Source organism: Photobacterium pectinilyticum, assembly GCF_024357955.1.
Lineage (GTDB): Bacteria > Pseudomonadota > Gammaproteobacteria > Enterobacterales > Vibrionaceae > Photobacterium > Photobacterium pectinilyticum.
In genome coordinates this window covers 57,672-115,342 of record NZ_JANEYT010000009.1, presented here as the reverse complement: position 1 = coordinate 115,342, position 57,671 = coordinate 57,672, and the positions used below count along the sequence as shown (strand labels likewise).

The 57,671-nt window shown below is 47.0% G+C and carries 53 protein-coding genes, 3 pseudogenes and 1 riboswitch (2 of these 57 cut by a window edge); of the genes and pseudogenes, 26 read left to right on the top strand and 30 right to left on the bottom strand.

Going from position 1 to position 57,671, the window contains the following annotated elements:
• Positions 1–1,232, top strand: the 3' portion of a protein-coding gene (locus NHN17_RS06315) for a heparinase II/III domain-containing protein (protein WP_255041295.1). 1,039 nt of this gene lie to the left of the window's left edge; only the last 1,232 of its 2,271 coding nucleotides appear in the window; its start codon lies off the left edge, out of view; its stop codon occupies positions 1,230–1,232.
• Positions 1,233–1,373: 141 nt separating this feature from the next.
• Here the strand turns inward: NHN17_RS06315 and NHN17_RS06310 are convergent, their stop codons facing one another.
• Complete coding sequence (locus NHN17_RS06310) at positions 1,374–1,769, bottom strand: thiol-disulfide oxidoreductase DCC family protein (RefSeq protein ID WP_255041294.1); 396 nt, start codon at positions 1,767–1,769, stop codon at positions 1,374–1,376.
• Positions 1,770–2,089: 320 nt separating this feature from the next.
• On the opposite strand from NHN17_RS06310, the gene NHN17_RS06305 reads away from it, so the two are divergent.
• Positions 2,090–3,169, top strand: coding sequence for an alcohol dehydrogenase family protein (locus NHN17_RS06305; protein ID WP_255041292.1), 1,080 nt, complete (start codon positions 2,090–2,092; stop codon positions 3,167–3,169).
• A 656-nt stretch (positions 3,170–3,825) separates the two neighbouring features.
• Here the strand turns inward: NHN17_RS06305 and NHN17_RS06300 are convergent.
• From NHN17_RS06300 to NHN17_RS06260, 9 genes and pseudogenes are all read right to left on the bottom strand, one after another.
• Positions 3,826–4,377: a DUF1097 domain-containing protein gene (locus NHN17_RS06300; RefSeq protein ID WP_255041291.1), complete on the bottom strand. Its 552-nt coding sequence runs from the start codon at positions 4,375–4,377 to the stop codon at positions 3,826–3,828.
• A 12-nt stretch (positions 4,378–4,389) separates the two neighbouring features.
• Entirely contained in the window at positions 4,390–5,274 is an 885-nt protein-coding gene (lsrF, locus tag NHN17_RS06295; protein ID WP_255041289.1) for a 3-hydroxy-5-phosphonooxypentane-2,4-dione thiolase, read from the bottom strand.
• Entirely contained in the window at positions 5,267–5,923 is a 657-nt protein-coding gene (locus NHN17_RS06290; RefSeq protein WP_255041288.1) for a dihydroxyacetone kinase subunit L, read from the bottom strand. The genes lsrF and NHN17_RS06290 overlap by 8 nt, the downstream gene beginning before the upstream one ends.
• Positions 5,924–6,032: 109 nt before the next feature.
• On the bottom strand, positions 6,033–7,028 hold the full coding sequence (locus NHN17_RS06285) for a dihydroxyacetone kinase subunit DhaK (RefSeq protein WP_255041287.1): 996 nt from the start codon (positions 7,026–7,028) through the stop codon (positions 6,033–6,035).
• 26 nt (positions 7,029–7,054) lie between these two features.
• Positions 7,055–7,369, bottom strand: coding sequence for a VOC family protein (locus NHN17_RS06280; RefSeq protein WP_255041286.1), 315 nt, complete (start codon positions 7,367–7,369; stop codon positions 7,055–7,057).
• Between the two features lie 336 nt (positions 7,370–7,705).
• Positions 7,706–8,056 carry a helix-turn-helix domain-containing protein gene (locus tag NHN17_RS06275; RefSeq protein ID WP_255041285.1) on the bottom strand — a complete coding sequence of 117 codons (351 nt, stop codon included), beginning with the start codon at positions 8,054–8,056 and terminating at the stop codon, positions 7,706–7,708.
• A gap of 96 nt (positions 8,057–8,152) precedes the next feature.
• A pseudogene (locus tag NHN17_RS06270) lies at positions 8,153–9,326 on the bottom strand (MerR family transcriptional regulator).
• Between the two features lie 237 nt (positions 9,327–9,563).
• Positions 9,564–11,861: a formate C-acetyltransferase gene (pflB, locus tag NHN17_RS06265; RefSeq protein WP_255041284.1), complete on the bottom strand. Its 2,298-nt coding sequence runs from the start codon at positions 11,859–11,861 to the stop codon at positions 9,564–9,566.
• Positions 11,862–12,298: 437 nt separating this feature from the next.
• The gene (locus tag NHN17_RS06260) at positions 12,299–12,709 is read right to left on the bottom strand and encodes a DUF2799 domain-containing protein (RefSeq protein WP_255041283.1); all 411 of its coding nucleotides are present in this window, start codon (positions 12,707–12,709) and stop codon (positions 12,299–12,301) included.
• A gap of 220 nt (positions 12,710–12,929) precedes the next feature.
• Here NHN17_RS06260 and murQ point away from each other — a divergent pair, with 220 nt between their 5' ends.
• Positions 12,930–13,838 carry an N-acetylmuramic acid 6-phosphate etherase gene (murQ, locus tag NHN17_RS06255; protein ID WP_255041282.1) on the top strand — a complete coding sequence of 303 codons (909 nt, stop codon included), beginning with the start codon at positions 12,930–12,932 and terminating at the stop codon, positions 13,836–13,838.
• Between the two features lie 31 nt (positions 13,839–13,869).
• Here murQ and NHN17_RS06250 read toward each other — a convergent pair whose 3' ends face one another.
• A complete protein-coding gene (locus NHN17_RS06250) occupies positions 13,870–14,049 on the bottom strand; it encodes a hypothetical protein (RefSeq protein WP_255041280.1) in 180 nt (59 codons plus the stop codon).
• Between the two features lie 127 nt (positions 14,050–14,176).
• Between NHN17_RS06250 and NHN17_RS26030 the strand changes: the two are divergent.
• A pseudogene (locus NHN17_RS26030) lies at positions 14,177–14,293 on the top strand (DoxX family protein); the annotation flags it as partial.
• A 101-nt stretch (positions 14,294–14,394) separates the two neighbouring features.
• Here the strand turns inward: NHN17_RS26030 and NHN17_RS06240 are convergent.
• Positions 14,395–14,595 carry an MbcA/ParS/Xre antitoxin family protein gene (locus tag NHN17_RS06240; protein ID WP_255041278.1) on the bottom strand — a complete coding sequence of 67 codons (201 nt, stop codon included), beginning with the start codon at positions 14,593–14,595 and terminating at the stop codon, positions 14,395–14,397.
• A gap of 208 nt (positions 14,596–14,803) precedes the next feature.
• On the opposite strand from NHN17_RS06240, the gene NHN17_RS06235 reads away from it, so the two are divergent.
• Entirely contained in the window at positions 14,804–16,150 is a 1,347-nt protein-coding gene (locus NHN17_RS06235) for a magnesium transporter (protein ID WP_255041277.1), read from the top strand.
• 330 nt (positions 16,151–16,480) lie between these two features.
• Here the strand turns inward: NHN17_RS06235 and NHN17_RS06230 are convergent, their stop codons facing one another.
• Positions 16,481–17,368, bottom strand: a complete 888-nt coding sequence (locus NHN17_RS06230) for a patatin-like phospholipase family protein (RefSeq protein WP_255041275.1) — start codon at positions 17,366–17,368, stop codon at positions 16,481–16,483.
• Positions 17,369–17,855: 487 nt separating this feature from the next.
• Here NHN17_RS06230 and NHN17_RS06225 point away from each other — a divergent pair, with 487 nt between their 5' ends.
• From NHN17_RS06225 to NHN17_RS06215, 3 genes are all read left to right on the top strand, one after another.
• On the top strand, positions 17,856–18,050 hold the full coding sequence (locus NHN17_RS06225) for a helix-turn-helix transcriptional regulator (protein WP_255041273.1): 195 nt from the start codon (positions 17,856–17,858) through the stop codon (positions 18,048–18,050).
• Between the two features lie 122 nt (positions 18,051–18,172).
• Positions 18,173–18,847: a fibrobacter succinogenes major paralogous domain-containing protein gene (locus NHN17_RS06220; RefSeq protein WP_255041271.1), complete on the top strand. Its 675-nt coding sequence runs from the start codon at positions 18,173–18,175 to the stop codon at positions 18,845–18,847.
• Positions 18,848–19,094: 247 nt separating this feature from the next.
• Complete coding sequence (locus NHN17_RS06215) at positions 19,095–20,300, top strand: acetamidase/formamidase family protein (RefSeq protein ID WP_255041270.1); 1,206 nt, start codon at positions 19,095–19,097, stop codon at positions 20,298–20,300.
• 268 nt (positions 20,301–20,568) lie between these two features.
• Here the strand turns inward: NHN17_RS06215 and NHN17_RS06210 are convergent, their stop codons facing one another.
• From NHN17_RS06210 to cspE, 3 genes are all read right to left on the bottom strand, one after another.
• The gene (locus NHN17_RS06210) at positions 20,569–21,633 is read right to left on the bottom strand and encodes a saccharopine dehydrogenase (RefSeq protein ID WP_255041269.1); all 1,065 of its coding nucleotides are present in this window, start codon (positions 21,631–21,633) and stop codon (positions 20,569–20,571) included.
• A gap of 42 nt (positions 21,634–21,675) precedes the next feature.
• Entirely contained in the window at positions 21,676–23,172 is a 1,497-nt protein-coding gene (locus NHN17_RS06205; RefSeq protein ID WP_255041268.1) for a Na+/H+ antiporter NhaC family protein, read from the bottom strand.
• 155 nt (positions 23,173–23,327) lie between these two features.
• A riboswitch (Lysine riboswitch) is annotated at positions 23,328–23,504 on the bottom strand.
• 405 nt (positions 23,505–23,909) lie between these two features.
• The gene (gene cspE, locus NHN17_RS06200; protein WP_107349178.1) at positions 23,910–24,119 is read right to left on the bottom strand and encodes a transcription antiterminator/RNA stability regulator CspE; all 210 of its coding nucleotides are present in this window, start codon (positions 24,117–24,119) and stop codon (positions 23,910–23,912) included.
• Positions 24,120–24,654: 535 nt separating this feature from the next.
• Between cspE and NHN17_RS06195 the strand changes: the two genes are divergently transcribed.
• Both NHN17_RS06195 and NHN17_RS06190 read left to right on the top strand, forming a co-directional pair.
• Positions 24,655–24,975: a hypothetical protein gene (locus NHN17_RS06195; RefSeq protein ID WP_255041266.1), complete on the top strand. Its 321-nt coding sequence runs from the start codon at positions 24,655–24,657 to the stop codon at positions 24,973–24,975.
• A gap of 693 nt (positions 24,976–25,668) precedes the next feature.
• A complete protein-coding gene (locus NHN17_RS06190) occupies positions 25,669–26,373 on the top strand; it encodes a cupin domain-containing protein (protein WP_373689544.1) in 705 nt (234 codons plus the stop codon).
• Between the two features lie 37 nt (positions 26,374–26,410).
• Here NHN17_RS06190 and NHN17_RS06185 read toward each other — a convergent pair whose 3' ends face one another.
• Positions 26,411–27,589, bottom strand: coding sequence for an MBL fold metallo-hydrolase (locus tag NHN17_RS06185; protein ID WP_255041263.1), 1,179 nt, complete (start codon positions 27,587–27,589; stop codon positions 26,411–26,413).
• Positions 27,590–27,709: 120 nt separating this feature from the next.
• Between NHN17_RS06185 and NHN17_RS06180 the strand changes: the two genes are divergently transcribed.
• On the top strand, positions 27,710–28,324 hold the full coding sequence (locus NHN17_RS06180; protein ID WP_255041262.1) for a TetR/AcrR family transcriptional regulator: 615 nt from the start codon (positions 27,710–27,712) through the stop codon (positions 28,322–28,324).
• 85 nt (positions 28,325–28,409) lie between these two features.
• A complete protein-coding gene (locus tag NHN17_RS06175; RefSeq protein WP_255041261.1) occupies positions 28,410–28,658 on the top strand; it encodes a CG2 omega domain protein in 249 nt (82 codons plus the stop codon).
• An 85-nt stretch (positions 28,659–28,743) separates the two neighbouring features.
• On the opposite strand, the gene NHN17_RS06170 is transcribed toward NHN17_RS06175, so the two are convergent.
• Entirely contained in the window at positions 28,744–30,126 is a 1,383-nt protein-coding gene (locus NHN17_RS06170; RefSeq protein WP_255041259.1) for a DUF4397 domain-containing protein, read from the bottom strand.
• Between the two features lie 163 nt (positions 30,127–30,289).
• Between NHN17_RS06170 and NHN17_RS06165 the strand changes: the two genes are divergently transcribed.
• Genes NHN17_RS06165 through NHN17_RS06155 form a run of 3 tightly spaced genes read left to right on the top strand, consistent with a single transcriptional unit; the run spans position 30,290 to position 32,257 of the window.
• Positions 30,290–30,925 (top strand): hypothetical protein, encoded by a 636-nt coding sequence (locus NHN17_RS06165; RefSeq protein ID WP_255041258.1) that lies wholly within the window; start codon positions 30,290–30,292, stop codon positions 30,923–30,925.
• Between the two features lie 44 nt (positions 30,926–30,969).
• On the top strand, positions 30,970–31,587 hold the full coding sequence (locus NHN17_RS06160) for a sigma-70 family RNA polymerase sigma factor (RefSeq protein WP_255041256.1): 618 nt from the start codon (positions 30,970–30,972) through the stop codon (positions 31,585–31,587).
• Positions 31,580–32,257, top strand: a complete 678-nt coding sequence (locus NHN17_RS06155) for a ChrR family anti-sigma-E factor (RefSeq protein ID WP_255041255.1) — start codon at positions 31,580–31,582, stop codon at positions 32,255–32,257. The genes NHN17_RS06160 and NHN17_RS06155 overlap by 8 nt, the downstream gene beginning before the upstream one ends.
• A gap of 77 nt (positions 32,258–32,334) precedes the next feature.
• Here the strand turns inward: NHN17_RS06155 and NHN17_RS06150 are convergent, their stop codons facing one another.
• Genes NHN17_RS06150 through NHN17_RS06135 form a run of 4 tightly spaced genes read right to left on the bottom strand, consistent with a single transcriptional unit; the run spans position 32,335 to position 37,790 of the window.
• On the bottom strand, positions 32,335–35,394 hold the full coding sequence (locus NHN17_RS06150; protein WP_255041254.1) for an efflux RND transporter permease subunit: 3,060 nt from the start codon (positions 35,392–35,394) through the stop codon (positions 32,335–32,337).
• On the bottom strand, positions 35,391–35,627 hold the full coding sequence (locus NHN17_RS06145) for a hypothetical protein (RefSeq protein ID WP_255041253.1): 237 nt from the start codon (positions 35,625–35,627) through the stop codon (positions 35,391–35,393). Before NHN17_RS06145 ends, NHN17_RS06150 begins: the two co-directional genes overlap by 4 nt.
• A gap of 8 nt (positions 35,628–35,635) precedes the next feature.
• The gene (locus NHN17_RS06140) at positions 35,636–36,712 is read right to left on the bottom strand and encodes an efflux RND transporter periplasmic adaptor subunit (RefSeq protein WP_255041252.1); all 1,077 of its coding nucleotides are present in this window, start codon (positions 36,710–36,712) and stop codon (positions 35,636–35,638) included.
• 1 nt (position 36,713) lies between these two features.
• Positions 36,714–37,790 (bottom strand): efflux RND transporter periplasmic adaptor subunit, encoded by a 1,077-nt coding sequence (locus NHN17_RS06135; protein ID WP_255041251.1) that lies wholly within the window; start codon positions 37,788–37,790, stop codon positions 36,714–36,716.
• A 167-nt stretch (positions 37,791–37,957) separates the two neighbouring features.
• Here NHN17_RS06135 and NHN17_RS06130 point away from each other — a divergent pair, with 167 nt between their 5' ends.
• A complete protein-coding gene (locus tag NHN17_RS06130) occupies positions 37,958–38,683 on the top strand; it encodes a TetR/AcrR family transcriptional regulator (RefSeq protein ID WP_255041303.1) in 726 nt (241 codons plus the stop codon).
• Positions 38,684–38,762: 79 nt separating this feature from the next.
• Here NHN17_RS06130 and NHN17_RS06125 read toward each other — a convergent pair whose 3' ends face one another.
• The gene (locus NHN17_RS06125) at positions 38,763–39,848 is read right to left on the bottom strand and encodes an AI-2E family transporter (RefSeq protein WP_255041249.1); all 1,086 of its coding nucleotides are present in this window, start codon (positions 39,846–39,848) and stop codon (positions 38,763–38,765) included.
• Positions 39,849–40,285: 437 nt separating this feature from the next.
• Here NHN17_RS06125 and NHN17_RS06120 point away from each other — a divergent pair, with 437 nt between their 5' ends.
• The 3 genes from NHN17_RS06120 to NHN17_RS06110 all read left to right on the top strand — a co-directional run bounded on the left by NHN17_RS06120 (position 40,286) and on the right by NHN17_RS06110 (position 43,582).
• Positions 40,286–40,849 carry a hypothetical protein gene (locus NHN17_RS06120; protein WP_255041247.1) on the top strand — a complete coding sequence of 188 codons (564 nt, stop codon included), beginning with the start codon at positions 40,286–40,288 and terminating at the stop codon, positions 40,847–40,849.
• Between the two features lie 734 nt (positions 40,850–41,583).
• On the top strand, positions 41,584–42,747 hold the full coding sequence (locus NHN17_RS06115) for a glutathionylspermidine synthase family protein (protein WP_255041245.1): 1,164 nt from the start codon (positions 41,584–41,586) through the stop codon (positions 42,745–42,747).
• A gap of 307 nt (positions 42,748–43,054) precedes the next feature.
• Positions 43,055–43,582 (top strand): glycine zipper family protein, encoded by a 528-nt coding sequence (locus NHN17_RS06110; RefSeq protein ID WP_255041243.1) that lies wholly within the window; start codon positions 43,055–43,057, stop codon positions 43,580–43,582.
• 7 nt (positions 43,583–43,589) lie between these two features.
• On the opposite strand, the gene NHN17_RS06105 is transcribed toward NHN17_RS06110, so the two are convergent.
• The gene (locus NHN17_RS06105) at positions 43,590–44,513 is read right to left on the bottom strand and encodes a LysR family transcriptional regulator (RefSeq protein ID WP_255041241.1); all 924 of its coding nucleotides are present in this window, start codon (positions 44,511–44,513) and stop codon (positions 43,590–43,592) included.
• A gap of 186 nt (positions 44,514–44,699) precedes the next feature.
• Between NHN17_RS06105 and NHN17_RS06100 the strand changes: the two genes are divergently transcribed.
• The 3 genes from NHN17_RS06100 (at position 44,700) to def (ending at position 48,079) form a co-directional block, all read left to right on the top strand.
• Positions 44,700–45,800, top strand: coding sequence for an HlyD family secretion protein (locus NHN17_RS06100; RefSeq protein WP_255041240.1), 1,101 nt, complete (start codon positions 44,700–44,702; stop codon positions 45,798–45,800).
• Between the two features lie 3 nt (positions 45,801–45,803).
• The gene (locus NHN17_RS06095) at positions 45,804–47,369 is read left to right on the top strand and encodes a DHA2 family efflux MFS transporter permease subunit (protein WP_255041239.1); all 1,566 of its coding nucleotides are present in this window, start codon (positions 45,804–45,806) and stop codon (positions 47,367–47,369) included.
• A gap of 167 nt (positions 47,370–47,536) precedes the next feature.
• Positions 47,537–48,079 (top strand): peptide deformylase, encoded by a 543-nt coding sequence (gene def, locus NHN17_RS06090; RefSeq protein ID WP_255041238.1) that lies wholly within the window; start codon positions 47,537–47,539, stop codon positions 48,077–48,079.
• Positions 48,080–48,179: 100 nt separating this feature from the next.
• Here def and NHN17_RS06085 read toward each other — a convergent pair whose 3' ends face one another.
• Positions 48,180–49,754, bottom strand: a complete 1,575-nt coding sequence (locus NHN17_RS06085; protein ID WP_255041237.1) for a cytochrome-c peroxidase — start codon at positions 49,752–49,754, stop codon at positions 48,180–48,182.
• A 455-nt stretch (positions 49,755–50,209) separates the two neighbouring features.
• On the opposite strand from NHN17_RS06085, the gene NHN17_RS06080 reads away from it, so the two are divergent.
• Entirely contained in the window at positions 50,210–50,725 is a 516-nt protein-coding gene (locus NHN17_RS06080) for a hypothetical protein (RefSeq protein ID WP_255041231.1), read from the top strand.
• Between the two features lie 156 nt (positions 50,726–50,881).
• On the opposite strand, the gene NHN17_RS06075 is transcribed toward NHN17_RS06080, so the two are convergent.
• On the bottom strand, positions 50,882–51,079 hold the full coding sequence (locus tag NHN17_RS06075) for a hypothetical protein (RefSeq protein WP_255041230.1): 198 nt from the start codon (positions 51,077–51,079) through the stop codon (positions 50,882–50,884).
• Positions 51,080–51,225: 146 nt separating this feature from the next.
• On the opposite strand from NHN17_RS06075, the gene NHN17_RS06070 reads away from it, so the two are divergent.
• Complete coding sequence (locus NHN17_RS06070) at positions 51,226–51,993, top strand: hydratase (RefSeq protein WP_255041229.1); 768 nt, start codon at positions 51,226–51,228, stop codon at positions 51,991–51,993.
• Positions 51,994–52,216: 223 nt separating this feature from the next.
• Positions 52,217–52,816, top strand: coding sequence for a TetR/AcrR family transcriptional regulator (locus NHN17_RS06065; protein WP_255041227.1), 600 nt, complete (start codon positions 52,217–52,219; stop codon positions 52,814–52,816).
• 19 nt (positions 52,817–52,835) lie between these two features.
• On the opposite strand, the gene NHN17_RS06060 is transcribed toward NHN17_RS06065, so the two are convergent.
• Positions 52,836–53,717 carry a LysR family transcriptional regulator gene (locus NHN17_RS06060; RefSeq protein ID WP_255041225.1) on the bottom strand — a complete coding sequence of 294 codons (882 nt, stop codon included), beginning with the start codon at positions 53,715–53,717 and terminating at the stop codon, positions 52,836–52,838.
• Positions 53,718–53,922: 205 nt separating this feature from the next.
• Here NHN17_RS06060 and NHN17_RS06055 point away from each other — a divergent pair.
• Positions 53,923–55,104: pseudogene (locus NHN17_RS06055) on the top strand (MFS transporter); the annotation flags it as partial.
• Between the two features lie 353 nt (positions 55,105–55,457).
• On the opposite strand, the gene NHN17_RS06050 reads toward NHN17_RS06055, so the two are convergent.
• The 3 genes from NHN17_RS06050 to NHN17_RS06040 all read right to left on the bottom strand — a co-directional run.
• Positions 55,458–56,189 (bottom strand): prephenate dehydratase domain-containing protein, encoded by a 732-nt coding sequence (locus NHN17_RS06050; protein ID WP_255041224.1) that lies wholly within the window; start codon positions 56,187–56,189, stop codon positions 55,458–55,460.
• A 702-nt stretch (positions 56,190–56,891) separates the two neighbouring features.
• Positions 56,892–57,236 carry a hypothetical protein gene (locus NHN17_RS06045; RefSeq protein ID WP_255041223.1) on the bottom strand — a complete coding sequence of 115 codons (345 nt, stop codon included), beginning with the start codon at positions 57,234–57,236 and terminating at the stop codon, positions 56,892–56,894.
• 147 nt (positions 57,237–57,383) lie between these two features.
• Positions 57,384–57,671 carry the 3' end of an efflux RND transporter permease subunit gene (locus NHN17_RS06040; protein WP_255041222.1) on the bottom strand. It continues 2,808 nt past the right edge of the window, so the window shows 288 of its 3,096 coding nt (coding positions 2,809–3,096); the start codon falls outside the window, past its right edge; its stop codon occupies positions 57,384–57,386.

Below are 57,671 nucleotides of genomic sequence, written 5' to 3'. Positions count from 1 at the left end.
CTTTCTTCCTATCAGTCGAAAGGATAAGCGGATTCTCTTTTTATGAGCATCCTTTTTACAAAAACTACTGTCAATTTGCGATGGACTTTGTCGCGCCCGAACAAGATATCCATCCGTTCGGTGATGGCTTTTGGTGCAAACGTGATGGCCGCGAGTGGCCGGGCTTTTTTGCCCAGAACCCACTGCGGATATACGCCGAGCGCTTCGGTGATGAACATGCCCGTGAGACCTGCAAGCAGCTAGAGTCGAAGATCGATGTGTTCCATCTGCATTTGCTTGATGTTGTTCCGACACATACACAGCTGGCATTTGCCAAAGACGCCGCGCTTTGTGATAAAACGACTTCTGCCAAAGTAGATTGCCAAGAGAAGCCTGTTTATAGTCAATATTACCCTTTTGCCGGCCTTGGCAAAGCACAGACCCAAGAGCTAGCGCTTTACTATCGAGCCAGCCAATTTGGTAACAGCTCACACCGCCATGCCGATCAGGGTAACGTTGCGTTGTTTGATGATGGTGAGAGTATCCTGACCCCAAGTGGCAGCTACGGCTACCGGTTTGGCAGTGGTCACCACAGCCAATGGACCCGTACTACCCAAGCCCATAATTTACCCCTATTTGTTGATAACCAAGAGGGTGGTAAAGAAGTGGGAGGCAAAGGCCAAATCTTGGATAACGAAGCAGCGACGGCCAAGGTACTGCGGCAAGAACAAGGGACAGGCTGGTCACTGGTGCAGTTCGAACTTGGCCATGCCTATGAAGAGACCAACCACTTTACCCGTACTGTAGTCATGCTGACTGGCAAAGGGCTGCTGATTTGTGATCAAATTTCGCTATATAAACCTCAGGCAGTGCAATGGCGACTTCACTCTCCACTCGATGCAGTAACTGCTGGTAGCAGCATCAGCCTTGCAGGACAAAGTAAAGACTACCAAGTGAGCTTGCCAAGCCATGATCGCATCAGCCCTGCGCTGTCCTATGGCTACGACGAAGATAAATCACATGATGAACAAGTGATCTCGGATGCCAGCGAGCAAATGTATCATTTACAATGGTCGCTACCTGAGCAACAGGAACACTTGGTGATTTCGTGCTGTGAAAAGCAACCTATCGCCCACCAGCTTGGGGCCGATCAGACACTGACAATCTTTGCCGACCAGGAAACAATCGTAATTGACCTTAACAATGACCTTGTTGAAGTCCAACAAGCCACCCAAAAAGTTGCTGTTGGTTGATTTATAAGAGGGTCGATAACCAGCCCCACCAGGTGTCCATCCGGTGGGGTTGTTGTTATATCACTCATCCAATTTGAACTGGAAACCGAGACCGGTCTGCAAAAAACCATTGCCATTACCCACTACGGATAACTTGGCAACCTACTTGGAGCAAGCGTTGCTGTCACAGCGGGATTTGCGCGCCAATAGCGAAGAAATTAGCTGACGATGTTTGGCAAAAAACAAGTATGCCCTATCGGCAAACGGTTTAATCCACCACCAGCGCAAAAAAGCCACCCGCCATTTTTTGCCAACTAATCGCCACGCATGGTACGTCACATCCAACCCATACACAGCTTTACCTTCTAACTGACCATGCAAGATCTGCATTGCAGCATTTGGGTCAACGGCTGGAAATCGCTCGGAAAAATCTGGCTGCTGGATATCTTCTAGCAGAATTACATCGCGAGAGTCATACTGCTTCAAGGTCGCCATTTCCTTTGCGCAGAGTGGGCATGAGCCATCAAAAAATATCGTCAGCATATAAACCTCATCCATACGTACACCACCCTTGTACGTCAAAAGGTGCAGATTAGATTACCGATCACACTGAGCAAACGATCACCAATAAAAATAATGGACCAATCTGGATAAGTCGTTGATCAAGTATTTGCACTGGAAAAATCGTTGTTATCAAGGCAGATACTGCAGTAACTAGTTGCTCTAATTACAAAATATCTAACGCAGAGAACAGCGATTTTAACCTGCAAGACTGATCAAATATTTATGTAGGTTGGTATTAAATATACATGCACAAATAAACGAACTCGGATACTCTCTTGCTAGTCAATATTGAGAGATCGCTAGGAGCAAAACACATGGAACCAAAATGGATGAAAGCCATTGTTACCGTTGGACAAGGCGGCTATGAACAGTTGGTTTACAAAGATGTGGCATTGCCACCCCTTGAGCATGACGAAGTATTGGTGCAAGTCCATGCTGCGGGGATGAACAATACCGAAATCAACACCCGTTTAGGCTGGTATTCATCCTCTATCACCGACTCAACCAATAACACGTCAGATAGCGCATCACCTAGCCAACAACAAAAGAGTGATGGCGGCTGGAATAAGTCCACCCCTTTCCCACTCATTCAGGGTACAGACTGCTGTGGCACTGTCGTTTCTGCTGCTGATAACTCCCATCGTCACTTGGTTGGAAAGCGTGTTCTTTTGCGCCCTTGCCAGAGAGGAGAAGGTTTCGATAATGTCTGGCTGGGTTCGGATTTCAATGGTGCCTTTGCCCAATTTACCAAGGTCAAAGCCAAGCACGCATTTGCTATAGAGTGTGAATGGTCTGATGCAGAGCTTGCCACGATTCCGTGTGCTTATGGTACTGCAGAAAACATGCTTCACCGCGCCAACCTAGTTGAAGGTGAAACAGTCCTGATCGCGGGAGCATCCGGCGGTGTTGGATCGGCAGCCATTCAGCTAGCCAAAAGGCGAGGTGCTAAGATTATCGCCATTGCCAGCCGTGATAAGCATCCGCAACTGGAAAAATTGGCCGTTGATCTACTACTGGATCGTAACGATGATCTCATCAGCCTACTGGGCGAAAACAGTGTCGATTTAGTCGTCGATAATGTCGCGGGCAAACAATTCCCAACCATGCTAAAGGTACTCAAACGCGGTGGACGACTGGTTTCTTCCGGCGCCATTGCAGGCCCTGTGGTCGACTTAGACATGCGGGATATGTACCTCAAGGACATCACCCTTATCGGTACGACCGCTTGGGATGACCCCGTTTTCCCTAACTTAATAGGCTATATCGAAAGGGGCGAAATCCAGCCATTACTAGCCAAGACCTTCCCACTTGAAGAGATTACCGCCGCACAACAGGCGTTTCTCGAGAAGAAGCATGTGGGTAACTTTGTGTTAATCCCTTCTTCGCAGGGCTAATGACCCAAAGGAAGGCCAGTTGCATTTGCGCTGGCCTTTTTGGCTACGTCCTTATTTTCGATTCAATTCCCCTAGTAATACCAACCTACATAAGTATTTGATCAATATTGCTGGTTAAAATCGCAGTTAGCTGCGTTAGAGGTTTGGTAATTAGAGCCACTAGTTACTGCAACCTCCGCCTTGATAACAATAATTTTTCCTGCGCAATCTATAAAGCAACTACTTATCCAGATTGGTATAAATCATCGAATCATTGACGGGCAGCAGGATAACTTCATTATTTTGCCACCAGTCAAAATAATGCCCCACGAAAAGGCAAAAAGCCCCACCACGCTCAGTAGAAAATGTCGGTTCTGTGAACTGGAACGAACCATCGCTGATAGATCTATCAAAAAGTGATAACTAGGCCTTACCGAATCTGAGCCTGATATGACATGATGGTTTCAAGTTATATAGCGTAATGAGCTTGAAAGGAGAAACGTATGGGATTTATTATTTTTTCACTCGCCACTCTTATCTCTGGAGCAGCAGGCTTCATCCACTACAGCTTCAGCAACGAACATTAACGATAAAAAAACTTGCTGAAAAAACCAGTTAACTTATCCGACAATGACAAGTTAACTGGCATCCTAATCCCAACATTTACCATGTTAGTATTAGGTCGATGGGTGCTCCACCGAGGCTTTCTCTGTAGAGTCTTGCAGTGATGCTTCGTATTTACCCCTAAGAGTGACAGTCATCCAACCATAGCCAAGGCCGATGACGCAATATACCAACTCGGTGATTGCTGCAGTCGCAAAAGTTGCTCCCGGCACATAAGACATGAAGCCAAAGAAGATACCAGCCCCAACAAACAACGCTGGCACAAAATCAAACGGCGGAATGCGCTCCAGACAGATGCAAGGGATCACCACAACGAATACCGCAACAGGGAAAGCAAAGAACCCTAAGCCTCCCAATGCCCCGCCTAGCAGCATAATCGCAACTGACGCGACAATACCGGTCACATAGTTGCAAAAGACCTTTTTCCCACCTTCCAAGGTACAACCCGCCATGAAGTACATGGCCCAGGAGATAAAGGCTATCCAGCCAAACCCTACATTATCGGCCACGGGCATGAGCCCAGCCAATACCTGATCGAGCCCTTGAATAGTAAACGCTAAAGTCGCAACCATAATCGGGATAACAATAAACTTACTCCAGTTCATAGCGTATTCTCCTTATGCCAACTGGCTTTTCACTGATTGGTATAGGTCAAACCCCTGCGGTGGTGTCAACCCATCATGGACAATCGCACTGATAGCTCGGAGCATGCCAACCGGACAATCCGACTGGAACACATTACGCCCCATATCAACCCCAGCAGCACCGTCTTGGATTGCCTTATAAGTCAGGTGCAAGGCGTCCATTTCCGAGGTTTTCTTGCCACCAGCGACAACAATAGGAACAGGGCAGGCAGCCGTGACCTTTTCAAAGTCATCGCAATAATACGTTTTGACAATATGGGCACCTAATTCCGCCAGCACTCGGGTCGCCAGCATGAAATAACGAGGAGTACGCTCCATCTCCTTGCCCACCGCCGTAACCCCCATAGTCGGAATACCGTAACGAGCGCCACTATCGACGGTGCGAACAATATTTTCCAAGCTGCGGCACTCACCATTAGCACCGACAAATGCTTGTACAGCAAGACAAGAGGCATTGATCCGCACCGCATCATCAATATCGACACCGGACACTTCCCAGCTCATATCATCTTTGAGCACCGTGCTCCCCGCAGTGGCACGGAGGATCACCGGTTTATTGTGGTTGGGCTGTATACAGGTTCTGAGCGCTCCACGGGTCGCCATCAGGGCATCTGCATATGGGGCCAAAGGGTTGATAGACAAGTCTAAACGCTCCAGCCCGGCCGTTGCCCCCATAATGTAGCCATGATCAAAGGCTAGCATGACCGTTTTACCGGTATCGGGGCGGAAAATACGGCTAAGCCGATCTTTCATTCCCCAATCAACATGATCCATGCCCTTGATATGGAAAGCCTCTTTCACCGGAGGACAATCCAAGCCATATTCTTTCGCCAGTACCATTCCATCTTTGTCAGCCATAACACTCTTCCTTATTCATGACGTTTATCTGATTGGAAAAAGAATTGAACAGGATCGAAATACTGGTTGCCCCCGGATCAACAAACCCAATGGCTTTTTCCCCCATATTTTTAGCCCTGCCCCGCACTGGTTTCATCTGCTTGGTCTTCTCAGCCCCGCTTTTTGAGGCCTTTGCCGCACTCAAAAACATCGCAGCGATATCCTCAGAATCCAATGCCAATTGTTCCATCACTTCAACCGCTGGGATAAGCGCATCCAACATGGTTTTATCGCCAGCTTTCGCGCCGCTGAAATAAGCGAGCTTATCAAGCCCCTTCCTGAAGGCTGTCGCCGTTTGCTGCGGTGTGAGTTCCGGTTCATTAAGACCCGTAGCCAAGCCGCAGAACAGATTGCCAATTAACATGCCGGCAGAGCCTCCATCTTGACTCATGATGGACCAGCCCATGTCATCTATGGTTTTCTGCCAATCTGGATCGCTGCTATTTGCCAATGCTTTATCAATGCATTGAGATACCCTTAGCATGGTAGTGCCATGGTCTCCGTCACCCGTTTTGCCATCTAAATCATTCAACAGCGGCACAGATTCACGAATGTCCTTCGCAGCAGATAACAACATGCTAAATAATAACTTTTGATTAAACGTCTTCATTTATGTCACCTTTTTCAGGCCAAATGATCCCCTGCACCTTTCGATACACGTCTGGTTATTATTCAATGAAGTGCCAGGTATCTTACCTGGCACAAAGACATTGCTCTGGTTAGTATTGACACCAGTATGGGGTGTTACACGGCCGATCCCAATAAGAGAGGATTTCTGGATCGAATTTAGCGATACACATTTGGAAACCAGCCATCTCCTGCACGGTTAGCAATTCATCAATCTTGCTACGGCTGATTGTAATACCCGCTTCTTTCAGCTTGATATGGCAAGCACGGCTGACTATAAACATCTCCATCAAGGTCGTTGCCCCAGTGCCATTAATCATCAGCATCAAGTCGTCTCCCGGCTGAGCATCAATCGCCGCACACAGTTGATCTAACATGATATTAGCGGTGTCATCGGCCGAGCGAATTTTCATTCTGCCGCCGCCACCTTCGCCATGCTGGCCCATACCGATTTCCATTTCATCGTCAGGAAGATCACCTATCGCCATACCCGACTGCGGATGGGTCGCATTACTCATTGCAACAGCCAAGGTCGCCATATTCTCGTTAAATGAATTGGCAATCCGGTATACTTCATCAAGGGAGAGCCCGGCTTCGGCAGCAGCTCCAGCAATTTTATACACCGGGACACACCCCACCAAACCCCGCCGATCTTTGATATCGGTGTTCAATCCGGCACTGATATCTTCGTGGGTCAGCAGCATTTTGACATTGATATTCTCACGCTTTGCCATTTCCATCGCCATATTGGCGGCCATGACGTCCCCTTCATGGTTCAACACAACAAAGAGCACACCAGCAGGACGGTTGGCTAATTTGAGTGCCTCAAAGACCTTCGGTGCTCCGGGTGCGGCAAATACGTCCCCAACCACAGAAAAATCGAGCATCCCCTCACCCACAAAACCACTTAAAGCAGGTTCATGGCCAGCACCACCAAGGGTCACAATGGCCACTTTATCTTGGTCTTTAGGCACCGCACGTGTAACGATTTTATCCTCTACCACTCGCACTTGGTTGGGGTAACTCAATGCAAATCCTTGTAGCAACTCAGAAGTGATATTCTCAGGGTTATTAATAAACTTCTTCATAGTCGATATCCTTTTATGCGGTGATATTAGCAGTACTGCATCAGTTCAACGGGCGCTTCGTCTTCCATAATAAATGCGACGCGCAAAGACTCATTCGGGCTAAACGGCTCAAGTAGTATTTCCTTGCCTTCAATCGCTTTATCAAGGTCATCAACTTCATAAGCCACGTGTGCGGTATTCTTTAGTACCTCTGGCAACGGACTGTTATCCAAGAAGCGCAACCATTCAATACGGTTCTCACTCTTTTCAAAATCTGTTGTATAAAGGCTAATATCAGGATTAAAAGATTCACCGGAGTGCTCTACTGGCGACGGGATCCCGACATGATTAAACTTTTTCATCTTAACCTCCATTGATTCATAGCTGGTAAAGCTATCGGACAAATCAAATATAGAGAGGTTACAAATGAAATAACGTGATATCCCTCACCTAAACAATCAGTTTAAAAGCCCATTAAAATCAACACTTTAACTAAAAACCAACATTGCTAATAGGCAAGTGCAACAACGGTAAATACAAATAAGGTTTTAGCAAGTGCAACAACATTGACGGTAAGAAAGCTCAATACTGATTAGCCTTTTAGGGCAAGTGCAACACCAGCGGTTAATCACAACGCTCAGCCTCCCAAGGGGCAAGTGCAACATGAGATCGCTATCTCATTTCCAACCTTAATTTCATTACTGGCCATAAGAAACAATCAGGTTTTCCAGTTGCTCCATATCAAGTTCGGGGTGGTAATGGAGGATGAAACGCTGGCATTGTTCTTTATTCAGCCCCATCTGATTGAGCTTGATAACCAACTCTTCATATTGCTTCTCAGTCACCTGTTGATGAAACTGTTTCCGATACCTTGCCATTTTATTGGCAAGTTGTGGCTCATAACCATAAGGGCCAGAGTTACGAGCCAGCTCCCTACTAACAGTCGAGCGATGAATATTTAATATCCGCGAGATCTGTGATTGGTTCTTGCCTTCTTTCCGCAATGCCCAAATTTGCAAGCGGTTTTCTTCTGTAAGCTGCTTGTACATAAGGTCCCGTATTCACAATGAAAACAATACAATGAAATTTATATCACTGATTGGGAGCCATGCCATTAACAGTAAAGTGAAACTGTGAAGGGGTAATTATTCAAATCTACCTAAAATAAACACCTGGTAGCCGAATTGCTCAAAGCCCTGATGGTAAATATCCAACTCAGTTTGAATATCTTTGAGTGCCTGTGACTCAGCCATCGTCTCTTTCAGATCATTGATCCGCTGCTGAAGTGGCAAGAAATACGCCTGCCACGCCTTATCGCTCAGGGTAAAGTTATCGATCACGTGGTAACCGGCCTCTTGTGCCTGCTTGATCCGCACCTCAACCGTGGTCATGTCTGGGTATTCTTTCTGCCAGAACGCCAACCTTTCTGCGCTTGGTGTCTCGGTATGCCACACCAAATCACTGAGCACCAATACGCCTTTATCTTTTAGCAACGGACGCCACTGTTTGAAAGCTTTGTTCACTCCCATAATATAGGCAGAGCCCTCGGCCCAGATAACATCAAAGCTGGCATCGTCAAATGGCAAGTCAGTCATACTGGCACACTGGGTAATGACTTTATCTGCAACACCTGTCTCAGTGGCTCGCTCGCGCAACTTGCTTAGTGCATCTTCATGGTTGTCGATCGCAGTAATCACGGCATCAGATTGTTTAGCCAGTACGGTAGTTGTAATACCCTTACCGCAACCAATTTCCAGCACCGTTTGCGGTATCGATGGAAGCAACTTGAACGCCTTGATGGTTTCCGCCTCAGTTCCCGGCCCCCAGCGATCCAAACCGTCAAAGATAGTATTAAAGTCTGCCATGTATTGTTCGTGTGTATTCATGATCTTTTGATAACCACTTCAGTCTCAAGGCTTGTTTCTCATCAAAGCCTTGTTTCATTAACCAATCCAAATGGGCGTCAGGGGCAGTCAGCTCCAACGACTGATGCCATGCTGTCATATCCGATTCACCCAGCATCGCAGCCAGTAGATCCCGAGATTGCTGTTTGTGGGCGATCTCATCATCCAGCTGTTGCATTCGGTTAAGCAGTAACTGGCGATCGACTTTCGCTTCTAGGCATGCTTGACACTCCTTAAGAGTTAGCCCACCTGCTTGCAGTTGTTGCAACAGCCGCAAGCGTTGGAGATCCCGCTCGCTGTAACTGCGATAGCCATTGTCGAGTCGCTTTCCGGCAATCAGCCCCAGCTTCTCGTAGTACAGTAAGGTAGATCGCGAAAGACCGACTTGCTCTGCTAGTTCTGAAATTCGATACATGGCGCGGCCCTATGGAATAAAGTCGTGAGCTTAAACTATAAAGCCTTAGACAGGTCAATAACACTTATACAGAAAATCTCCCAGTAACATCCGCTGCACAGCCCCACCGCAAGGTGAAACAGGTTTCGCTCTTGGAAGATAAAGATAAAAAAGGCCTGCACGGAGGCAGGCCAAGTTTTGCTAACAAGTAGCTAGGTAGTCACAGCTTGTTATATTTCAGCAATGCTCCTTGAGCACTTACATTTTTTCGGTAAAGGTACGGGTTATCACATCCTGCTGCTGCTCTTTGGTCAGCGAGTTGAAACGGACCGCATACCCCGATACACGAATCGTTAGCTGTGGGTATTTTTCAGGGTGCTCGACAGCATCTAACAACATGTCACAGTTCATCACGTTAACGTTCAGGTGCTGCCCACCTTCAACGCCTACCCCATGCTCTCCCGTTTCATGGTGGAAATAGCCATCCATCAACGCTGCCAAGTTTTGCTTCTGGGTCTCGCTATTTTTACCCAGTGCATTTGGCACAATCGAGAAGGTATATGAGATACCGTCTTTGGCGAAGGCAAACGGCAGTTTCGACACCGAGGTCAGCGAAGCCACCGCCCCCTTCTGATCTCGGCCATGCATTGGGTTGGCACCGGGACCAAACGGCATACCTGCACGGCGGCCGTCTGGGGTATTACCGGTCTTCTTACCGTAAACCACATTGGATGTGATAGTCAGAATTGACTGCGTTGGCGTCGCTTCACGGTACATACTCATCTTCTGAATTTTCTTCATGAAGCGCTCAACGAGATCACAGGCAATGTCATCAACCCGAGAGTCGTTGTTCCCAAACGTCGGATAATCGCCGTCAATATCAAAATCAATCGCTAGACCATCGTTGTCACGGATCGGTGTCACCTTGGCAAACTTAATCGCAGCAAGGGAGTCTGCAACCACCGACAAGCCAGCAATACCACAAGCCATTGTGCGTTTAACATCTCTGTCCATCAGTGCCATCAGTGACGCTTCATAGCTGTAGCGGTCATGCGAGTAGTGGATAATATTCAACGCTGTCACATACTGCGTTGCGAGCCAATCGAGCATGGCATCGAAACGTGGCATAAGGGTGTCGAAATCCAATACATCATCGGCAATCGGAGATTGTTTCGGGCCCACCTGAGCTTTTGACTTTTCATCAATACCGCCATTGATAGTATAAAGCAGTGCTTTTGCCAAATTAGCGCGGGCACCAAAAAACTGCATGTCTTTACCAACGATCTGCGGGCTAACACAACATGCGATGGCATAGTCATCATTATTAAAGTCAGGGCGCATCAAATCATCATTTTCATACTGCAGAGATGATGTATCAATAGACACCTTAGCAGCATATTTTTTAAACCCTTCAGGTAGTTGCTCAGACCAAAGCACCGTCATGTTAGGTTCTGGCGCCGGTCCCATGTTGTACAGCGTATGCAGGTAACGGAAGGTGGTTTTGCTAACCAATGTACGTCCGTCGACACCCATTCCCGCCATCGCTTCTGTCGCCCAGATTGGGTCACCAGAGAATAGCGAATCGTAATCTGGCGTACGAAGGAAACGCACCATGCGCAGCTTCATAATGAAATGATCGACGAGCTCCTGAGCCTGTGACTCACTCAATACACCATTGGCCATATCTCTCTCGATGTAAACATCAAGGAAAGTGGAGGTACGGCCAAGGGACATTGCTGCGCCGTTTTGCGATTTTACAGCAGCCAGATAGCCGAAATACGTAAATTGGATAGCTTCCTGAGCAGAGCATGCAGGAACAGACATATCAATGCCGTATTTTAACCCCATGGTGCGGATGTCTTCCAAGGCTTGGATCTGATCAGCCAGTTCTTCTCGTAAGCGCAGTGTTTTTTCTAAATCTTGGCCTTGCTCTAAAAAGGCTTGGGTTGATTTCAGCTGCGCTTGTTTGTCCGCTTTCAGGAAATCAATACCATATAGGGCAAGACGGCGGTAATCACCAATGATACGTCCACGACCATAGGCATCTGGTAAACCAGTAATGATGCCGGATTTACGGCACGCTAAGATATCTTTGGTATACAGATCAAAACAGGCTTTGTTATGCGTCTTGCGGTATTCGGTGAAGGTTTTTTCAACCCCAGGATCTAACTCTCGACCATAGACTTCGCATGAGGTTTTCACCATACGGATACCACCGTTGGCAATAATGGCACGCTTGAGAGGCTTATCGGTTTGTAGACCAACAATCGTTTCCAACTCTTTATTGATGTAGCCAGCATCGTGCGAAATAATAGTCGATGGTAAGTCAGTATCAAAGTCAACCGGCGCATGTGTGCGGCTTTCCTCTTTGATCCCTTCTAAGACATTATTCCAAAGCGTTACCGTTGCTTCTGTTGCCTCTGCAAGAAAAGATTCATCACCTTCATAAGGTGTATAGTTAGCCTGAATGAAATCACGGGTGTTGACCTCAGTCTGCCAATCGCCAGCAGTAAAACCTTTCCACGCTTGAAGCATTTCAGTAGTAGGAATAGTCATATTAAATACCTAACAATAATAGTTTTCTGTGATGTATATTTTTCAAAAGAAAAAAAAGATGAAATTTCAAGGTTCAAAGCTTTTAATAAATAAACTTTTACGATCTATAAAATACAGGTTAAATGTATTTCATTAATATTTAGACTGGCACTTTTTCGATGTGCACTTGATGATTGAATCTTATGACAAACCAATACATGATTAAAATGAATTCTTTTCATTTTCTAGATGCACCAAATGCATAAGCAAAAATAAAATCAATATAATCATATAATTAAAAGAAAAAATCACAGTAAAAAAGGAATGAAAATGTGCTAAACAAGATCAAATGGAATAATCATTTTCTTTTAAACATAAAAAAACCTTCATATTATCTATTATAAATAACGTTAATGAAGGGCTTTTCTAATCTATTCGCAGCTAATCAATCAAGGTCTTTAATAGCCAAAACCAAATCCGTCTGATGAGCTCTCGCGCTCCATCTCTATAACGAAAGCATCGTGGCCATAATTATATTGCTGCCTAAATTCGCCACCATCAGGCATGCCATCGCAAATACCAAAATAGTTTTGACCTGATTTTCCTAGTTGCCATGCCTTATCAATATCACAGAACTCTACGCGACCAATCTCATAACCCGTACTGTATTTTTGTTGCGCCGCCAATAGATCACCGTCAACCAACGATGACAGTTCCCTAACCCGATGACCTTTAAGTGCATCTTGCTCACCCAGCGATTGCCAATCATTGGCAGCAACGTAGCTATCGACGTAATTGGTACTGCACCCACTCAATGCGAGCCCCATTGAAACGCCCAGTATGGCACGCATCCGTTTTTGATTATCCATTGTCGTTACCCAAAAAAATATAGCCAAAATCAGCAATGGCTAATTATGGCACAGAGGAATAGAGATTTGAGCTAGCTTTTTGATAGCACGTGAGAATTTGGCTATAGCGAAGATACAGTGCTGCTGGATAGCTCCAGCAGCAGGCAATCTCCACCTAATTCCTCGCTCTAGACTTTGCGATAACATAAAATAGTGATACCTCATTGAAACGGACCCCAGAATGAAAATTGATTTGACCAAGATGGTGACTGAAAGCCGTAACAGCGCCAGCGCAGAGATTGATACGCTATCAACCATTGATATGTTAAACGTCATCAATCAAGAAGATCAAAAGGTCGCGCTTGCCGTCGAAGCGGTACTGCCTGAAATCGCCCGCGCGGTTGATGCCATTGCTGATGCCTTCATGCAAGGTGGCAGACTGATTTATAGCGGCGCAGGTACCTCTGGTCGATTAGGCATTCTGGATGCCAGTGAATGCCCGCCAACCTTTGGCAGCAAGCCGGAGCAAGTGGTTGGGCTTATCGCAGGTGGCCATAAAGCTATTCTCAAGGCGGTCGAAAATGCCGAAGATAACCGTGAAATGGGGGCAGGCGATCTGCAGGCGATTAACTTTAGTCGCAAAGATGTGTTGGTTGGCATTGCAGCCAGCGGCCGGACTCCCTATGTACTCGGCGCCATGGACTATGCAAAATCTGTTGGCGCAACGGTTGCTTGCATCAGCTGTAATCCACAAAGCCCTATGGGTCAATCGGCAGATATAGCTATCACACCGGTTGTCGGACCGGAAGTCGTCACCGGCTCATCACGCTTGAAGGCTGGTACAGCACAAAAGCTGATCCTCAATATGCTTACCACCGGTGCGATGATCAGAACCGGTAAGGTATATGGCAATTTAATGGTGGATGTCGAAGCAACTAACGCCAAGTTGGTCGAACGCCAAAAGAACATCGTCATGGCTGCCACAGACTGTAGCCGAGAGCAGGCCGTTGAAGCACTCAATACTTGTGACGGCCACTGCAAGACGGCGATTGTGATGCTTTTAGCTGGTGTCGATGCAACAGAGGCATCATCGCTGCTGACCGAAAGTCACGGCTTTACCCGCAAAGCAATTCGCAACAATACCAATTAGGGTAAGCTAAGAAACAATTAAGACGCTCAGTTCAGGCAATAGAAAAACGATAGCGGCTGTGGAAAATACAAAAGGCTGAAATCATAATGGGCAGAAATAAAAATGCCCAGCCGAGGCTGAGCGAAATTTGCAAGTGTCCAAAGTAAGACACAATTAGCGAGTCAAATTCTAGCAAGTAGATACAGGTAAACATTGTATCTGTATCCATCATAGCCACATCTTCCTTAACCAATACTGGCACGGCTACATTAATAGTAGTTCATTTCCCATATTTGAGACTGGTCGGATGTTACTCCCCTCTCTCTACCCCATTCACCGACTGGAGAAAAAGCGAATGAATACTCGGTTGGTTCGGCGGCGATGGGCTAGAAGGCACTGGTCAGTGGATGGTCTTCGTCGGTCTGGAGCCCGGCTACCTGATGGCCGGTGGCTATGAATTCAGCTTGGCGCTACTCGCGATGTCAATCTCGTTCAAGCATCCAGCCACAGAATGGCGAGTATCAATAGGTAATGCTCGCCACTGACAGAGGCTAAGGACATTTAAGCCATAGTGGGTTCAAACAGTATCACCGGCCTTCAAACGGCGAAGCAGTTCTTTGACTTCCGCTCTTCCCGATTCAGATTTACATAGGCTCGCCGGTGAAACCAAACCCAGGGCGATATTTTCCGTGTGCAGCCAATCGTCGGCTTTTTCACGGTCGCCGAAATACGCCAAGGCATCATCGTATAACGCTTCAGGAACTTGCTGTTTATCCATCCGTCTTCTCCTCGCCAGTAACTAACCACTCACTCAATATTAAACTAACCTGATTTCATAATAGCGACAGTTAGCGATATCACAATTGACCGACAAAAATGAAAACCATACTCTATACCCAAGCTACGAGGGGCTCCCCCTCTATTACGATAAAAACAACAAGCCCAACCTTTAGCTGGCTGCTTGCGTTTGCAACAAGGAAACCTGCATGAGCAACACCATAGACTTAAGCCTGCTCATTGAGCGTATCTCTGCCGCAGATACCGACGAACAACGTCAAATTTTCAATGAACCCGAGCTCCAACAGCTAGAAGCCGGCGCATTCGCGACCTTGTTAGAGGCTCTGCCACTCGATCAACGTATGGAGCTCTGGCGTCAGTTACCCCTCAATGATCATGTCGATGTCCTTACTGCAATGCGCGGCGACACCCGGGAATGGGTAATCCAGTCATTGAGCGATGCCGAATTAGATTTGGTACTCGATAAACTCGACAACCTTTCGTTGATTGAGTGGGCTGACTCACTACCGGAAAATATCATTGATCGGGCGGTTGAAAAGCTCAGCAAAGAAGACATCGAGCTGTTTGATCGGGCCAACCAATACGATGACGATCAGATCGGTCGTTATGCCAACCCCAAGGTGCTTTCACTGCCGCAGGGGATCTCGGCCAAACGCGCAAAAATTTTGCTGGAGCGCTATGGCTACCAATATCCGGCTTCAATTTACGTCGTTACCCGTGACACTAAGTTTGTCGGTAAAGTCAATTATCAACAATTGGTCGAGGCAGAGCCGCTCACCATACTGAGCAGCCTGGCCGATACCGACACGCCAGTCTTAGAAGATGGCGCTTCTCTCACCGAAGCGGTAGAAGCCGTAGAGCATAGCCAACAATTTAGCTTACCGATCGTTGATGAAAACTTTGCCTTGATTGGCGAAATCGATACCCATCTCGCCCTCGAACTGATGCGTGAAAGCTATGAGAGTACCTTGATGGCCAATGCTGGTATGAGTGAAGAGGATGACTTATTCGCCCCAATCACCAAAAGTGCCAAGAAGCGTGCAGTATGGCTAGGTATCAACCTTATCACCGCGGTACTGGCTTCTATGACCATCAGCCTGTTCGAAGATGTGATCGCCCAGGTCGTGGCCCTTGCGATCCTTATGCCGATTGTCGCCTCAATGGGAGGGATTGCTGGCAGCCAGACCCTGACCCTGATGATCCGGGGTATGGCGCTGAATCAGGTTACCGCCGGTAACCGTCGCTCATTACTGCGCAATGAATTGGGAATAGGCTTTATCAACGGCGTGCTATGGGCAGTTTTGATCGGCCTGATGGCCGGTTTATGGTTCCAATCACCGATTATCGGCGCCATTATTTCGGTCGGCATTGTGGTTAATATCATTACAGCAGCGCTGTTCGGTGTTGTGATCCCGGTGGTACTCGACAAGCTTAAACTTGACCCGGCACTGGCAGGCTCAGTGATCCTCACCACGGTAACCGATGTGGTGGGTTTCTTTGCCTTCCTCGGAACCGCCAAGCTGTTGCTTATTTAAAAAAGTCTGTACACCGAGTTCCTCGGCGCCCCCCAGTTCTGGGGGGCTCGGCTTAACGGAATGTCTTCACGTTTACCTTACCCCTGATTATCCATATTGCTGTTAGTACCCTCATCACAATGCCACGAATAACAGCCAATAGTGGGTGTTGTTCGATGTGTTATTTACCACAATGGAGGTCAAAGCCATAATCAAAACCATCATGGTTAAGTCACTGATTACAAATTAATAAAAAATTAAAACATATCCAACCCTTTAGCCTTTTTGTCCTTCGGTCTAACTTTGTCCAGCGATGTGATACCGCTGAAGCGGTATAACCCAAAATGTAAGCTATTTCACGAGTAGTGCTTTTATCTGCGGCATCACTTCTTTTGTTGCAAGGTATCCAGCTTCGATCGCCTGTGCTTTTTCATCAAATGCTCCGCTGCTGTTCGGCTCAAATTTAGGAGCTATAACAACATCAGCACTATTCAACTCATCTTGAGACAAACGACAACTCTGCATTCGAAAAGCAGCGAGAGTAATCTTGCTAGCGGAGATTTCTGGAGCGGTTTGGTTGTGACAATAAATATCAATAGCGATAACCTTTTCAGCTCCCAAGTCTCTTGCGGTGTATACCGGTACTACGCTAAATACGCCTCCATCAACCAATATATTGCCCTGATTCTGCACAGGTATAAATGCACCCGGGATCGTTGATGAGGTTTGCACAGCATGCCCCGGATTCCCAGAACGAATCATGATTGTCTCTTGGGTGGTTAGATTCGTTGCTGTTACAGCGACAGGAATCGGCATGGCCGCAAGATCATCGTACTCGACTTGAGAGTTAATCCATTCTGATAGTCTCTTACCGTTGACTAAACCTTTTGTAGAAACAACAAAGTCAGCAATTTCCGACATTCCAACCTCATCGATGGTTGTTTTCATCTCCGCTAGGGTCATTCCTGATGCATATAGCGTTGCAGCGATTGAACCTGCGGATGTGCCGCTAACTACATCAGGTCTTATCCCCTCTTCTTCGAGTGCTTTAAGTACCCCGAGATGCATGAACCCACGTACACCACCACCGCCAAAAGCAACCCCTAGCTCATGTTCGCCGCGCTCCATTGCTGTAGACGCATTAAGGTCTTCATAAACATTTGGAGAAGAACAAGCCATTAAGCTGGCTGCTGTTACGGATAATATCAGGCTCTTTAACCTCAATTTTTTAACACCCATGAATTATAGAACACACTCTAGTGACGTTTTATCTAACGATAAGCCCCATAGCTGATAAGCCATTTCTTTATCTACCGCGCATCGTCTAGTTTATTTTCACCAACAGGGCCTAAGCTATTAGCACGCTTTGTCGGGCCATATAGCTTTATAGTTGGTAGGTTTTGATCTGTTGCACACATCATCTCTGGTCATGCCCCTCACTCTGCAGATTGAGCAATAATACGAGACATGATTGACCACATTACCTTGTTAAGCGTACTTGCATTATCCATCAACAAATTGGGGCGTGAAGCGCCAAGGTGACAAACATGCACCTCGACTTGTTTACCCGCAGATTCAATGCGTCGCTGCAACTCAAAGCCAGCTCCGCTGTTCGTGGGAGTATCTTTAAGTGGATTTAACTATATCTCTCACAAAGTTGTATAAATAGGCGAATTAGTCTCTAAAAAATGCCTATTTGTACCAATTTGATTATTGAAGCAAAAAATTGAAGGGCGATGCAGGTATCTCAGCAAGGAGAGCATTTGGTATCGGGAACGAAATCGCCAAATCGATTGAGTACCTATCACTTAACCATAGCAAGAACGTAACAATTGATGAGCTAGCTTCTTTGGTCGGTATGAGCCGTACAGTTTTCCATCGCAAGTTCAAACAAGCAACTCGAAATGCACTACTGATATAAATAGGCACTTTTTTAAGAGTATCTCGCCTAGTTTAGATACAGGGTGATAGATATAGTAATCTCACAACGTCAACGAAGGGTCACTTGTCGTGAAAAAGCTCATTTTATCTATAGGAGTCAGTATGGTTCTTGCTGCTACAACCTCAGCTAATGACACCAACAAAACGCTATACCAACTGGAAGATACTGATACTGTGCAGGACACGGAAGGTAATATCTATCGAACCGTGACGATAGGTGATCAGGTTTGGTTAGCAGAAGGATTAAGAAGCACCAAATTCCAAGATGGCTCTGATGTCAGATCAGGCGCAATACCAAAAGATGATGAAGATAACTTGTTGAAGTATGGACGACTCTACAACTGGTATGACGTTGCAGATGACAGAAACCTTTGCCCAGAAGGCTGGCGAGTCGCTACCGATGAAGATTGGAAGACGCTTGAGCGAACTATTGGTATGACCGAAGAAGAGCTTCACCAAGAAGGTTGGAGAGGTGGTGACCAAGATCTTGGCTTGCAACTTAAAGAAGCACAATCTGATGGCCCATTTAAGAAAGTGGATCAATCACTAGTCAACAAACACAACTTTTTCGCAAGACCAGCAGGTGTTATATGGAACGGCTGGTATATCACTGAGGGAGCTTACACCGAGTTTTGGACAGCAAGCAGTGCTTCCGAAAACAAGGGGATTATTCGCACTTTAGCCTATTCTTGGTGGAATGCACACAAGGGTGAAATTCGCCGCGCTACTAGCTCTAAGGACTATATGTTTTCAGTAAGGTGTGTTCGAGATAATTAACTCACATTTGTCCAGAGCTGTTTGGTGTCGTTCTACTTTTATGAGGTCGCTTGGCCAGTCTTGTCTATCATCATATTTGTGCAAAATATACATACAGGTGCACTTGTGTTTGTTTTGCACCAATATGGTGACTGGAATAGCCAAATAACCCTACAAAATGCCCGGATACTCCAAGGTAGCATCAAATAAACACTGGCACAGTAATTGCTTTATGGTATTTAAAGGTTAAAAATATCATGGAGATACAATGAAAAAACTCTCAAGCTTAGCACTTCTAGTTGCCTCGTTTTCTGCAAGTGCAGTGGTCATGGATGGTGTTGAGATTCTGCAGCCACTTTACGATGAACCTACATTTATTGAGTCTGGAAAATACGCGCAAAGCTTATATATTCCGTCCACTTTAGACACAATCATGTGGGGATATCTTCCCAATAAATTAACACAGCCTGTCGCTACAATAGATTCAGGGAGTACCGTTGTTTTTGATACTGTCTCGCACGAAGGTTTATTAGAAGACCAAGGAAGAGATCCACTTAAATACTTTGGTGCTCATGGCTATTCAACGGAATATGTACTTGAAGATGCAGTTCAGATTACGGGGTCTGACCTTGAACATGATTTCTACAAAGATGGGCCACACATTGTCACAGGCCCGGTTAAAATTAAAGGTGCGAAACCTGGTGATGTTCTGAAGGTAGACATTGTTAAGCTAGAACCAAGAGTTCCATATGGTGTGATTTCAAACAGACACGGAAAAGGAGCCCTAGTCGGTGAGTATCCTAAGAGAAAACCACAACCAAACCCTAGCGCCGAGCACCCTGAACGCTTTGGTAACGTTTCTATTCTTTCACCTATCTTCAAGGAGGACGATAAATATTTCGGTAAGCTCAAGTCTGGAGATAAGAATATTGTCTTTCCGCTAAATCCGTTTATGGGAATTATGGGTGTGGCACCTGATAAAGAGTTTCCTATCCATTCCGTTGCTCCTCAGTATTTTGGTGGGAACCTGGACGTTAAAGACCTAGTGGAAGGAACTACGGCCTACTACCGGGTAAATGTAGATGGCGCTATGTTCTATACGGGTGACAGTCACTTTACGCAAGGTGATGGTGAGGTAGCACTAACCGCATTAGAAGCCTCAGTTCGAGCAACATTTAAGCTGACAATTCTGAGAGAAGGCTCTGATGCAATACCGGGTGCATTTATTGATACTCCAGTTGGTGAAACCGCAGAGTTCTGGATTCCTGTCGGCCTTGATGAAGACTTAAACATCGCTATGCAAAACGCTACTCGTGAATCAATTAGATTCTTGGTTAACCACTATGGGATTAGTGAAGAGATTGCCCTTGCTTACTTGAGTGCCAATACTGATTTTGCAGTATCACAAGTAGTCGACAAGACAAAAGGTATTCATGCGAAAATTCGCAAAGCTGACTTTGCCGAGTTCGAATAGCGTTAACACATATAACCCCTCTGCCCCCCTTTCATGGGGGCGAATCAAAGCTCTAGACTAGCCGTTTAATCGTTAATCTTGGGGACAACAGAGTTGATGTCAGGTGTCATAGCTTACTCACTTTGGTCGCTAAAGTTTTGCCTCAACCAGACACAGCATTGTGACTAACTTTGTCGTCTGTTAGTGACTTACTCACCGTTAAATAAAAAGGGATCTAACAAACTTAGATCCCCTATCATTTCTCAGCCTAGGCGAGTCGCCCCGGTTATTACTTTAGAATGTTCTGTGCCGTTACGTAGAAATCACGTGCTCGCCCCCACACACCGTTTGGATCTTCACCCTGACATAACGTCAGCAAATGAGGTAGAAGCTGGCCGGCGAAATCTTCACTGCTTTCTTTTGGCAATACGGTCGGTAGGTGATCCACCGCCTGTACATACACACCGCTAACATCCGACTTAATAATTGGCTTAGACAGCTTAGTGCATTGGTTATAAATACGAATTGGGTTATCCGGGTTATTCGGATCGCAGCTGACATCACTGACCATGCTCAGGCGTGGATTCTCACCTAGGCTCTCCTTGGTAATGAACGGAGGAGTGCCTTCAGCAAGGTAAGCACAGTTAACCAAGATGTCGTAGTCATTGATGGCAGTGAACGGGCCGCCTGCTTTGGTTTCTTCGATATCCCAACCGTCGGCGTCGATACCCAGCTCAGCAAACAAATCCAAAGCACCACGGCCACAACGACCGTACTGACCGATAACCAATACTTTAGGCTTTTCAGCTAAGGTCGCAACCTGCTCACCCAACACCGCTAAATAATGCTCACGATCTGGATAGCTGCCCACTGCTCCGAACGCATCTTTACAGTGTAAATGGTGGATAAAACCGGACAACCCCATCGCCGCACCAACATAACCCGCCCAGTAACCGAAGGCACAAACGCGCTTGCCTAGCTCGTCTTGCAGAAACTCCAAATCAAGGATCTGACCACCACCAGCATTGAATCGTGATAGGATCTGTACCGCTTCATCCTGCCCCTTGAAGGCGTGGGCAAAATAAATGTGCTGATGCTTGAGTGCAAAATCGGCTTCTGCCAATTCCTTCAAACCAAGGATATAGGCGTGATCCGGCGCTTCAGTCCAACTATGCGCATCTGTCAGTTCACAGCCGACGTCGACATAGGCTTGGTTGGGAAAAATACGTGTTGTGCTGCGTTCCACAATCACTTTCGCACCAGTATCAATCAGTAATTTGGCTCCTGTTGGTGTCAGCGCTGTTCTGTGTTCACCGACTTTAACTTCATCTCTCAGCCAAAATAATGTATTCATTTTCAATCCTTTATAAACAATATGTTTTTAAGCCGTCACTTCTTAAACGGTAACAGGGCTTACTGAAGCCTGACGACGCACCATCAATACAATCAGAGCGATTTGCATTAATGCCGCCACTAAAATGGTGTACGGGCTACGGGTGATCTCAGCGACCATAAAACCAATACTGGCGGTCACCCCGGTTAATATGGCGTACGGGAACTGGGTACGGACATGGGAAACATGATCACACCCGGTAGACATCGAGCTCAAAATGGTCGTGTCTGAAATCGGTGAAGAATGATCGCCCAACATACCGCCACTCAGCGCTGCGCCAATACAAATCAGCGGATCAGCACCGAGCGCACTGGCAACCGGTACGGCAATTGGGATCAAAATGGCAAAAGTGCCCCACGACGATCCTGTCGCAACCGAGATAAAACTACCGATAACGAAGATCATCGCTGGCAGCAAAAATACCGGCAGGCGGTCATTCATTACCTGGCTGATATAATCCCCAGTCCCCAGAGACTTACAGATATCACCCAAGGTCCATGCCAATAGCAAGATAATCAAAATTAGCATGATCCGCTGCATTCCCGACACAAAAGTGTTGAAGGCTGTCGAAGCGGTCATAGTTTTGGTGTAGGCGTAGTAAGCAATTGCCGTTATCGAGGCAATCAAATAGCTGGTTCCCAGTGATGTACGGATCACCGGACCATTGATTGTGCCATGCAGATGGTAATTGTAAGTAAATAGGGCAATCAGTGAGCCAAACAACACCGTCAGAGGCAAGACTATCAGTGAAATTCGGCCAGATTTAGCCAGTTGCGTTTGATCTGATGACGGCTCACTCACTTCTGCCTGCTGACGAGCTTGGTGTTCCGCTTCAGCCATCGGGCCCCAATCTTTTTTCAGCACCGCATACACAGGCACACTAAACAGTGTCAGCAACGCATAGAGTTGGTAAGGGATAACTTGGAGGAAAGTAGTAAAACCATCGACTTGCTGACCCATATTATCAAACGCATTTTCAATCAACCCCTGCGAATAGACCCCCCAGCTGATAATCGGGATCAGCACACAGACCGGTGATGAGGTCGAGTCGATAATGAACGCCAGTTTTTCTTTGCTCAATTTGAGCTTCTGGTAGATTGGCGCGAACATCGGGCCAAGGATCAACGAGTTTCCCGAATCAGTAAAAAAGATACCGATCCCAGTTGCCCAAGTGGCTAGCTGGGCTTTCAATGGCGATGACACATAGCGAGTAGCCATGGACGAAAACGCCGCCATACCGCCACTTTGTTCAACCAGATAGATAAAGCCCGAAATGATAGTAATAACAATAATGATCTGTGCGTTGCTACCCGAGGCTAGCTGAATAAATGGCCCTTCAGACAGGAACATCAACGCTGTATCGACTGGATGACCCTTGGTTAAGATCAGCATGCCGCTGATCACTGCAACCCCAAGGGCTAAAACAACATGCCGAGTGGTAAAGGCGAGTATCAATGCCAGCACCGCGGGTACGATGGACAACAATCCGTAATCAGCCATTCGTAGACTTCTCCTAAAAAACAAAAAGGTATATACCCAAGCGACTTCAAGCAGCCTGGAGTGACTTGAGTATTTAAGAAGGGGGAGTATAGAAACGCGCGAGTAGACAAAGGCTGTACGAAATAGGTAGACGAACTTACCTGTTCGATGACAAAAATTGCGGTAGCTCCCCATCCAGACAGGGTCTGGATGACAGTGCTGTTCCTATTAAGAACAACCCCAGCAGCATGGCTGACGACCGGTACTGCTTCGGCATTGGCTCCTTTCATTTAGCTTCTCTGGCTGTCGACCTTCACTAAACTACTGTTAGGCAATGCGCCTCTACTAACGAGTAAGACTGAATAACTTCTCACTCTATATTGAATAAAACACAAATCTGGCCAAACCAAACTGAATTGGCCACGTAACGTGACAAAGATCACGAAAATTATTTCTTAAAACATTAATTTAACATTATCAATCACTGGAAAAGCATTGAACTGCAGGGGAAACAACCAGAATGCTCACCCTTTCCCCTACCCCAGTCATTTCACATAAAAGTAGACCGAGTATCGAGATGTGGTGATTTAAATTGGGTTTGATTACAGAAACAGAGAAGTATTACCGAAAAAGAGTTGGTTGCATATTTACGCAACAAGGGGACATAACAGCAGGTATTGGAGGAAAAATGCAACAGATATGACAGACATAAAAAATGCCGGCCTAAGCCAGCATTTTATCACAAAGTAAGTTTCGGCTTACAGAGCTACAACGTTTGCAGCTTGTGGGCCTTTTTGACCTTGTTCTACGTCAAAAGAAACTTTTTGACCTTCAGCAAGAGTCTTGAAACCTTCAGAAGCGATAGCGCGGAAGTGTACGAATACATCAGCACCGCCGTTTTCTTGAGTGATGAAACCGAAACCTTTCTCTTCGTTGAACCACTTAACGATACCAGTTGACTTAGACATAGACTGCCCCTTATAAATTCATTAATAAACTAATCGCAGTATGCGATATGATTGGTTACTGAATTATTTAATGTTACGTTCAATCTAAGGGAAACAGTGAGATACAGTACGATAACGTAAAAGTAGCTAAAGGTTTAACTTGTACTTGATGTTGCATTGAATAACTCTTTGTTCTAAGAACGAGAGGGATATTAACAGCTGGGCGCTTTATGTACAGCATTATTTTTAAAAAAATGCATTTTTTTTCCTCAGCCAAGATCCATGACGTATAAATAGCGTTAGCTACATTGACTGCCAACCTTCACAGCACCGTATATCCCGCAGTCATCACCCAGCTTAGCGGGTAACACAAGCGTGTTGCACTTACCTCCGAAGACATACTTTGGCAAAACGGTTGGCAAATCTTCAAAAATACGACCCACCCCTGCCCGACTCAAAACACATTTAGATACATTTCCCCAAGTCATTTTTCAGTGCCTATTCAAGCAACGAAGCTATGATGGTCACGAATTATCCCCCAAGAAAAAGTAATGCTATGAGTGTGTTCGATCTAATCGCTGAAAACCAAATTCAAGACTACAACCGCCGCAAAGCCAATGGCGAAGTAAATGAATCGCAAACTATTAAGCCGGAGGAAAAAACCAGCTTTGAATCTCACTTATTTAAATCCATTGTTGGTTGCTACGAAAAAGCCGCGGAGAAACCTGTGGGTGAACGTCAATCGTTAGAAGAGCGCGCTGAGAATCTGCGAATGCAATTACTGATCGGTCTAGAACAAAAAGGTATGCGTATTACTGCCCAGTCAATGTCAAAAGAGCTGATGGCCAAACGCCAAGCGATATTGGGTTGCGAATAACTAAACCCAAATACCAATGCGTAATTGTACACAGGGATCGTGTCATTTTACTTTGCTATTCCCACCCACCGGGAAATCTATTCACTCCCGTCTAAATGTGTCAACTTGTAACCTCACACTACATTACATTAACACCAATCAGGACATTGGTCTCACTTATTAAAAACTTCATTACATAGCCATAAACTCAACTAAGAAACAAGATGCACATCAAGTTTTTTAACGTCCTTTTCTGATTAATTGACAACCAAGCAGAGCGGTCAGAAGGACGATGTTATGAGAGTACCCATTCGATGCCCAGAATGTTATTGCACCTCTGGTTTAAACCGAGTTAGGCGTAAATGGCATGAAAAGCCACTCACCACAACCGGACAAGAAAAACTTCAATGCCCAGCTTGTCTCTCTTTTTTCATGCGTGGAATAGGAGAGCAAACATTACTGTATATTGGCACTCATGATGCAGTGAAGAAAAAACAGCCAGAATTTGAGCTTTAACCTTTCCATACACATTTAGTAAGCTCAGCCACCATAAAAGCGCCGAACAAGTTTGGCGCTTTTTAATATCAGCTACTGCGCCCCCCAAGCCAACCTCGATGCCCCCCACAAAGTCTTCATTGACCATTCAGTGGCCGATAATGATACTTATATGGCGATCGAAAACAGTAGTGGCCACCGAAGCTAGCCCGACCCACAATGAAAATAGCGACGAACTTAATACACTCAGCATCGGGGGCACGCATGCACAATATGGATTTTCAGCAACGCTTGGTGATAGACACCAAGAAGATGGAGTGGCTGCCCAGTCCCGCTAACGGAGTATGGCGCAAGCCGCTTGAACGACAAGCCAAAGAAACGGGCCATACCACTAGCATCGTGCGCTACGCAGCAGGCTCGTCATTTGCCCCCCACTCTCACCCTATGGGTGAGGAAATCTTTGTCCTTGAGGGTGTATTCTCGGATGAGACCGGTGATTTCGGGCCCGGAACCTATATCCGTAATCCGCCGGGGAGCCAACACGCGCCGTTCAGCAAGCAAGGCTGTACTATCTTCGTCAAACTCAATCAGTTTTTGGCGCAAGACAGCCAACAGATCAGCATCGATACTAACAAGGCACCTTGGCTAGCAGGGATCGGTGGTTTGCAAGTCATGCCGCTGCACGAGTTCGGCCACCAGCACACCGCCTTGGTGAAATGGCCAGCCGGTGAGCGGTTCCAGCCCCACCACCACTGGGGAGGGGAAGAAATACTGGTGCTCTCTGGTCAGTTTCAGGATGAATTTGGCCAATACCCAACAGGTACTTGGCTGCGCAGCCCCCATCTCAGTGAGCACTTCCCCTTTGTCGAGCAAGAAACGGTTATCTGGGTGAAAACAGGGCATTTACCGCAACAAGGCGATTAAGTGTATGAGATGTGAACCTATTATAAATAACCACGCATTATTCAGCCCTGAAAGCCAGCTGGCTCACATCCGGCTCAACCTGCCACTGTTCACTCTCCTGCCACCAAAACGTCGTCTGGAATGGCTGTGACATATCCAAGCTCTGGCCTACCAGCGGCGTCACCAGTTCCACCCCGTGAGTTTGCGCCTCGGCAATCAAATCATTGACCGGTTCATCCCATTTGTGTAGGAACAATTCGAACGTTGACCAATGAACGGGAAACAGTTTGTCACCGCCGACATCCAAGTGCGCCTGCATGGTATGGGCAGCCTGCATATGGCCCCACCCCTCTACCGGGTAGCCTTTACCGTCTTTGACATTGGCCGCAACTTCGATAAAGGTCATATCAAACGGACCTAACCGCTCACCAATTTGCTTGAAATGATCGCCATAGGCCGAATCACCACTGAAAAACACACTGCCAGCCTCCGCTTGAATCGCCCAGGATGACCAAAGAGTGCGATTACTATCGAATAGGCCGCGGCCTGAATTATGATTAGCAGGCGCCGAGGTAATGCGAACCGTACCGACGGCAATACTCTCCCACCAGTCAAACTCTTCAATATTGCCCGGCTTCACCCCCCACTTTTCAAGATGACGTCCAACACCTAATGGAACGAAGAACCTTACATTTTTATCAGCATAAAAACGGGCGGTTTTCTCCTCCAAATGATCGTAGTGGTCATGGGAGATTAAAATCACATCCGGCTGGGGCAAACTTTCACGGCTGACCGGTGCATCAACATTACGCGAGAACATTCTGGAAAATGCTAACGGTGATGCGTAATCAAATACCGGGTCAATCAACATGCGCACACCATCGGCTTCCAAAAACAGTGACGAATGCCCCAGCCAAGTGACTCGCAATGCGCTGCTCGGGCTCTCCAACAATGGGGTATCTACCGCCTGGAATTGCAGACGTTGCTGGGGCTTATATTGATCGCGCTGCATGAAGAATTTCCACATGACCGACAGCATACCCTCTTCACTTTTTACACTGGGCATATGACTAATGGCTTTGCCATCTTTAAATTGAGGCGAGCTGGCAATGCGCGCTTCCCGGATCTCATGGCTACGCACATAACTGCCGTCTGTATTTGCACTTCCACTGCTGTATGCCACTAAGCCAAGGGCCCCCATTACGGCAACCAAAGATGCTTTCAGTGTAGTTTTCATTTGTTGCTAGCCTCAAAAGTAAACGATGGTGTATACTTTTCATCATAGCCACTAAAATTAGAAAGTAAACACCACCGTTTACCTTTTAATTCGACATCATTACGTACATGGGTAATTTTTATGGGTAAAGTCGCTGAAATAAAAAAGGAAAATATCGTCTGTGCCGCGCTGGAAATTTTTTCAGAAAAAGGGTTAGAACAGGCGAGTATGGAAGCGATCTCGAAAAAAGCCGAAGTCTCCAAGCGAACGCTTTACAAGTATTACCCAACCAAAGAAAGCTTGTTCGAAGTCATTGTTGAGCGGCTTGTGTCAAACGTTAAGGTGATCAGCTCTATTTCGTTCAACCCAGAACAGAGTATCGAAGACCAGCTAACGCATATTGCAAACAAAGAGGTAGCCTTGCTCTGCAGCCCTTGCTTCATGGCAGTTGCACGCGTGGTGATGAGTGAGTGTATCCGCTCCAAAGATCTCGCAGCTTTAATGGTTAATAAATTTCAGCCTCTCGACGACTGCCATGGTCTTAGCCAGTGGATCCGCGACGGCATTGCTGCAGGCAAACTTGATGTCGCCCACCCAGACGTTGCCTCAGAGCAATTCATTGCCAGCCTAAAAGCCACTGTTTTCTGGCCCCAGATCATGGCCCATATGCCAGCACCGGACGCCAACGTACAGCAGGCCACCATTGAATCGGCGGTCAAAACATTTGTTGCGGCATATGAAGTTCAGACGGGCTAAGCCTATTCTATTCGCCTAAAAGTTCGCAGTTAAAGCTCTAACGGGCTTCTACACTTGATGTGATACCCACAACAAGGAGTGTGCCATGTCCCGAGTTTTTGCTTGCCTATTTGCCCTACTACTTATCGGGGAAGTCAATGCTGATGTAAAGATTTCTGGCGACGGATTCGAAATCAGTAAAGACTGCCTAAAGCTCGAATCTGACAATGTCAAAATAACCTCGGAAGAGTGCGAGAAATGGAAAAAGAACCAAGAAAACCGCAGTGTTCACGGTGATAACAATCCGGGCAAAGGCAATAAAAAAGACAAGAAACCCAAAAAAGAAACCTACTAAATCCAACGTTCATAATATTTGCTCATTGAAGCGATCAAAAAAGCCATCCGCTGGATGGCTTTTATCTATTTAGTGCCGCGATTAATTATTCGGTTTCAGGTTCTGCATCCGCAGAATTATCGACATTCAGTACCAATCCGCCAGCAAAATCACCCGTTGCAACAACGGAATACACACCGCCATCTTCAACCATGGCTGTCGCTGCCACGGCTGGGGTGAAAGTATCATCACCTTGTAATATCACTGCCAACATATAAGTACCAGCGGGCACGTTAAGTACTGCACTTTCGGTAAAATCGACACCTTCAAGGACAACCGTTGATTCACTAAACACACCGTCAGCAGACGCATGAATATCAACGAGCCCCAAACCGCCTGCGGTTGGGCTGGCATGGACAACACGTACCTTGGCATAGGTCGCAACCGAACGAAGATCTTCTTCAATAACCACAGGCTCAATGGTTTCATCAGTCACGCTGCTTAGTTTACCCATGGCGTAAATGCTAGTTGCACTGCCTGCAGTGAATTCCAATCCCGGAGCGTCGATAACAATCAGAGTATTATCAGATGAGGCAGCGACACCAAGATCATAACTTCCTGCATCGACATCCAAACTGCGGAACTCTTTGAATTCGATGTTAGTTAAACCATCAACCGGTGCACCTGAGGCCAATACGTCGACAGCTGGTGCATCATCAACAGCATGTACCACTCTCACTGTGGCTTTTTCTCCGGTGTTACGCAATACAGCAACGCCTTCACCATCAGCGACCAGTAGATTTACCGGTGATACCGCACCACCACCTACATTCGGGACCGCGGAGATCATCAAATCACTACCACCAGCTAAATCCAGTTCACCACTATCAAAAGCAACGTCTTTAGAGCCTTCTACAGTGACACGAATTCGATACGTACCAGACGGAATCGTCACAGGCAATATGTCACTGTCGATGGCGAAGCCCAATCCGGGCACAGCCGGGTCTGCATCGGTGATCGCCTCGTCGGTGGTAAGGTAGATATCAACGGGGGGCACATCAGGATGGGCATGCAGTACATCTAAACGGACCTCGTCACCTGTAGGGGCAATATCTTCTCGACTAAGAACGACTGGCACGATTTCTGCTGTCTGACCTACAGCAAACACGTCGTATTGCATGTCCGGTGCGAAATCGAGATTCTCATTGATCACTTCCAGGGTGTCTTCGCCAGTGAGCAAGGCTTCAACAGCAACCTCGTAAGTACCGCTGTCTATAGACAATAACCCGCTGGCGACTTGATAGTCGACCATCTCCAAGCCTTCAACCGTTTTTCCATTAAGGTTGATGGCAACCAGTGGTGCATCGCTACTGGCATGTGTGACACGTAACTTGGATGTTGCTGTTGTTGTGTCGTCATCATCATTGTCTAAACAGCCAACGAGTGCAAATGCAGAAATTACAGCGAGTGTTAGTGGCTTGGCATTCATCAGATCGTTCCTCAACGTTTGTCTGTGCCATTTGATACGCATGCCTTGCTTTTAACCGATCAAAAAATAAATCTCACTTTTGAGACTTTCTCGCTGCCGTCGAAAAACCGTAGTCATCCAAACGCAATTTCACCGCGTAAGTATAAAAAAAGGAGATTGCATAGTGTCGCTAACCCGTAATGAAAATAAACGTTTACCCTTTCTAAAGTGCACAGAACACTTTATGCCAATGGGTAACGGTAATATCTGTGGTACCGGATACACCTTCACCCACACGGTATCTGACGGCCTGCGAGCAGGTGGATTATGGTTAGTGATGCAGGATGATTCAGGGCAAGCTGCCACCAACGACGGCGACATTATCATGTTCGCTGCAATTGAAGATGTTGATTGGCTCAGCGAGAGTCAAATTAAACTGAAGCTGACCATCGAGCACTGGGGCAGGGTCACATCCCCAGAAACTAAGCACCAAAAATTAGAAGGGCAGCTTTACCCACTATGGCAAAACAGCTATCTCCCCATGGATGACATTCTGGTGGTTCGCCTGATTGAGTGCACCCACCAATTTCATCCAGCTGAACGTCATTATCCGAATAGGCTTGCACATGAACCTGCATTTTCAGTCGCACACGTTGCGGGCTCCGACCATCAACTCAACACTAATTGGGTGTGCTGGCGTTGGTTGGAAATACTCCCTATCACTTTAGACAAAAAACAGCGGCTGCTTAAATCCCCAGATGCTCGACTGTGTATCAGGTATCTGAAAAGAATCATTCGACAAAGTGATCGCTTCAATTAGTTTTGGCGTTTATTGCAAACAGACATATGCTTGCAGATAAGGTTATGATGAGAACACATGCAGTAATGCAGTCCGGGATCAGCAAGGAATCTATGATCAACGATGAAGCGCCTGCCATTGATGTGGCACAGCTACTGAACAATATTGCCGATACCCGCTGTCGTCGCAGCTACGAGCAGCTGTTTACCTCTGTCGCCCCGAAATTGCTTAACTTCTCCCGCAAGCAATTACGTGATGAGTCGATGGCGATGGAAATTGTTCAGGAAACCATGCTCAAGATCTGGCTTAAAGCTCACCTCTATGACGGATCTAAAGGAGCGGCCCTGACTTGGATTTACTCTGTTGCAAGGAATGTTAAATTCGATTTACTCCGAAAATCAAAGCATCAGCAAGACTGGGTACAAGGTGACGATCTCTGGCCAATCCTCCATGAGGAGTTGGATGATGACAAGCTTCCTAATGAATTTCATGCCATTGTCAGTCACGAGCTTGAGAATGCTATTGCTGCTTTACCTCCAGCCCAAGCCGAGGTTGTAAGAATGGTCTGTATGCAAGGCGCATCACACCAAGATGTGGCCGATGCCCTTGATGTGCCGCTCGGCACAGTAAAAAGCCGATTACGTCTTGCCCTGCAAAAAATGAAGGAGGCCCTAGATGGCTAACATTCGATTCCATCCCAACCATGACCTCCTCAGTCACTACGCCTGTGGTGAATTAGAATCGGCATCAAGCATCATGATCAGCGCTCACCTGGATCTTTGCCCGCATTGCCGTCAGAAACTGGCGTCCATCGAAGCCGAACAAGCCAGTGAGCTAGAGAAAAGCGAGCCCGCAGCGTTATCCCCGTCACTGAATGCGATGATGATGGAAATCATGGCCCAAGATTGTGTTGATATACCGGTACTCGATGAGGCTCCAGCCAGCCAATTGGCACTCGAAGATAAAGCATACCCGCTTCCATCTATCTTACAGCGACATAATGACAAGATAGGTCCTTGGTCTCGCCTACCGGGCAATATCAAACGGGCTCAAGTGGACGTCAGCGGTGACAGTCAAATGAATTTCATCTACATGGATTCTGACAGTGCATTGCCAGAGCACACCCATCAGGGCCAAGAGATCACCCTGGTCCTTGCTGGTGAGTTCTACGATGAAAATGGTACCTATCAACCAGGTGATTTCATTGTACAAACTGAAAAGCACAAACATTTACCACGTACCCGAGATGGACAGGATTGTTTGTGCCTGACCTTATTAAATGCACCACTGCATTTCACTTCAGGTCTAGCAACTCTGCTCAACCCATTCAGCCAGCTGTTCTTCCGTCGTTAAACCCAATAACAGCAGAATTAAAAAACCCCGTTGTGCACAACACACAACGGGGTTTTTTCTTTACTCTAACTATGACGTTAAGCGTTTACAGGTTGTTTAACGTTATAGAACAAGGCAAACAATACCGGTACCACAATCAGGGTCAGGATAGTAGCAAAGCCAAGGCCTGCCATAATAGTAATCGCCAACGAGTTAAAGAAGGCATCAAATACCAACGGGATCATACCCAGAATTGTCGTCAATGCCGCCATGCTCACCGGACGTACACGGCTGATGGCACTATCAACAATCGCATCATATGGCACCTTGCCCGACTCCAGTTCGATATTGATTTGATCCAGCAATACGATACCGTTTTTCAATATCATGCCACTCAAACTCAATAAACCAAGCAACGCTGTAAAGCTAAACGGAATATTGGTCGCCAACAAGCCAAAAGCCACACCAATAATCGACAGCGGAACCGTCGCCCAGATCACCAGTGGTTTCTTCACCGAGTTGAACAGGAAGATAGTGATAACGAACATGAACAGGTAGCCCATCGGCATCGAGCCCATCATGGCTTCCTGCGCATCTTTAGACGATTCATACTCACCACCCCATTCGATGTTATAACCAACAGGTAGCGGCAGCGCTTCCACCTGTGGACGAATACGGTTAAACAAGGTTACCGCCGTCTCGTCTCCCAGCACATCGTGGTCTGCCAGCACCGTCAGGGTACGCTTACGATCACGGCGCTGAATAAGCGGCTCAGACCAGCCGAGATCAACACCATCAATCACCTGCTCAATCGGCACGTAGGCCTGCTGAACCGGGCTCCAAAGCTGGAGGTTCTGCAGGGTGTTGTAATCAACACGTTCTGACTCCGGCAGGCGGGTGATGATCGGCAGCATATGGGTACCATCGCGCAGTAGGCCAATGGTGTTACCGCCGTAGGCCATCTGCAGGGTATTGGACAGATCTTCTTTCGATATCCCCAAACGTCGCGCCTTGGTCTCATTGAACTGCGGCACTAGCTCCTTGGTACGCTCACGCCAGTCATGGCGAACGTTTCGAGCGCCTGAATCTTGCAACAAAACATCTTCGACCTGCAGCGCAATATCACGCAGGGTTTGCGGATCTGGACCGATGATCCGCGCTTCGATTTTCGATGCTGGCGATGGTCCAAATTCCATTAGCTTGAATTGGAATGTCGGTTGGTCAAACTCGGTTGGCAAACCAGCATCAAGCTTGTGCAGCAAATCAAACATATTGTCGCGGCTGGTGGTACGGACCTGTAGCTGGGCGTAAGACTCGTAGCTTTTCTCCGGCTGGTAAGTCAGCATGAATCGCTGCATACCCTGACCGACAGATGTCGTCACGAACGCCACCCCCTCTTGGCCTCGGATATACTCCTCAACCTTTTCGGTCTGCGCCATGGTCTCGCGTATATCGGTCCCTTCCGGCATCCACATATCGACATAGAACATCGGTGTGTTCGACGGCGGAAAGAATGACTGCTTCACCTGGCCGAACGCGATCACAGCGGTTACCAGCAGCGCAACCATGCTGGCCATGGTCAACCAACGGAATCGCAAAGCGAATCTCAGCAAAGCACCAAAGACAGTAAACAGCACGCCTTTGTAGGGGTCTTCATCATCTTGCTGGTTTTTATCTTCCTCTTTGAGCAGTAGATCTGCCAAGAATGGTGTCAGTGTCAGTGCGGTGATCCAGCTTAGGAATAGCGAGTAACACAGCACCCAGAACAACGACCCCATGAATTCACCGGTGGCATCCGACGACAAACCGATCGGCGCAAACGCCGTGATGGCAATTACCGTTGCGCCGAGTAGCGGCCATTGGGTCTGCTTGGCAATATCTGCCGCTGCCTGCACCTTGGTACGGCCTTTCTTCAAACCCACCAAAATCCCTTCAACTACCACGATGGCATTATCCACCAGCATACCCAGGGCAATGATCAGGGCACCGAGCGAGATACGGTGCAGCTCAACATCATTGAGCTTCATCATGATAAAGGTGCCGAATACCGTCAGTAGCAGTACCAAGCCGATGATCACACCACTGCGCAGCCCCATGGCAAACAGCAGTACCACAATAACAATCGCGACTGCCTGACCTAGGCTCACCACAAAGTCTTGCACCGACTTGTCCACTTCCTGTGCTTGGTTATAGAAGTAGTTCAACTCGACACCGGCTGGCTTGATGTTTTCCAGCTCTGCCAAACGGGCATCAAGGTGTTTACCTACTTCTACCACGTTGACACCAGACGCAAAAGAAAGACCCAGGTTTATCGCAGGCTGGCCATTATAGGTCACAATATTGCCCGGTTTTTCCTGCTCGCCACGAGAAACGGTGGCAACATCTTTCAAGCGGATCAGATTGCCAGTATCACGGCCGTGTATAACTAGGTTTTCCAGCGACTCAACACTGTTCATTTCACCGTTAGGACGGATGATCAGGTTCTGGCCATTAATCATTATCTCACCAGACGCCGTCACACTGTTCTGTTGATTCAACAAGCCAACCACAGTATTCATGTCCAGGTTCAATGCCGCCATACGCTCGACTGAAATCTCAACAAAAATCTGCTCTTGCTGATCACCGGCCAGACTGACTTTGCCAACACCGTCGACCAATTCCAATTCACGGGTCAGGTAATCGGCATATTGCTTCAGTTCAACATAGGAATAGCCGTCACCGGTCAACATGATCATCACACCATACACGTCACCGAAGTCATCGATGATCTGCAATGAGCTAATACCCGATGGTAAGGTCGGGCGCAAATCATTGACCTTACGACGCATCTCATCCCAGATTTGTGGCAATTCATCCGGGCCGTAAGTCATCTCCATACTCACCATTATCTGGGTCATCCCAGCCGACGAGGTCGAAGTGACTTTATCGATATACGGCAACTGACGCACCGCTTTCTCCAGCGGGTAGGTGAGCTCTTCTTCAACCTCAGTCGTGGTGGCACCCGGATAGGTGGCAACAATCATGGCATCCTTGATGGTGAACGCCGGATCTTCCAGCCTCCCCAAGTCCAAAAATGAGGTAACGCCTCCCACGGCTAGAATAATAATGAACAGCCAGCTAATGACTTTATTTTTTATTGAATACTCAGCAATATTCACTGTATTGCTCCCATAGTGGCTAGTGCCATAGTCAATCCCCAATCTTGTGCACCAAGCTCGACAGATGTCATTGCAACGGGCTTGGCCTGAATTGATAATTCTAAATACTGCATGCCTTCTTCAATCAGCTTCCCTGCCATCAACTGACCCAGCTCAGTAAAAAAAGCAAGACCGGCCAATGTGATCACAAGCCAAACGATCCAGCGAATGAGGGGTTGGCGAACAATAGGCATGCTCAACTTCACAGGGCTTGCGCCTCTGTGGTCGCTTTTTCTAACAAGATCACGTCCATCCCATCGCGTAATTTACGCAAACTCGATGTCACCAAACGATCCCCCTCGTTAATACCGCTGCTCACGATGGCACCGTGGTTATTGAGCTGGCCAATCCCCACTTCCATCTTGAAAGCCTGGTTACCCTCAATCTTCCAAACAAAAAACTGGCCATCTTCGCGACCCGCTTCAATTGCGGTCATAGGAAGCTGGTAGCCTTGCAGGGTACTCAGGCCAGCTGCGGCCATATCAACACGCAATGACACACTGGTGCCCGGTAAAATGGCAGGGGTGCGCTGAGGCATTTCAAACCACATACGGTAGGTCTGACTTTGGGGCTCCAGCTCACTGGTGTGCTCAAGATAGTTCACCGGATAAGTTTGCGACTCCGTCCCGAAACGTGCCATTGGCTGGTAATTACGGTTCGTTTGCAGCGGGTTAAGCATGGCCAATACGTTATCGGACACGGCAATATTGATATAAAGCAGATCATCTTGGTACAGGCTGACAACGGCTTCTCCCGGAGACACTGCCTCATAGGACTCTTTCGGCACATTGGCTACCACACCGTTGAACGGTGCCACCAAACGGGTGTAGCCCAAACGTCGTTCAGCCGAATCAAAATTCACTTTTGCCAACTTGTGGTTAGCAGATAATTCATCAAGCTCAGCTTTAGAGACCATTTTTCGCTCGAACAACTCACGGCCACGCTTCAGCTGCTTGGTAGCTAGCTGAAACTGCACCTGCGCATCATTGCGCTGCTGCTCAAACTTATCAGCATCCAGTTCAGCCAGTAACTGGCCTTTCTTGACCTGTTGGCCTGATTTAACCAACACACGCTGCAGCTCTCCCTCAACACGGAAAGCTAGCGGGGTGTTTTCAGCCGCTTCAACCTGTCCCTTAAAAGAGCGGAACTGGCTGGTAACCGGTTTATCAACCATCAGAGACGAAACAGCAAGGGGAGCGTTTTCCTGTTCCAGTGGCGGCTCTTGGCAACCAGCCAGCACCAACATCGAAAGTGCAGCTAGTGACATCTTCTTCAACATATTAGATACCACCCTCGCGTTCCCAAGCGCGTACTTGCTGCCCGGGTAACAAATCTTTCGCTCCGGCGATCACCACCATGGCACCCGGTGTCAATCCTGACGTCACCTCACCCTTATCGTTCAGAACGACTTCCAAGGCATCGACAACACCTGTCGCAGGATCAAACTGCCACAGTGTCCCCTGGCCATTTAGCTTCTCAACCCACGCACCTTCTGGCAGGCGCAACGCGGTTGCCAGTTCAGGTTTGGCAAAGTGCACTTGACCAGTCATGCCTGATAACAGGTTCATGGCTTCAGGACGGGAAAGGGTCACTTTCGCGGTATAGCTGTTGGTATCGGCATCTGGCTTGGTAGAAAGCTCTTTGAACTGGGCTTGGATCTGCTGGGCTGGCTGGTTATCCATTTCAACCCACACCGCGGTACTGCGGATAGACGATAAGCTCGACTGTTTCACAAACGGTACCGGCAAACTGAAACTGACATCCATCTCATCCACATTCTGGATATTCATCACCGGCTGGTTAGCACCAACGAACTGATTCTGGTTAACAAATTTCAGCGAAACGACACCGTTGAAAGGGGCTTTAATCAAGGTATGTTCAACATCGGTCTTCGCTTGCTCAAGGTTAGCAGCCGCCGCTTTGTAAGCCGTCTCGCGCTGGTCAAACTGATCAGTACTGATCAGCTTCTTGCCGTATAACTGTTTGGCGCGCTGAAACTGGCTTTGTGCCAGTTCAAACTCTGCCATCTTGGCATCAAAAGCCAACCGATAATCCTGATCATCCAAAACTGCCAGTACCTGACCACGCTCAACACGCTGGCCAACCCTTACAGACAGTTTTTCAATTTCTCCTGGCACCACGAATGAAAGCTGAGCGCGTTGCGTAGCTTCCAGCTTTCCAGGAAAGGCATTGCTCGCCTGATTTGCTGGGACTGGAATTTCCAACAATTTCACAGGCTTGACGACCTCTTGAGTTATTTCGGAGTTGGCTTGGTTACATCCGGCTAGGATGCTTCCCAGCAACACCAACGTTGCCACCCTGACAAATGGGGTGGACGTAATGGACGTTCCTTTCACAGGCGATTCTCTCTGAGTTTTATATTACACACCCGTGCAGTATAGGTTGATCTTGCCGTAGATCAAATATATTTTACAAGTGGACAGTAAATGTTTTTGTAGACACACAGATGACGCATCCGCGTTTTTTTGGTAAAAATGGCATGGGCTATGAAACTGATATAATGATGACAGAGAGAAAACAGGGCCGTCGCAGCGCACAGGCCGCCGAAGAAACCAAGCTGCTAATCATCAAGACCGCCGCAGAAATGTTTTGCGAGTTAGGTTACGAAAGGGTGTCACTGAGAAACATCAGCGAGCGCGCTGGTGTGTCGCACAGTTTGATCCGCCACCATTTCGGCAGTAAGGAAAAGATCTGGCACAGTATCAGTGACTGCCTGCAGGTTTACTTTCTGGGCTACATGTACAAGCTACTGGATGAAATACCTTCCGAGCTACCGAGCAACATTATTCTCTATCGCTTTATTACCATGTTGCTGGCCCAGCAGCTCGCTCACCCTCAACCAGTACAACTGATTGCTGATGGCGTTAGGCAAGGTGATGTGCTGATGGACTATTTCTTCGATAGCAACGGCGAACTTGAAAGTTTCGTCAATCAGCTTGTCGAGAACTGTAACCGGGACTGCCCGACCACACAGATAAAGGTATGGGAAATGAAGTGGCAAATGATGATGTATGCACACGGTGCCGCCAGCATGAAGCCATTCGTTTTGGATACGTGGGAAGGCGCCAGTGAAGAGCAGTGTTTGCTTAACCATTGGGAACTGTTTAACCAAACCATGGCAACCCAATTAAACATCTCTCCCGAAGAAATGCTACACCCGGAAAAACTCTCGGACATTCTTATCGATCTTCCTTGCGAATGGGGATGTGACAGCAGCATAGCAAACTAAACACAACCCAAGATTGAACAAAAAAGGTCAATACCATGGGTATTGACCTTTCTGTTTTTATTTATTCATTTTTGTTGGCTTAAACAGTAACCACTACAGGCAATGCTGTTTCGTTTCGTTCTTCTTCAGTATCCGCTGGTGAAACTGGCTCTGCCTGTTCAAGCCATGTCATCAGTAGCTTGTAACCCAGCCCCAGAACAACCGCACCAACGAATAACCCGATAATACCTGACATCATCATACCACCCAGCGCACCAAGCAGGATAACCAGCATTGGAATATCCACACCGCGGCCCATCAACATTGGCTTCAGCACGGTATCACTTGCGCTAACCAAAAGACCCCACACCATGAAGAGAACAGCCACGGTTGTTGTCTCGACGGCAAACAAGTAAGCCATCACCGGACCCAGCACCAAAATCGGTGGCAACTGGATAATCGCCAAAATCAATACTGCTAACATCCATAGTCCAGTCGCCGGGACACCTGCGATACCCATGCCTAACCCAGCCAGTACCGCCTGAATAACCGCAACACCAATGACACCTTGAACAACACTGCGTACGGTGGCAATAGACAAGCCTACATAATCTTCACCTTTCTCACCCAGTAGTCGAGCAGCCACTTTATTTGCCATGGCTTTACAGCGGCCAGAGTTGCTCATCACAACACCTGAGATAATAATCGAGATAATAAACTGAACGACGCTGCCACCCAAGCTACCAATCGCAGATAAGCCACTAGAAACAAACGCTTTCACTTGAGGTGCATAGGTTTCCAACGCCCCTTCCAAATTGGTTGCAGATAGGCTCCAAGCCTTATGCAGCGGCTCACCCACAACCGGTATTTCAGCGACCGACGCCTCTGGGTGCGGAATAGCTAATGTTCCGGCAGAGACCGATGTGGCAACTTCTTGGGTGGTTGTTACCACCGCACCGGAAAACCATACCGTCGGGACAATGAGTGCGGCTAGCGCTACCAAGGTGACCAGCATGCTCCCCTTGCCTTGGGAAAGGGAGAACCGACGTTGCAACCACTTAACTAACGGCATCAGAGCAATAGCAATAATGGCTCCCCAAACGATGGGGAGTAAAAATGGCTGCAGGACCTGATAGCAAGAATAAACAACCAGCAGCAATAACATTGCCTTGATAAAAGTATCCATCGAACTTTTGCCCGGGAGTGTTACTAAGAATTGTTGAGCGTTCACAATCAACCTCACAAATGGCTTTTTAATGACTGAAGGGCCCTCGCCCTGACTTGGTCAAATAGTAACCATTACTTTGTGAGGAAGCTTACCATTTCACGACAGGTAGCACTTTTTCGCCCCCTTGGTTGTTGTTCATTAATTCGTCAATTAGATTTTTTACTCTAATCAAAGGGCATACAATTCCTCTTGCATTCCTTCGGGATGTTCGTACCCATTACGTGAATTAGCGTCCGCCATTGGTACAAAGGTCTCTTACCCTCCAACCATCACTAACCAACGACTTAAAGAGACCTTTTTTTCTTTCACCCATTCAACATATTTTGGCCACTTGCTCTGGCAAGATGTGCTCTCCCCCGCTAACATCTGTCTACCCTCTAAAACAATGAATAATTATGCACAATAAAATGCTTCTAGTGGCAGCATTATGCAGCATGCCCGTATTAGCTGACGATGAGAGTTGGAAATCGTTAACCCCCAATGGGTGGATAACCACCATGACACATTGGTATCAAGACGATCCCCTTAGCGCACATGTATCAAAAGTCCAAGGATTAGACTTCAATACCCAATACACCGTATCAGCAAACATTGCCCACTCAGAAACCGGCGAGCAAAAGCTATATTTCAACTTTTTAAGCTTAAACAGCGACTATATGTGTGATCCACATCAGGAAGCCGACACCGTAATCATCAAAGTCAATGAGAATCCAATAAGGTTTCAGCGTTGGTGCATCCAAGATGCCACCTACAATGATTTTTATTTCTCCTCACTGACAGCACTCTCTTCTGAGGATGAAAACTACATACTTGAAACCCTTCACCAATCTCCAGATAACGTCAACTTCCAGACTGCTCAATTTGAGTTGAATTTTCCTGCAACCGGTTTTACCCAAGCTTGGAAGGCTTCTTTTGGCATGACAAACCTCTGGAATCCATCGGTTCAAGGTGTGCTTTAATCACAGTTCGCTAGAAAATAACAATAGGCCAAGCGAAGGGCTCCAAGTCTAGCAACAGCCTTCCATGACCCATTATTGAAATACGGCGATCAAGTATTAGCACTGGAAAAATCGTTGTTATCAAGGCAGATATTGCAGTAACTAGTGGCTCTAATTACAAAATATCTAACGCAGAGAACAGCGATTTTAACCAGCAAGACTGATCAAATATTTATGTAGGCTGGTATAAGGAGCAGTATGGTGTTGCTTGTCCGCTTGCGAGCGGGCAGCAAAGAAATCGGAGGAAAGAAGGAAGAAAAAAATGGGTAAGCACCAAGTTAAAGCAAAAGGTTGGATGGCCAAATGGCTACTCAAGGAACGGTGAACAATAACTATTTACCGGTAACTTACCCGAACGATTATTTGTAGTGATGTTAAACCTTACAGGTACGAAGCATGCAACCTGAATTTAACGAGGGCTACTATACCCCGCCAGACACACAAAGATGTGACATATATCAATCTAGCTTGCGTAAATGACGTACCGGGGCCAGAGTGTGTAACGAGATGATAATAGCGGTAAATAAATACCATAAAGCATCAGCTTGTTTATATTTTAACTCACCCGCGCCATGATTTTCCCGCTCACCACGCCAATGGTGCCGTGACTCTAAAATTTCATCACTCGTCTCTTTTCTTCGCCTCACTCCATGCCATACTGGCCCAAAGCTTCATCGCATAGTTCAGGAAAATACATGTTAAGGATCAACAGCAAAGAGCGCCTTCATTGGCGGGAGTTAGCCAAAGAATACGGGTTCGGCTTCCACACCATGTACGGCGATCCCTACTGGGACGAAACCGCCTATTACCAATTCACCTTAGAACAAATAGAGCGCGATCTGGAAGATCCGACAGAGGAAATCCATCAGATGTGTCTGGAGATCGTCGACGAAGTTGTCGCTGACGAATACTGGTTGCGGCGGTTCCAAATACCAGAAGCGATGTGGCAACCGATCCTGGATTCTTGGCGTAGCCGAGAGCCTTCACTCTATTCCCGACTCGATTTTGCCTATGACGGCACCGGCTTTGCAAAACTGTATGAAAACAATGCCGATACCCCAACCTCACTTTATGAAACCGGATTTTGGCAATGGTTGTGGCTAGAAGACATGGTCAATAGCGGGGCAATCCGCCGTGATGCTGATCAATTCAACTTGCTACAGGAGTTGTTGATAGAGCGCTTCCAAACTCTATCGCGCCAGCAACCGGGGCAAACCCTGCACTTTTCCTGCTGCAAAGATACCGTTGAGGACAGGGGCACGGTGCAATACATGGAAGACTGTGCCAAAGAGGCGGGTTTATCCACCGCCTTTGTGTTTATCGAAGATATCGGGCTCAACGGTAAAAAAGAATTTACCGACATGACCGACAAACCCATTCGTTGGATGTTCAAGCTCTACCCATGGGAATTCATGCTAAGAGAAGAGTATGCCAAATACCTGCCATCCAACTCGATAAACTGGCTGGAGCCAATGTGGAAGTCGGTACTGAGTAACAAGGCGTTACTGCCTATGTTGTGGCGCAAGTTCAAAGGGCACCCGAATCTACTTCCAGCTTTCTTTGCCGATGATCCCGGCCTTGGCGAGCTCAAGGACTATGTGATTAAACCGATTTTCGCCCGCGAGGGTGCCAATATCACCATCGTCGAAAACGGCAAGCAGACCTTACGCGTCGACGGCCCTTATGGGGACGAGGGCGTGATCTATCAGGCCTACCACCCGCTGCCGAAATTCAATAACGCTTACACTCTGATCGGCAGCTGGCTGGTTGATGATCAAGCGGGAGGGATATCAATCAGAGAAGATAGATCTAGGGTGACCCAAGATATGTCACGCTATTTGCCGCATGTCATTTTGTAATTAAAAGGAACATATCACTTTTAAACCAGTAACGTCTAACTGGCACTGCAACTCAATGACAGCTACCGAGCCGGCAAGCGCAGTGCTATAACCTGCTCGGTGTCTCCTATCGCCTTCAACGTCGAATAACGACACCGTATGTAGCTATCGTTCTCAAACAATTTACATTGTAAATAATTTAGCCAACCCGCCAATTTATTGCTCTGTTAGCATTAAGAAACATAAAATAAAAAACACTGTATTGAAGATGCGGGGCTTTCCTCCTACCATAACGACCAACTGTCGATTGATATATGGTAATAGCCCGGTGAATAGACTTGCCCTGATCATCTGTACTTCATTGCTCTCTGCTTGTTCTTACAATGCCGCTCCGGTTGTGGGTTCCCACGATAAAACCGGGTTAGAGTACGAACAAGATTTAGCAGAATGCCGCCAAAAAACCCAGGAAGTCGATAAAGGTGAGGCCGTACGCACCAGTGCAGCCAATATGGCGTTGATCGGTACCGCAGCAGGGGCTCTGGGCGGAATATTGTCTGATGATGTGGGTATGGGGGAGAGTATGGTGTGGGGGCTCGCACTCGGAGCAGGTACCGGCGCTGCAGTAGGCTCGGTCAAAGCAACCCAAACCCAATCCTTGGTATTACGCCGTTGCATGGAGCTCAAGGGCTATGAGATCCTCGATGCCGAAGTGGATGATCTTGCCAAGGTTGATTTCAGCTCTGATGTAGATAGCAAGGACCAAACAGTCACAGGTTCACTCCACAAATCAATTAACAAACCGAACGACAAGCCAGTCAACAAAAAAGTCGACCTACAACAATACGCGGCAAACTGACAGCCCGCTAACGCGACTCGGCATCGATTGCGTGTTTTTTCACCCGTAGATCAAACTGCTCAACCAAATAATCCACCAGCACCCGCAATCGCTTAGGCATAAGTTTGCGCTGTGGATAGACCAAACTAAGCGGTATCAGAGGCATATCCCACTCTGGCAATAACTGGATTAATTCACCCGACGAGAAATGTTCACGGCAGATAAATTCAGGCAAGAGAGCGATCCCCAAACCATCGAGGCATGCCGACAGCGATGCCGTAATGGTATTGACCCTGAGGCGATATGGCAGATCAACACTCACCGCTTCCCCCTCGTGCATCAAATGCCAATTGGGGATTTTCACCGCCTTGTTATGGACCTTGATTTGGTGGTGCGGGGCTTTGAGATCCGCAGGGCTTACAATCATGCCATATTGCTCAAGATACTCAGGGCTGGCAACCAGTACCCGACGCGATTCAGTCAACTTTCTCGACACTAAGCTTGAATCATCCAATTCGCCGACTTGGGCATATAAATCGATCCCCTCCCCGATAACATCCACTTCACGGTTAGTCATTTCAACATGCAAAGAAACGTACGGGTATTGCTTCAAAAATGTATTCAATAAACCACCCAAAACTTGGTGCCCCAATTCGACTGGCATCACGACATACAGTCGGCCTCGGATCAAATCCTGATTGGCACTGACTTCAAGTTCCGCCTGACCCATAATCTCCAGCATCTGGATACAGGACTGATAAAACGCTTCACCTTCGGGCGTCAAAATCAAACTGCGGGTTGAACGCGTGATCAAACGCACGCCAAGGTGCTCCTCCAGCTCCGCAACTTTTCGGCTAACAGTCGATTTGGTTATATCTAACACATCGGCAGCTTGTGTAAAGCTACCACAGTCAACAACTTGTGAAAAAATCGCTACCGAATTCAAGTCCATCACAACCCAGCCTTCTGCCTATTAGTAAGATTAGTGCAACACTGTTTCCCTTTTTTCCTATCTTATCAACCAATCGATATCATTTACAATTTGACACACTTTCCTAAAGCCAATTCTTATAAGCCCATATTATTCCCGCAGAGAACCTGCAGCTTGATATCACTTGGGTATAAAAACGAGGGTAAAATGACCGAACAACGCCAAGCTTCCAAAGCCGATTCGCCAAGCAATTCACCAGCAGAAACAAACGCGCTTCCCAAACGTAATAAGAAAAAAGCGCCACTGATCGCTACCTTGATCATGCTTTCGCTAGGCGCACTAGGCAGTGGCTACTGGTTTGGCTATGGCCAATATTTCGAATCAACGGATAATGCCTACCTACAAGGTGATATCACCAACATCAGCCCAAAAATCAGTGGCTATATCACTAAATCTTTTGTCTCTGATAACCAGCAAGTAAAAACCGGTGATCTGCTGGCAAAAATTGACGACCGTGATTTCAAAGCAGCATTGGATCAGGCCAAGGCGAATTTAGCTGTCAGCCAAGCGGCTATCGACAACCTTCATGCCCAAGAGCAATTACAAAAAACCCAAATCCGTCAGGTGCAAAGCCAAATTGCCTCAGCGAAAGCCGAATTCGATCGTGCCAAACAACAAGTGACCCGCACCCGCAGCCTGCTCAAACGCAATTACTCATCACAAGATGAACTTGATAGCATGACCTCGCACCAGAAGGTCACCGCAGCACAGCTCGAAGAAGCCAATGCCAGCTACCAAGGCGCTAAAGATCAACTCGTGGTGATTGCCAGCCAGGTCAAACAAGCCGAAGCGGCTATGACCGAAGCACAAGCACAGCTTGAACAGGCCCAACTCAACCTTGCCTACACCAACATCTATGCACCTGTTGATGGCATTGTTGGCAAACGTAGCCTTCGGGTTGGCCTCTATGTTCAACCAGGTATGCCATTGATGAGTTTGGTGCCGACCAGCAATGTGTGGATTGAAGCCAATTTCAAAGAGACTCAGCTGAGCGGGATCCATCAGGGCCAAAGTGTCACCGTAGAATTGGACGCCTTCCCCGGCCAACCTTTGCAAGGAGTGGTTGATAGCTTCTCACCGGCAACCGGGGCGAAATTTGCGCTATTACCGCCAGAAAATGCGACCGGTAACTTCACCAAGATTGTTCAGCGAGTACCGGTAAAAATTACCATTCCTGACCCACAAAACCTGAAAGGCAGGCTGATCCCGGGGTTGTCTGTCGTGGCGACTGTCGATACACGAGGCTAAGTCATGGGTGCAGAAATCACTACAAGCCAACAGCCATCGGCTGTTGAAAGCGAGGCGCTCCATGTTCCTCGCCGCCACTGGATTGCTCTGTTCGGCGGCTTAATTGGCGCCTTTATGGCGATTTTGGATATCCAAATCACCAACTCCTCGCTCAAAGATATTCAGGGGGCACTGTCTGCCACACTGGATGAAAGCTCGTGGATTTCCACCTCCTATTTAGTGGCTGAAATGATCGCGATACCGCTCAGTGGCTGGTTATCAAAAGCACTGGGCAAACGCCGGTATTTAACATGGACGACAGTGATTTTCACCCTGTCATCCTTCCTCTGCTCATTGTCATGGAACATGAGCTCAATGATTGTGTTTCGCGCCATGCAGGGCTTCAGCGGCGGCGCATTGATCCCATTGGCCTTCTCGCTGGTCATACAACTACTGCCAATCCAAAAGCGAGCCGTCGGGATGGCGTTGTTCGGTGTGACTGCCACCTTCGCTCCGTCTATCGGGCCGACTTTCGGTGGCTGGCTAACTGAAAACCTATCATGGCATTACATTTTCTATATCAACATCCCACCAGCGATCTTGGTGATTTCGATGATCCGCTATGGCTTGGATGACGAACCGCTCAATCTCGGCTCCTTGCTCAAAGCCGACTGGTTCGGGATTGTTACTATGGCCCTTGGACTGGGGTGCTTGGAAGTAGTGTTGGAAGAAGGCAATCGCGAAGAGTGGTTCAGCTCGAGTTTTATTATCACTCTGGCAATCATCTCCGCCGTCAGCTTGGTCTATTTCGTCATCAACGAGCTGCAGCACAAAAAACCACTGGTTAACCTGCGTTTGCTGCGCGAAAGGCAGTTTGCCATGTCGTGTCTGGCCTATTTGATCCTCGGGATGGCGCTGCTCGGTTCGATTTATGTACTGCCGCTTTACCTCACTCAAATCCAGCGCTACAACGCGATGGAAATCGGTGAAGTATTAATGTGGATGGGCTTCCCGCAATTACTGCTGTTCCCCATCGTGCCTAAGTTGGTCCAGTTCATCAAACCTAAGTATCTGGTCACCTTTGGCTTTGCCATGTTTGGCGTGAGCTGTTACGTCAACACCCATATGACCGTCGATTTCGGCGGCCAACAGCTGATCCTATCTATGGTGCTACGTGCCATCGGTAGCCCATTTATCATGGTGCCTTTGTCATTGGTAGCGATGAAACATATCAGCAAAGCCGATACGCCTGATGCATCGACGCTGACCAATGTCATGCGTAACCTCGGCGGTGCATTCAGCATTGCGATTATTGCCACCCTGCTGGATAACAAAACCCGGGAGCACCTCGGACACATCAAGGAGTCTCTACCCAGTGTCAGCAACAATGGCTGGCAACAGATGCTGCAGCAAATTGATTTCTTCATCAAGGCGGGGAGTGATGCAGGCACCGCGATGCAACAAGCTCAGGCAACTCTGCTATCCACCATGCAGCGTGATGCGGCTATTATGGCTTACAACGATGTGTTCCTGATGATGACAGCCTTCCTGGCTTTCGCAGCCGTGCTGATCATGTGTATGGATGATTGATACGAGTAACTAAGCCCACGTTGTTAAACGGCAAGGCTCCCCGACTCAATAGGCTCTTTACAGAGCCTATTTGCTGACACAGCATTACCCGCCATTCATCAGCCCCGTCCTATTACCATTTTCCCTTTGCCCTCTATTCACATCGGTATATGCTTTACGGAGAAACCGTGAAAAGGACTAGCACCATGGAAACGCTCACCATCGCCCAGCTTGGCAACCCTATCTTGCGCGAACATGCCTCGCCACTTTCGGCAGCCCAATATCAGGAGTTAGCCCCATTCTTTACGGCGCTACAACAAAAGATGCTTGAGCATAATGGTGTCGGTATTGCTGCGCCGCAGGTCAGTGAATCTATTCGCGCGTTTATTGTTGCTTCCTGCCCGAATCCACGCTATCCCGACGCGCCGATGATGGAGCCGACCTTGATGCTCAACCCGGAAATTACCTGGGCGAGCGATAGCATGGAAAAAGACTGGGAAGGCTGTCTGAGTATTCCGGGGATCCGCGCCTTAGTTAACCGTCACTCCCATATCGAGGTACGCTACGACACCCTCGAGGGCAAAGAAGTCAAAACCCAGATGGAAGGCTTTATTGCCCGCATTTTCCAGCATGAGTTGGATCATCTCAATGGCTTAGTTTTTCTTGATAGAGCCGAAAAAACTGATTACTACACCGAGGTTGAGTATCTAAAACGGATATCTCAGCCATAAATTGCTAGCCCATTATTTTTAAAGTAGTCCCAAGTAAAACACCCAAGCGACAACTGCCGCTTGGGTGTTATTCATTATTAACAAACTTAACGTCTGTCCGTTAGAATCGTCCGAAAGAGAACTTATCAGCAAATGGGTCTTTAGGCTCTGGCTCCTGTGGGAAATGAGAACCACCACCCAAGGTGCTGTGCTGCATACGTTTTGGATCCATGATGTGTAGTTTGTAACGGCTCGGTTTGGTTGGGTGACTCTGATCACTTAACGTTTTCAGGTAAGCAACAACCGCCTGCTCCTCATCCTTGGTCAAACCGAGGTTACCAACACCAAACTGGGCAAATATGAAGGTCTGCATATGCTCTGGTTCTGGCCAGCAGTCATTATCTATCGCTTCCTCAACAGTAGGTTTGTCCATCTGGCATCTTTCTTTAGAGGCTACTGCATCTACGTTTGCTGTGTTGTAGAAATGAACGAGTTGCTCCAGAGATTTAAACCAACCATTATGGGTATACGCTTTGACAAAACCGTCATGAGGGCGTTTATCCACGTTACGTAGAGTTGGCACCTTATGCTGCCCTTTGTTGAAAGGGTTATTAGTCGTAAACATCAAGCCATCATCTGGATTGGGATCACCAGGGATTTCATGATTACGGGGCACACCAATATTGAAGTACCTATCATTGGTGTAGCGTTCAAGTTTCCCTTCACCTTGGTCGTTGCCACTCTGATGACAGAAAGCACAACGAGCACCTCCAAAGAAGCCTTGTTGCGGAGTTCGATGATCTCCCGGTGTACCAGGCCCTCTAATTCCATAGAATAGATCATGACCTAAGTTTTCTTGGTCAGTAAATCCATCCAATGGGAATTTACCATCTGCATCATTTTTAAGGGCGATATCCCGTTTAGAATCAAAGCGGTTATTATCACTAGACATTTGCCAAGCAGCAATGGCGACCGCAAACTGAGCAAAGACTTTATCAACGTTTTTCTTACCACATTTCAGATCTTTACCCCAGGCGAATTTATACAGCTGCTCACCCCACTCAGTGTCATCTCGTACCTGAACACAAGTTGACTTTTTGGTGGGTTCTTGCTGCTCAACCGGGTTAATAAAAGGGCTGGCATGCGCCTGATCCGCCAATGGACCAATATATTTACGATACATATCCTCGTATTCACTGCTAAGACCGGCAAAAACATTGATGCCTTCGTCTTCTATCATACCGCCCTTGGCTCGACCGTTCCAAAATGCGCCCCCACAGGGTGCGCGAGGTGCACCTGGTGCCGCAGGTTCACAGGAATCATTAAAATCATTTACCCCTTTTTTGCTCCATGCTTGCTCATAATCCAAGAACTGTAAATACTGGTTATTAGGCGGCTTTAAGGCTCCGATACTGACGCCGTCTGACGCCCTTACTGCAACTTCTGTGTTGTTAATATGTGAATCGCCATTCGTCCCACCAGCAGACCCCTCATGACAAGTTGCACAAGACATATTGTTATTTAATGAAATATTTTCAAAATATAAACGCTTACCTAACTCTTCAAGATATGTCATGTCCTCCGCTGCAGCATTACTAGAAAAGACAGTGGCACTCATGATGCCTAAGAAAAATGGAATAGATATTTTATCTACTCCCTTATTATTTTTTATATACCTAGCCATGTTAATACTCATCAAAAAGCTCCAACTACTTATATTTTTATAATTAAAGCGGATAACTTCATTCTACAAAGTCAGTTTTAATCGATTCAAAATGAAAAGCTTAATTATTAACATCTAAAATAATCGAAATCTCCTTAACAGATACATTTATATCACCCACAAAAAGTGTAAGTAATTTTTTGCTAGAAACATTTCTCAAGAACAATAAAAAACAATAAAAACAACAGGTATAAAAACCCAAAACTAAGATATGTCTCATATTCTCACAGGGATTTTATGGATTATTAGAATTGATTAATTGCAGTGATTAACATACCTTTATGTATGAGAAAGATAACCATTGTTAATTAGTGGCTAATATAAAAAATTAAAACTATAACGATAATAGTTACCATTAAATCTCGAGGCTAAAAACAATAACTCAAGTTACATGCCTATACTGATAATAATGCTAAATTTGGAAGATAATGAGTAAGGGTCAACAGGGAGAAACCACTATGCAATACCATGTCCATACCTTTAGGAATGCACTTGTTACCATCATAGAAACCCAATCTTACCGCTATTGCGATCTCCCTCGTTGGCAAGAGCTCAATGCTTTCCCGTTTGGCTCTTGTGATTTAGCCAACAACATGCTGGCGATGTATTTGAGAGAACAGGGCTATAATCCGAAAGTAATGTGGTGCAGGAATAACCTCTCTGACTACCCAGAGATTCTCAGTCATGTTTGGCTCGAAGTGGACAATAAGTTTGTTGATATTACCATCAACCAGTTCCCCCGGCTTATTCGAGAACGAGTACATATTGTGAATAAATACGATATTGGCATTCTGAATGAAATTTATTTTCATTGCCGTAGTAGTGGCCAATTTGAAGAAAGAGAGGTCGATCTACGAAATAATGCCGGATGTGGCGATGCGATATATCAAGCAGTGTCAAAGCTCGCTCGAGAATTGTTATTTATTCACGGTAAGAATAAATAGCTGAATATTTATCATACAAAAATGGAGGCGAGATTTCGACATGGCAGACCGGAGCCAAAAATATTACCTTCGGCACGGTTTCAAACAGCCTGCGGACTGCCTTTTTGTGTCCTCAATTCTGGAAGCATGATCAAGAGAGGGAACGACATCCCCCCTTTACTTCACCATCTTCTGCAATGCCCGCATATAAAACGCTAAAGGACCAGACAGCATATCAACCTTGAGTTCATTGCCAGATTGGCAGCTCATCGCCAAAGCATAGCCATGCAGGTAGTCAGCCAGCATCGAGAGAGCATTTTGCCGCAATTCAGTATCTAGCGATAGGCATACCGGGTGCAGCAGTACGCATTCCACCTACGAATACAAACGAAACGACAGCCAATGACGTCGATTGGGAGCGACTAAATTGTTTATGACAAATATTCCACTTCCGAGTAGTTTCACTACCCAGAGTTGGTAAATATCGATATTATCTATGGATAAACCAAAGGTAATACAATATGACTATTATGAATTTTGAACTAGCAGCTACCGAACTACTAAACCGTCGAGTACCAGGTACCAAAGCACCACGCCTTGACGAGCAGCAACGTCCAGCCAATGTGGATGATGCTCTGCAAATCCAATCGTCAATGATTGACCAACACAGCGACAAAGTGGGTGGATGGAAGTGCTTACTACCGCTTTCAGACGACAAGTTTGTGGTTGCACCAATTTTTGCTGAGACTATTCAACAAGGCGAAAGCTGTGAGCTGTTTGCCGATAACAACGCAGTGCGTATTGAGCCTGAAATTGCTTTTATCCTAAACGCTGATCTGCCAGCTAACCCAGAAGGTTACAGCGAAGAGCAAATCAACGCGGCAATTGGCCCATGCCATATGGCACTGGAGTTGATGCAAGCTCGCTTTGCCGATGACAGCGGTGCGGAATTCTTTGAGAAACTGGCTGATTGCCTAGTTAACCAAGGCATGTTTATCGGTCCTGAAATTGAACGCGAAAAAGCGTTTGCCGCCGCTAAGATTGACATCACTGTAACGCAAGGTGAGCAAGTACAAACTTTCGCAGGCGTGCACCCTAATACTATGCCGCAGAATCCTGTGTACTGGCTGATCAACTATATGACCCGCCGCGGCATGCACTTCTCTGCAGGCGAAGCCATTATCACCGGTTCGTACTGCGGTATTGTTGAAGTCGAGTTTGATAAACCAACGACGATCAAATACGACGGCATTGGTGAGTACCAAGTGACGTTCGTTGAAAAAAAATAACCACATAGGGACAATGATCAAGCTTCTTGTTTAAGCCTTGATCATTGTTCCGGTTTCGCTAGTGCAGAACCACAAACGACGCCTTCATCACCTTGTTGCGACCAATCGCTTAATCACAATCTCAACCATACCGAAACTACCTTCTGACAACAGCAGATTAGACTTGAGCCGCGGTTACGCTTAAAATTGAACTATCGTTCACTTATTAGGCTGGAAACTCATTATGGCAAACCATGCAAAATTTGACCGTCAGCAAGTCATCGACAAAGCCACGAGCCTGTATTGGGAAAAAGGGTTTCACGCTACGTCTATGCGCAACCTGCAAGACGTGATAGATATGCGCCCAGGCAGCATTTACGCCGCCTTCGGCAGCAAAGAGGGGCTGTTCAAAGAAGCCCTGCAACACTACACCGAACAAGGGGTCGCGAAGTTGGCAGCTTGCCGGGCTAATAGTGCATCGCCTGTGGCAGCGCTGAAACTGTTCATGGAGCAGCTGGTGATCAACACCCAGCAAGGGGCACCGAGCGGCATGTGCATGCTGGCCAAAACCGTGGCCGAGCTCACCGGCGAGCATGAAGAATTGCTGCAAGAGGCCAAGCGATCGTTCCGCAAGATGGAAAGTGAATTCGAAAAGCTGATCGTCGAAGCCCAGGAGCTGGGTGAGATTGACAAAGAGAAAGACCCGCACCAACTGGCACGCCATATCCAGGTACAGATCTCAGGGCTTCGCACCTATGCCCGCGTCAACGGCTCGGATGACGATGAAAATGGCACTCCGCTAAAACAAATGATTGAGGATGTGTTCAACCACTATCCGTTCTAGGTGTGAACTGGGTATAAGTCTACAGCGTCAGCTGCGGCTGGATAAAATCGATGAAGGCCGAGATCCGCCTTGCCACCGAAGATGATTTATAGAACACCGCATTGACTTGCTCGCGGCCGGTATTGACCAGTTTTTCTGTTTCCAGCAAAGAGACCAAACGCCCCTCCTCCAAATCCTTGTTGACCATAAAGCCCGACAGACACGAGATACCATTGCCCGCCAGTACCAGCTGGCGGACGGTTTCACCGTTGCTCGAAATCATTGAAGGCGAAATCGTATCCAGCCCCTTGAGCGGCCAACGGTTGAGGATCTTGGCACCGGCAAAACCAATCAAATCATGCTGGTGGAGTTCGTTGACCAGCTTGGGGAGCCCGCGCTTGGCCAGATATTCCGGCGAGGCAACGATATAGAGCGGGCTTCTTCCCAGCGGCCGGGCATGCAAGGTGGAATCATCCAGCTTGCCAATACGGATTGCCACATCGGTGCGCTTTTCCAGCAAATCGACAAAGCCTTCATTGGACGTCAGCTCGAGCTCAATTTCAGGGTAAGCGGCTTTGAACGGCTGGATCAGCGGAACCAGCTGGTGGAACACAAACGGGCTGGCCGCATCCACCCTTAGCCTCCCCTTGGGCAACTCTCCGCGCTGCATGATGTCTTCCTCGGCCTGCTGGATATGCTGCAGGCCAGTCCTCACCGCTTCGATAAACTGCCGCCCTTCATCTGTCAGCTCTACCCGGCGAGTAGTACGGTTGAGAATAGACACGCCAAGCTGTTTCTCGACCTTGCTCACAGCCCGGGATACCCGCGCAACCTGGATATCCAACGCCTCTGCAGCCGCAGAGAAGCCACCGCTATCGACCACGGTCAGTAAAATTTCCAAATCATCAGAGCGCGTTCGCATGGCACCTTTCCTTCCAACATTTTTTATCACCTTCGCATTTTTTCATTTATAGCAAAAATCATTTGTAAAAGGTGCTGTTTTTAGCAATGGCAATTTTTTGAATAATGCCTGCCAACAGAGAGAGTGCCGCCGGATGTGAGCTTTACAGCTCAAAGCCTATGTAGGCCGCAGCGGCGGTTTTATTACATGAATAGAGAGAAAAACTATGCCTTTAGCACTATTGGCATTGACGCTAAGCGCCTTTGCTATCGGAACCACAGAATTCGTCATCGTGGGCTTGATCCCAACCATGGCAGCCGACCTTAATGTTTCACTACCTTCTGCCGGCCTGCTAGTCAGTTTGTATGCCCTGGGTGTTGCCGTAGGCGCCCCGGTTTTGACTGCCCTAACCGGTAAATGGAACCGCAAGGCGGTCCTGCTATCGGTCATGGGCCTGTTTGTTGCAGGTAACTTGCTGGCGTGGCAGGCTCCGGGTTATAACACCCTGATCTTGGCACGTATCCTAACTGGCCTAGCCCACGGGGTATTCTTCTCCATTGGCTCAACCATTGCCACTGGATTGGTTTCAAAAGACAAAGCTGCCAGTGCCATTGCTATCATGTTTACCGGCCTGACTGTAGCCCTGGTGACCGGTGTACCACTGGGTACCTATATCGGCCAAACATTCGGTTGGCAGGCGACCTTCTTGATTGTCGCGCTACTTGGTCTGATCGCGTTGATTGGCAGCGCTATTTTGGTTCCGGGCAACTTGAAACAGCCACCAGCAGCTAAGCTATCAGCGCAACTGAAAGTCCTGACCCAACCGCGCTTACTGTTGGTGTATGCCATCACCGCACTAGGTTATGGCGGTACGTTTACAGCCTTTACCTACCTGGCACCTATTTTGGAAGATGTGTCTGGATTCAACTCCGGAGCCATTGGTCTGATCATGATGGTATACGGCGTATCTGTCGCTATTGGCAATATCTGGGGCGGTAAAATGGCCGACAAGATGGGGCCAATCAAAGCACTGACCATTATTTTCACTGGTTTAGCAGCAACCATGCTGATGTTCAATCTCACAGCCTACAATCCAATTGCCGCAGTAGCGACTATCTTGGTATGGGGTGCTTTTGCCTTCGGTAACGTACCGGGCTTGCAGGTATACGTGGTCAAATTGGCAGAGAAAGTCAGCCCGGATGCCGTTGATGTTGCCTCAGGTCTTAATATTGCAGCCTTCAACATCGGTATCGCATTAGGCTCATGGGGGGGCGGCCACATCGTCGCCAACGCTGGTTTAATGCATACTCCTTGGGTTGGTGCGATTATCGTGATTGTCGCCCTGCTACTAACCCGCCTTAGCGGCCGGTTAGATAACCAAGCGATGAATAACCAGGCACAAACAAACCAAAATCAAAACAACAATGTTGCCGCGAATGCTACACACGTTTGCTCTCGAAACGCCGCTTACGCCGACAATTATACCAATCTGGATAAGTAGTCGATCAAGTATTTGCACTGGAAAAATCGTTGTTATCAAGGCAGATATTGCAGTAACTAGTAACTCTAATTGCAAAATATCTAACGCAGAGAACAGCGATTTTAACCTGCAAGACTGATCAAATATTTATGTAGGTTGCTATTAGCTGATACAAAAAATAGGCCAGTAGCAATGGCTACTGGCCTACGTTTTTTCGCATATCTCGACTAAAACACATAGAAGCCCAAACTATTTTCAGCGAATATCTATGGCAATATCACCTAAAGATTAACTTTCACCGTTTTTTTCCCCAGCTTAATGGCTTCCATTAGTTCGGAACGGGCCTCACCCTCGCTAATTTCAGTTTCGCGCGGCTCAACCTTCATGAGCAAAAAAGAAGTCTTATTGTTTTTATTATCCTGAACTCCTCTTTCGACAACATCAAGATTGGTATAGACCGTATTTAAAACACATGCACCTATTGCTGCCGTACCTTCAGGGAGTTCTTGGCTGGAAACAAGCCTTGCTGCGGCTGCGGTCCCTTCAGGGATTTCCACTTCTTGTGGTTTAAAGCCTGCTTTCCATATATTAATTTGTTTCAAAGCCGCAGGATGAGAAGCAATCGTGGTGATACCGGTATTATTAGCGACATCCTGACTGTTCATCAAGACACACATTTCGATCGGCGTCGTTATGAAAGCCCTTGCTTCAACTAATTGGTATTGTTGAAATGCCTCAACTGACGCCTGTACTAGGCGGCCATCAATCGTACTATTTTCGACTGCACTAAACGCAAGCGCACTATTGTCTACCGCTTGCTTGAACGTATTTGTTGGCGTGCCGGCAAAAATAACCTCTGCCGTTAAAGCAGGCTGTTTCTCAAATAACTTAACAATTGCTGCATCGTTGAAGCTCCCTTTTGATGCTTGAGCAAAAATATTTTCGCTTGCGACTGTCACGTTTGAAACGAAAATCGTGGCTACCGTTATGGCAATACCCAGTGATTTGAACATCCGTATTTCCTTTACAGCTGACTAAGAGTAGACCTTTTAGTATGACAATTTCACCAGTATCTTTTTATTAACTCTATCACTAAATATGGTCCGAGCAGTGGATATCTTTTTGGTATCACTTATACATAATTAATAATTGATACCAAAATGATACTGCCCACCAATACATAAAAAGATAACATGCATTTAATAATTGCTTTAAGGGAATTATTCACTATGGAATGTAAACATCATCATTATTGTTTAGTGCACCGGACGTTTATTCAGCGATTTATTTGCAAAGTCATTTACCGTTGCCGCGTATGTGGAAAGACAGTTAAATTATGAAAAAAGACTCGCAGCAAGTACGGAGAAAAGTGAATAGAGAAGCTCAAGCTATATTGAAACGTACAATAAAAAATTTCATGGCGAATTATAAATGACTTTTAATACCAATCTGGATAAGTCGTTGATCAAGTATTTGCACTGGAAAAATCGTTGCTATCAAGGCAGATATTGCAGCAACTAGTTGGCTCTAATTACAAAATATCTAACGCAGAGAACAGCGATTTTAACCTGCAAGACTGATCAAATATTTATGTAGGTTGGTATAATCAAGGGTTTTCTACGAATATTCCTTGGGGTTGCCCGTTAGATAACAAATAGAAGCCAACTGGCGATCCCAATTGGCTTCTATAAATATCAGACTTTTTTCCCCTTCAATCAATGCAGAAAGGTACTGCCTTCGCTGGCACTTGTTGCGGTCAGATCGCCGGCCGGATTAATCAGGTGCGGCAAGATTTTCGGCAGGTTCAATTCAATATCTTGGTCTTCAACAGGATTGATGTTGATGTGGTACCAACCCAGCAAACCCAGTACGGCATAACCAATCGCATCATCACTGTCGCGATGCTCAATGATGATTTGCAAGAAACGCAAAATCGTCTTGTCTTTGGTTTTCGCCTGCTCGAAGGTTTCGTTATAAATAGCAGCAGACTCTTCAATCAGTCCTGCAAATTCAGTTTCGATTGCAACTTTGAATGAGCCGCCATCAACAGAAATTTTCATATTACTATCACCAGATTAAGTCTTGTCGTGATTACTGCCGTGATAGTAGCGGAAAGGCAGGAAATTGTCGTAGTAGACACCGCAAATTCAGTAATAATTCGCACTTTTATTGATGTATTCGATGCCTTTTCTACATTCTAGCGTACTTCAACTGTCTTCTATCTGCCGTGCCAGTTGCCGCGATACATGCTCGGGACTTAGGGTATGACGAGCGAGCAAGCGGTACATCACCGGGATCACAATCAGGGTAAACAAAGTGGCGACCGTGATACCACACAACACAACAATACCGATGACAACACGGTTTTCAGCCCCTGCCCCCGTCGCCAGAATCAACGGGATCGCACCAGCGATAGTGGTAATGGCTGTCATCAAAATAGGCCGCAAGCGTTCGGATGCAGCTTCAAGCAAGGCCTCATCAAACGCCATCCCCTG

What these genes read in the sequence shown, in the direction of transcription:
- NHN17_RS06310 (WP_255041294.1), bottom strand. Translation starts at nt 1,769, where the DNA reads ATGGATGAGGTTTATATGCTGACGATATTTTTTGATGGCTCATGCCCA.
- NHN17_RS06305 (WP_255041292.1), top strand. Translation starts at nt 2,090, where the DNA reads ATGGAACCAAAATGGATGAAAGCCATTGTTACCGTTGGACAAGGCGGC.
- NHN17_RS06300 (WP_255041291.1), bottom strand. Translation starts at nt 4,377, where the DNA reads ATGAACTGGAGTAAGTTTATTGTTATCCCGATTATGGTTGCGACTTTA.
- lsrF (WP_255041289.1), bottom strand. Translation starts at nt 5,274, where the DNA reads ATGGCTGACAAAGATGGAATGGTACTGGCGAAAGAATATGGCTTGGAT.
- NHN17_RS06290 (WP_255041288.1), bottom strand. Translation starts at nt 5,923, where the DNA reads ATGAAGACGTTTAATCAAAAGTTATTATTTAGCATGTTGTTATCTGCT.
- NHN17_RS06285 (WP_255041287.1), bottom strand. Translation starts at nt 7,028, where the DNA reads ATGAAGAAGTTTATTAATAACCCTGAGAATATCACTTCTGAGTTGCTA.
- NHN17_RS06280 (WP_255041286.1), bottom strand. Translation starts at nt 7,369, where the DNA reads ATGAAAAAGTTTAATCATGTCGGGATCCCGTCGCCAGTAGAGCACTCC.
- NHN17_RS06275 (WP_255041285.1), bottom strand. Translation starts at nt 8,056, where the DNA reads ATGTACAAGCAGCTTACAGAAGAAAACCGCTTGCAAATTTGGGCATTG.
- pflB (WP_255041284.1), bottom strand. Translation starts at nt 11,861, where the DNA reads ATGACTATTCCTACTACTGAAATGCTTCAAGCGTGGAAAGGTTTTACT.
- NHN17_RS06260 (WP_255041283.1), bottom strand. Translation starts at nt 12,709, where the DNA reads ATGGATAATCAAAAACGGATGCGTGCCATACTGGGCGTTTCAATGGGG.
- murQ (WP_255041282.1), top strand. Translation starts at nt 12,930, where the DNA reads ATGAAAATTGATTTGACCAAGATGGTGACTGAAAGCCGTAACAGCGCC.
- NHN17_RS06250 (WP_255041280.1), bottom strand. Translation starts at nt 14,049, where the DNA reads ATGATGGATACAGATACAATGTTTACCTGTATCTACTTGCTAGAATTT.
- NHN17_RS06240 (WP_255041278.1), bottom strand. Translation starts at nt 14,595, where the DNA reads ATGGATAAACAGCAAGTTCCTGAAGCGTTATACGATGATGCCTTGGCG.
- NHN17_RS06235 (WP_255041277.1), top strand. Translation starts at nt 14,804, where the DNA reads ATGAGCAACACCATAGACTTAAGCCTGCTCATTGAGCGTATCTCTGCC.
- NHN17_RS06230 (WP_255041275.1), bottom strand. Translation starts at nt 17,368, where the DNA reads ATGGGTGTTAAAAAATTGAGGTTAAAGAGCCTGATATTATCCGTAACA.
- NHN17_RS06220 (WP_255041271.1), top strand. Translation starts at nt 18,173, where the DNA reads ATGGTTCTTGCTGCTACAACCTCAGCTAATGACACCAACAAAACGCTA.
- NHN17_RS06215 (WP_255041270.1), top strand. Translation starts at nt 19,095, where the DNA reads ATGAAAAAACTCTCAAGCTTAGCACTTCTAGTTGCCTCGTTTTCTGCA.
- NHN17_RS06210 (WP_255041269.1), bottom strand. Translation starts at nt 21,633, where the DNA reads ATGAATACATTATTTTGGCTGAGAGATGAAGTTAAAGTCGGTGAACAC.
- NHN17_RS06205 (WP_255041268.1), bottom strand. Translation starts at nt 23,172, where the DNA reads ATGGCTGATTACGGATTGTTGTCCATCGTACCCGCGGTGCTGGCATTG.
- cspE (WP_107349178.1), bottom strand. Translation starts at nt 24,119, where the DNA reads ATGTCTAAGTCAACTGGTATCGTTAAGTGGTTCAACGAAGAGAAAGGT.
- NHN17_RS06195 (WP_255041266.1), top strand. Translation starts at nt 24,655, where the DNA reads ATGAGTGTGTTCGATCTAATCGCTGAAAACCAAATTCAAGACTACAAC.
- NHN17_RS06190 (WP_373689544.1), top strand. Translation starts at nt 25,669, where the DNA reads ATGAAAATAGCGACGAACTTAATACACTCAGCATCGGGGGCACGCATG.
- NHN17_RS06185 (WP_255041263.1), bottom strand. Translation starts at nt 27,589, where the DNA reads ATGAAAACTACACTGAAAGCATCTTTGGTTGCCGTAATGGGGGCCCTT.
- NHN17_RS06180 (WP_255041262.1), top strand. Translation starts at nt 27,710, where the DNA reads ATGGGTAAAGTCGCTGAAATAAAAAAGGAAAATATCGTCTGTGCCGCG.
- NHN17_RS06175 (WP_255041261.1), top strand. Translation starts at nt 28,410, where the DNA reads ATGTCCCGAGTTTTTGCTTGCCTATTTGCCCTACTACTTATCGGGGAA.
- NHN17_RS06170 (WP_255041259.1), bottom strand. Translation starts at nt 30,126, where the DNA reads ATGAATGCCAAGCCACTAACACTCGCTGTAATTTCTGCATTTGCACTC.
- NHN17_RS06160 (WP_255041256.1), top strand. Translation starts at nt 30,970, where the DNA reads ATGATGAGAACACATGCAGTAATGCAGTCCGGGATCAGCAAGGAATCT.
- NHN17_RS06155 (WP_255041255.1), top strand. Translation starts at nt 31,580, where the DNA reads ATGGCTAACATTCGATTCCATCCCAACCATGACCTCCTCAGTCACTAC.
- NHN17_RS06145 (WP_255041253.1), bottom strand. Translation starts at nt 35,627, where the DNA reads ATGCCTATTGTTCGCCAACCCCTCATTCGCTGGATCGTTTGGCTTGTG.
- NHN17_RS06140 (WP_255041252.1), bottom strand. Translation starts at nt 36,712, where the DNA reads ATGTTGAAGAAGATGTCACTAGCTGCACTTTCGATGTTGGTGCTGGCT.
- NHN17_RS06130 (WP_255041303.1), top strand. Translation starts at nt 37,958, where the DNA reads ATGACAGAGAGAAAACAGGGCCGTCGCAGCGCACAGGCCGCCGAAGAA.
- NHN17_RS06125 (WP_255041249.1), bottom strand. Translation starts at nt 39,848, where the DNA reads ATGGATACTTTTATCAAGGCAATGTTATTGCTGCTGGTTGTTTATTCT.
- NHN17_RS06120 (WP_255041247.1), top strand. Translation starts at nt 40,286, where the DNA reads ATGCACAATAAAATGCTTCTAGTGGCAGCATTATGCAGCATGCCCGTA.
- NHN17_RS06115 (WP_255041245.1), top strand. Translation starts at nt 41,584, where the DNA reads ATGTTAAGGATCAACAGCAAAGAGCGCCTTCATTGGCGGGAGTTAGCC.
- NHN17_RS06105 (WP_255041241.1), bottom strand. Translation starts at nt 44,513, where the DNA reads ATGGACTTGAATTCGGTAGCGATTTTTTCACAAGTTGTTGACTGTGGT.
- NHN17_RS06100 (WP_255041240.1), top strand. Translation starts at nt 44,700, where the DNA reads ATGACCGAACAACGCCAAGCTTCCAAAGCCGATTCGCCAAGCAATTCA.
- NHN17_RS06095 (WP_255041239.1), top strand. Translation starts at nt 45,804, where the DNA reads ATGGGTGCAGAAATCACTACAAGCCAACAGCCATCGGCTGTTGAAAGC.
- NHN17_RS06085 (WP_255041237.1), bottom strand. Translation starts at nt 49,754, where the DNA reads ATGAGTATTAACATGGCTAGGTATATAAAAAATAATAAGGGAGTAGAT.
- NHN17_RS06080 (WP_255041231.1), top strand. Translation starts at nt 50,210, where the DNA reads ATGAGTAAGGGTCAACAGGGAGAAACCACTATGCAATACCATGTCCAT.
- NHN17_RS06070 (WP_255041229.1), top strand. Translation starts at nt 51,226, where the DNA reads ATGACTATTATGAATTTTGAACTAGCAGCTACCGAACTACTAAACCGT.
- NHN17_RS06065 (WP_255041227.1), top strand. Translation starts at nt 52,217, where the DNA reads ATGGCAAACCATGCAAAATTTGACCGTCAGCAAGTCATCGACAAAGCC.
- NHN17_RS06060 (WP_255041225.1), bottom strand. Translation starts at nt 53,717, where the DNA reads ATGCGAACGCGCTCTGATGATTTGGAAATTTTACTGACCGTGGTCGAT.
- NHN17_RS06050 (WP_255041224.1), bottom strand. Translation starts at nt 56,189, where the DNA reads ATGTTCAAATCACTGGGTATTGCCATAACGGTAGCCACGATTTTCGTT.
- NHN17_RS06045 (WP_255041223.1), bottom strand. Translation starts at nt 57,236, where the DNA reads ATGAAAATTTCTGTTGATGGCGGCTCATTCAAAGTTGCAATCGAAACT.